Annotated in this window: 54 protein-coding genes and 2 tRNA genes (2 of these 56 running past the window's edge); 25 read left to right on the top strand and 31 right to left on the bottom strand. The window is 50.4% G+C overall.

The window, feature by feature from the left end; translation table 11 throughout:
* The 4 genes in view from RCI_RS01955 to lipA are tightly spaced (at most 13 nt apart) and all read right to left on the bottom strand, a layout consistent with a single transcriptional unit that may run on beyond the window.
* A protein-coding gene (locus RCI_RS01955) for a dihydrolipoamide acetyltransferase family protein (protein ID WP_012034701.1) crosses the window boundary here: on the bottom strand, nt 1-280 show its 5' portion. Its footprint begins 1,007 nt before the window's first position; the window shows 280 of its 1,287 coding nt (coding positions 1-280); it begins with the start codon at nt 278-280; its stop codon lies beyond the left edge, outside the window.
* 13 nt (nt 281-293) lie between these two features.
* On the bottom strand, nt 294-1,271 hold the full coding sequence (locus RCI_RS01950) for an alpha-ketoacid dehydrogenase subunit beta (protein WP_012034700.1): 978 nt from the start codon (nt 1,269-1,271) through the stop codon (nt 294-296).
* Between the two features lies 1 nt (nt 1,272).
* Nucleotides 1,273-2,352, bottom strand: a complete 1,080-nt coding sequence (gene pdhA, locus RCI_RS01945; RefSeq protein ID WP_012034699.1) for a pyruvate dehydrogenase (acetyl-transferring) E1 component subunit alpha — start codon at nt 2,350-2,352, stop codon at nt 1,273-1,275.
* A gap of 2 nt (nt 2,353-2,354) precedes the next feature.
* Nucleotides 2,355-3,245: a lipoyl synthase gene (lipA, locus tag RCI_RS01940; protein WP_012034698.1), complete on the bottom strand. Its 891-nt coding sequence runs from the start codon at nt 3,243-3,245 to the stop codon at nt 2,355-2,357.
* A 381-nt stretch (nt 3,246-3,626) separates the two neighbouring features.
* Here lipA and RCI_RS01935 point away from each other — a divergent pair.
* The 5 genes from RCI_RS01935 to RCI_RS16065 all read left to right on the top strand — a co-directional run bounded on the left by RCI_RS01935 (nt 3,627) and on the right by RCI_RS16065 (nt 9,470).
* Nucleotides 3,627-3,699: transfer RNA gene (locus tag RCI_RS01935), tRNA-Gln, on the top strand.
* Between the two features lie 222 nt (nt 3,700-3,921).
* Nucleotides 3,922-5,136, top strand: a complete 1,215-nt coding sequence (locus RCI_RS01930) for a tyrosine-type recombinase/integrase (protein WP_048197850.1) — start codon at nt 3,922-3,924, stop codon at nt 5,134-5,136.
* A gap of 185 nt (nt 5,137-5,321) precedes the next feature.
* Entirely contained in the window at nt 5,322-6,914 is a 1,593-nt protein-coding gene (locus tag RCI_RS01925; RefSeq protein ID WP_012034696.1) for an IS1634 family transposase, read from the top strand.
* A 604-nt stretch (nt 6,915-7,518) separates the two neighbouring features.
* A complete protein-coding gene (locus RCI_RS01920) occupies nt 7,519-8,427 on the top strand; it encodes a rolling circle replication-associated protein (protein WP_012034695.1) in 909 nt (302 codons plus the stop codon).
* The gene (locus RCI_RS16065; RefSeq protein ID WP_012034694.1) at nt 8,388-9,470 is read left to right on the top strand and encodes an HNH endonuclease; all 1,083 of its coding nucleotides are present in this window, start codon (nt 8,388-8,390) and stop codon (nt 9,468-9,470) included. Before RCI_RS01920 ends, RCI_RS16065 begins: the two co-directional genes overlap by 40 nt.
* Nucleotides 9,471-9,555: 85 nt before the next feature.
* Here RCI_RS16065 and RCI_RS01910 read toward each other — a convergent pair whose 3' ends face one another.
* Nucleotides 9,556-10,914, bottom strand: coding sequence for a hypothetical protein (locus RCI_RS01910; protein WP_048197846.1), 1,359 nt, complete (start codon nt 10,912-10,914; stop codon nt 9,556-9,558).
* Between the two features lie 876 nt (nt 10,915-11,790).
* Here RCI_RS01910 and RCI_RS01905 point away from each other — a divergent pair.
* A complete protein-coding gene (locus RCI_RS01905) occupies nt 11,791-12,087 on the top strand; it encodes a hypothetical protein (RefSeq protein WP_148266483.1) in 297 nt (98 codons plus the stop codon).
* Here the strand turns inward: RCI_RS01905 and RCI_RS01900 are convergent.
* Nucleotides 12,084-13,292 carry an ISL3-like element ISArch13 family transposase gene (locus tag RCI_RS01900; RefSeq protein ID WP_012034692.1) on the bottom strand — a complete coding sequence of 403 codons (1,209 nt, stop codon included), beginning with the start codon at nt 13,290-13,292 and terminating at the stop codon, nt 12,084-12,086. The two genes, RCI_RS01905 and RCI_RS01900, sit on opposite strands and share 4 nt — an antisense overlap.
* A 167-nt stretch (nt 13,293-13,459) precedes the next feature.
* Between RCI_RS01900 and RCI_RS01895 the strand changes: the two genes are divergently transcribed.
* Both RCI_RS01895 and RCI_RS16850 read left to right on the top strand, forming a co-directional pair.
* Nucleotides 13,460-14,005 carry a hypothetical protein gene (locus tag RCI_RS01895; protein ID WP_048197842.1) on the top strand — a complete coding sequence of 182 codons (546 nt, stop codon included), beginning with the start codon at nt 13,460-13,462 and terminating at the stop codon, nt 14,003-14,005.
* A 35-nt stretch (nt 14,006-14,040) separates the two neighbouring features.
* Nucleotides 14,041-14,202: a hypothetical protein gene (locus tag RCI_RS16850; protein WP_158308847.1), complete on the top strand. Its 162-nt coding sequence runs from the start codon at nt 14,041-14,043 to the stop codon at nt 14,200-14,202.
* Nucleotides 14,203-14,408: 206 nt separating this feature from the next.
* Here RCI_RS16850 and RCI_RS01890 read toward each other — a convergent pair whose 3' ends face one another.
* The 4 genes from RCI_RS01890 to RCI_RS01875 all read right to left on the bottom strand — a co-directional run bounded on the left by RCI_RS01890 (nt 14,409) and on the right by RCI_RS01875 (nt 17,626).
* A complete protein-coding gene (locus RCI_RS01890) occupies nt 14,409-14,789 on the bottom strand; it encodes a DUF952 domain-containing protein (RefSeq protein ID WP_012034691.1) in 381 nt (126 codons plus the stop codon).
* A 48-nt stretch (nt 14,790-14,837) separates the two neighbouring features.
* Complete coding sequence (locus RCI_RS01885; protein ID WP_012034690.1) at nt 14,838-15,464, bottom strand: LysE family translocator; 627 nt, start codon at nt 15,462-15,464, stop codon at nt 14,838-14,840.
* Nucleotides 15,465-15,616: 152 nt separating this feature from the next.
* A complete protein-coding gene (locus RCI_RS01880; protein ID WP_012034689.1) occupies nt 15,617-16,837 on the bottom strand; it encodes a hypothetical protein in 1,221 nt (406 codons plus the stop codon).
* Between the two features lie 312 nt (nt 16,838-17,149).
* Entirely contained in the window at nt 17,150-17,626 is a 477-nt protein-coding gene (locus RCI_RS01875; RefSeq protein ID WP_012034688.1) for a DUF1697 domain-containing protein, read from the bottom strand.
* Between the two features lie 391 nt (nt 17,627-18,017).
* Here RCI_RS01875 and RCI_RS01870 point away from each other — a divergent pair, with 391 nt between their 5' ends.
* Nucleotides 18,018-18,311: a hypothetical protein gene (locus RCI_RS01870; protein ID WP_012034687.1), complete on the top strand. Its 294-nt coding sequence runs from the start codon at nt 18,018-18,020 to the stop codon at nt 18,309-18,311.
* A gap of 213 nt (nt 18,312-18,524) precedes the next feature.
* Nucleotides 18,525-19,982, top strand: coding sequence for a TrkH family potassium uptake protein (locus RCI_RS01865; protein WP_012034686.1), 1,458 nt, complete (start codon nt 18,525-18,527; stop codon nt 19,980-19,982).
* A 104-nt stretch (nt 19,983-20,086) separates the two neighbouring features.
* Here the strand turns inward: RCI_RS01865 and RCI_RS01860 are convergent, their stop codons facing one another.
* From RCI_RS01860 to RCI_RS01840, 5 genes are all read right to left on the bottom strand, one after another.
* Nucleotides 20,087-21,988 (bottom strand): KamA family radical SAM protein, encoded by a 1,902-nt coding sequence (locus RCI_RS01860; protein WP_012034685.1) that lies wholly within the window; start codon nt 21,986-21,988, stop codon nt 20,087-20,089.
* 152 nt (nt 21,989-22,140) lie between these two features.
* The gene (locus RCI_RS01855) at nt 22,141-22,938 is read right to left on the bottom strand and encodes a prenyltransferase/squalene oxidase repeat-containing protein (protein WP_012034684.1); all 798 of its coding nucleotides are present in this window, start codon (nt 22,936-22,938) and stop codon (nt 22,141-22,143) included.
* Complete coding sequence (locus RCI_RS01850) at nt 22,935-23,891, bottom strand: alpha/beta hydrolase (protein WP_012034683.1); 957 nt, start codon at nt 23,889-23,891, stop codon at nt 22,935-22,937. Before RCI_RS01850 ends, RCI_RS01855 begins: the two co-directional genes overlap by 4 nt.
* Before the next feature lie 208 nt (nt 23,892-24,099).
* Nucleotides 24,100-25,224, bottom strand: a complete 1,125-nt coding sequence (locus tag RCI_RS01845) for a 3-dehydroquinate synthase II (RefSeq protein ID WP_012034682.1) — start codon at nt 25,222-25,224, stop codon at nt 24,100-24,102.
* Nucleotides 25,221-26,015 (bottom strand): 2-amino-3,7-dideoxy-D-threo-hept-6-ulosonate synthase, encoded by a 795-nt coding sequence (locus RCI_RS01840; protein ID WP_012034681.1) that lies wholly within the window; start codon nt 26,013-26,015, stop codon nt 25,221-25,223. Before RCI_RS01840 ends, RCI_RS01845 begins: the two co-directional genes overlap by 4 nt.
* Before the next feature lie 162 nt (nt 26,016-26,177).
* Here RCI_RS01840 and RCI_RS01835 point away from each other — a divergent pair, with 162 nt between their 5' ends.
* Complete coding sequence (locus tag RCI_RS01835; RefSeq protein ID WP_012034680.1) at nt 26,178-26,693, top strand: PadR family transcriptional regulator; 516 nt, start codon at nt 26,178-26,180, stop codon at nt 26,691-26,693.
* Nucleotides 26,694-26,714: 21 nt separating this feature from the next.
* Here RCI_RS01835 and RCI_RS01830 read toward each other — a convergent pair whose 3' ends face one another.
* From RCI_RS01830 to RCI_RS01805, 6 genes are all read right to left on the bottom strand, one after another.
* Entirely contained in the window at nt 26,715-27,212 is a 498-nt protein-coding gene (locus RCI_RS01830) for a DUF5615 family PIN-like protein (RefSeq protein ID WP_231844907.1), read from the bottom strand.
* 56 nt (nt 27,213-27,268) lie between these two features.
* Entirely contained in the window at nt 27,269-28,495 is a 1,227-nt protein-coding gene (locus RCI_RS01825; RefSeq protein WP_012034678.1) for an MFS transporter, read from the bottom strand.
* Nucleotides 28,496-28,808: 313 nt separating this feature from the next.
* Nucleotides 28,809-29,561 carry an endonuclease NucS gene (gene nucS, locus RCI_RS01820; RefSeq protein ID WP_012034677.1) on the bottom strand — a complete coding sequence of 251 codons (753 nt, stop codon included), beginning with the start codon at nt 29,559-29,561 and terminating at the stop codon, nt 28,809-28,811.
* 68 nt (nt 29,562-29,629) lie between these two features.
* Nucleotides 29,630-30,295: a YkgJ family cysteine cluster protein gene (locus tag RCI_RS15625; RefSeq protein ID WP_012034676.1), complete on the bottom strand. Its 666-nt coding sequence runs from the start codon at nt 30,293-30,295 to the stop codon at nt 29,630-29,632.
* Nucleotides 30,296-30,327: 32 nt separating this feature from the next.
* On the bottom strand, nt 30,328-30,648 hold the full coding sequence (locus RCI_RS01810) for a hypothetical protein (protein ID WP_012034675.1): 321 nt from the start codon (nt 30,646-30,648) through the stop codon (nt 30,328-30,330).
* Nucleotides 30,645-31,577 (bottom strand): deoxyhypusine synthase, encoded by a 933-nt coding sequence (locus tag RCI_RS01805; protein WP_012034674.1) that lies wholly within the window; start codon nt 31,575-31,577, stop codon nt 30,645-30,647. The genes RCI_RS01810 and RCI_RS01805 overlap by 4 nt, the downstream gene beginning before the upstream one ends.
* A gap of 120 nt (nt 31,578-31,697) precedes the next feature.
* On the opposite strand from RCI_RS01805, the gene RCI_RS01800 reads away from it, so the two are divergent.
* The 5 genes from RCI_RS01800 to RCI_RS01780 all read left to right on the top strand — a co-directional run bounded on the left by RCI_RS01800 (nt 31,698) and on the right by RCI_RS01780 (nt 35,815).
* Nucleotides 31,698-32,603, top strand: a complete 906-nt coding sequence (locus tag RCI_RS01800; RefSeq protein ID WP_012034673.1) for an ABC transporter ATP-binding protein — start codon at nt 31,698-31,700, stop codon at nt 32,601-32,603.
* A 32-nt stretch (nt 32,604-32,635) separates the two neighbouring features.
* On the top strand, nt 32,636-33,583 hold the full coding sequence (locus RCI_RS01795; RefSeq protein ID WP_012034672.1) for a GNAT family N-acetyltransferase: 948 nt from the start codon (nt 32,636-32,638) through the stop codon (nt 33,581-33,583).
* Between the two features lie 60 nt (nt 33,584-33,643).
* Nucleotides 33,644-34,612 (top strand): thiamine-phosphate kinase, encoded by a 969-nt coding sequence (gene thiL / locus RCI_RS01790; protein ID WP_012034671.1) that lies wholly within the window; start codon nt 33,644-33,646, stop codon nt 34,610-34,612.
* Between the two features lie 192 nt (nt 34,613-34,804).
* Nucleotides 34,805-35,281: a flavodoxin family protein gene (locus tag RCI_RS01785; protein ID WP_148266480.1), complete on the top strand. Its 477-nt coding sequence runs from the start codon at nt 34,805-34,807 to the stop codon at nt 35,279-35,281.
* Nucleotides 35,282-35,317: 36 nt separating this feature from the next.
* On the top strand, nt 35,318-35,815 hold the full coding sequence (locus RCI_RS01780; protein WP_012034669.1) for a nitroreductase family protein: 498 nt from the start codon (nt 35,318-35,320) through the stop codon (nt 35,813-35,815).
* 72 nt (nt 35,816-35,887) lie between these two features.
* Here the strand turns inward: RCI_RS01780 and RCI_RS01775 are convergent, their stop codons facing one another.
* From RCI_RS01775 to nikR, 6 genes are all read right to left on the bottom strand, one after another.
* Entirely contained in the window at nt 35,888-36,223 is a 336-nt protein-coding gene (locus tag RCI_RS01775; RefSeq protein WP_012034668.1) for a PDGLE domain-containing protein, read from the bottom strand.
* Nucleotides 36,220-36,873 carry a cobalt transporter CbiM gene (cbiM, locus tag RCI_RS01770; RefSeq protein WP_231844906.1) on the bottom strand — a complete coding sequence of 218 codons (654 nt, stop codon included), beginning with the start codon at nt 36,871-36,873 and terminating at the stop codon, nt 36,220-36,222. The genes RCI_RS01775 and cbiM overlap by 4 nt, the downstream gene beginning before the upstream one ends.
* A 390-nt stretch (nt 36,874-37,263) precedes the next feature.
* Nucleotides 37,264-37,854, bottom strand: a complete 591-nt coding sequence (locus tag RCI_RS01765; protein ID WP_012034666.1) for an HD domain-containing protein — start codon at nt 37,852-37,854, stop codon at nt 37,264-37,266.
* Between the two features lie 5 nt (nt 37,855-37,859).
* Nucleotides 37,860-38,699, bottom strand: coding sequence for an energy-coupling factor ABC transporter ATP-binding protein (locus RCI_RS01760; protein WP_012034665.1), 840 nt, complete (start codon nt 38,697-38,699; stop codon nt 37,860-37,862).
* Between the two features lie 8 nt (nt 38,700-38,707).
* The gene (gene cbiQ / locus RCI_RS01755; RefSeq protein WP_012034664.1) at nt 38,708-39,646 is read right to left on the bottom strand and encodes a cobalt ECF transporter T component CbiQ; all 939 of its coding nucleotides are present in this window, start codon (nt 39,644-39,646) and stop codon (nt 38,708-38,710) included.
* 9 nt (nt 39,647-39,655) lie between these two features.
* Nucleotides 39,656-40,078 carry a nickel-responsive transcriptional regulator NikR gene (gene nikR / locus RCI_RS01750; RefSeq protein WP_012034663.1) on the bottom strand — a complete coding sequence of 141 codons (423 nt, stop codon included), beginning with the start codon at nt 40,076-40,078 and terminating at the stop codon, nt 39,656-39,658.
* A gap of 324 nt (nt 40,079-40,402) precedes the next feature.
* On the opposite strand from nikR, the gene RCI_RS01740 reads away from it, so the two are divergent.
* Both RCI_RS01740 and RCI_RS01735 read left to right on the top strand, forming a co-directional pair.
* Complete coding sequence (locus tag RCI_RS01740) at nt 40,403-41,449, top strand: EFR1 family ferrodoxin (protein WP_012034662.1); 1,047 nt, start codon at nt 40,403-40,405, stop codon at nt 41,447-41,449.
* A gap of 361 nt (nt 41,450-41,810) precedes the next feature.
* Nucleotides 41,811-42,038 (top strand): hypothetical protein, encoded by a 228-nt coding sequence (locus tag RCI_RS01735; protein ID WP_048197838.1) that lies wholly within the window; start codon nt 41,811-41,813, stop codon nt 42,036-42,038.
* Between the two features lie 266 nt (nt 42,039-42,304).
* Here the strand turns inward: RCI_RS01735 and RCI_RS01730 are convergent, their stop codons facing one another.
* The gene (locus tag RCI_RS01730) at nt 42,305-43,567 is read right to left on the bottom strand and encodes a methanogenesis marker 16 metalloprotein (protein ID WP_012034661.1); all 1,263 of its coding nucleotides are present in this window, start codon (nt 43,565-43,567) and stop codon (nt 42,305-42,307) included.
* Between the two features lie 185 nt (nt 43,568-43,752).
* Between RCI_RS01730 and RCI_RS01725 the strand changes: the two genes are divergently transcribed.
* The 3 genes from RCI_RS01725 (at nt 43,753) to RCI_RS01715 (ending at nt 45,681) form a co-directional block, all read left to right on the top strand.
* Nucleotides 43,753-43,837: transfer RNA gene (locus tag RCI_RS01725), tRNA-Leu, on the top strand.
* A gap of 167 nt (nt 43,838-44,004) precedes the next feature.
* Nucleotides 44,005-44,586, top strand: coding sequence for an HdeD family acid-resistance protein (locus RCI_RS01720; protein ID WP_012034660.1), 582 nt, complete (start codon nt 44,005-44,007; stop codon nt 44,584-44,586).
* A gap of 231 nt (nt 44,587-44,817) precedes the next feature.
* A complete protein-coding gene (locus tag RCI_RS01715) occupies nt 44,818-45,681 on the top strand; it encodes a metallophosphoesterase (RefSeq protein WP_012034659.1) in 864 nt (287 codons plus the stop codon).
* Nucleotides 45,682-46,959: 1,278 nt separating this feature from the next.
* Here RCI_RS01715 and RCI_RS15620 read toward each other — a convergent pair.
* On the bottom strand, nt 46,960-49,590 hold the full coding sequence (locus tag RCI_RS15620) for a PAS domain S-box protein (RefSeq protein WP_012034658.1): 2,631 nt from the start codon (nt 49,588-49,590) through the stop codon (nt 46,960-46,962).
* 190 nt (nt 49,591-49,780) lie between these two features.
* Between RCI_RS15620 and RCI_RS01700 the strand changes: the two genes are divergently transcribed.
* From RCI_RS01700 to RCI_RS15615, 3 genes are all read left to right on the top strand, one after another.
* Nucleotides 49,781-50,152 carry a YkvA family protein gene (locus tag RCI_RS01700; RefSeq protein WP_012034657.1) on the top strand — a complete coding sequence of 124 codons (372 nt, stop codon included), beginning with the start codon at nt 49,781-49,783 and terminating at the stop codon, nt 50,150-50,152.
* 318 nt (nt 50,153-50,470) lie between these two features.
* The gene (locus RCI_RS01695; protein ID WP_012034656.1) at nt 50,471-51,217 is read left to right on the top strand and encodes an SAM-dependent methyltransferase; all 747 of its coding nucleotides are present in this window, start codon (nt 50,471-50,473) and stop codon (nt 51,215-51,217) included.
* A gap of 218 nt (nt 51,218-51,435) precedes the next feature.
* Complete coding sequence (locus RCI_RS15615) at nt 51,436-53,226, top strand: sensor histidine kinase (RefSeq protein WP_012034655.1); 1,791 nt, start codon at nt 51,436-51,438, stop codon at nt 53,224-53,226.
* Between the two features lie 108 nt (nt 53,227-53,334).
* Here RCI_RS15615 and RCI_RS01685 read toward each other — a convergent pair whose 3' ends face one another.
* Entirely contained in the window at nt 53,335-55,329 is a 1,995-nt protein-coding gene (locus tag RCI_RS01685) for a PAS domain-containing protein (RefSeq protein WP_012034654.1), read from the bottom strand.
* 252 nt (nt 55,330-55,581) lie between these two features.
* Here RCI_RS01685 and RCI_RS01680 point away from each other — a divergent pair, with 252 nt between their 5' ends.
* Entirely contained in the window at nt 55,582-57,489 is a 1,908-nt protein-coding gene (locus RCI_RS01680; protein WP_012034653.1) for a PAS domain-containing protein, read from the top strand.
* A gap of 20 nt (nt 57,490-57,509) precedes the next feature.
* Here the strand turns inward: RCI_RS01680 and RCI_RS01675 are convergent, their stop codons facing one another.
* Nucleotides 57,510-57,671, bottom strand: partial view of a hypothetical protein gene (locus tag RCI_RS01675; protein WP_012034652.1) — the final stretch only. The gene runs 627 nt beyond the window's last position; only the last 162 of its 789 coding nucleotides appear in the window; its start codon lies off the right edge, out of view — the gene reads right to left on this strand; the stop codon is at nt 57,510-57,512.

Genomic DNA, 57,671 nt, shown 5'->3' with positions numbered 1-57,671 from the left:
GCGCCTTTTCCTGCGGCGGTGGCGGCGCCTTAGTCTCTTCGCCTTCTTCCCGGATGACAGCGATCACGCTGCCGACCGGGACCATATCACCTTCCTTAAACTTGATATCCTCTACTGTACCGGAAACGGGTGCTGGCAGCTCTACGACTGCCTTATCTGTCTCGACCTCGGCGATCGGGTCGTCTTCCTCTACTTTGTCGCCCTTCTTCACGTTCCACTTCTTTATTTCTCCCGAAGTGATGCCCTCGCCCAGATCGGGAAGCTTGAACTCGTACGTCACAAGATCACCAGCATTAGTATTGCATGACTTCTTTCGCAGCCGCTACGACCCGCTCCGGGTCAGGCAGGTACTGATCCTCCAGCTTGTACAGCGGGAACCGGATGTCGTAGCCGGACACCCGGATGACTGGGCCTTTCAGGTGCAGGATCGCTTCTTCGCTGACAATGGCGCTGATCTCCGACCCGAAGCCCAGTATTCGATGTGCCTCCTCTACGATGACCAGCCGGCCCGTCTTCTTTACAGAATCGAGGATTGCGTCTTTGTCCAGGGGCTTCAAAGTGCGCAGGTCGATGACTTCGGCAGCGATACCCTGTTCCTGCAGCGTTTTAGCCGCCTCAAGTGATACGTTGACCATGGCACCCCACGCCACTATAGTCAGGTCCTTGCCGGGCAAGGTCACCTTTGCCTTGCCAATCGGAACGGTATATTCGCCATCCGGCACCTCTTCCCGGTGAGCCCGGTACAGCCTGATATGCTCCAGGAAAATGACCGGATCGGGGTCACGAATTGAGGCGATGAGGAGCCCTTTCAGATCGGCGGGCGTAGACGGGGCCACGACTTTCAGCCCAGGATCATGGAGGAAAATGGTCTCGTAGCTCTCGCTGTGATGCTCCAGCGCCTTCACGCCGCCACCATAAGGCATCCGCACCACCATGGGTACTGAAAATCGGCCCATGGTTCGCTGCCTTATTCTGGAAGCATGGGCAATGAGTTCCTCATAGCCAGCGTAAACGAACCCGGAGAACTGAATTTCGCACACTGGCTTTATCCCGTTGAGGGCAAGCCCGATCGCCGTGCCGATGATGCCGTTCTCAGACAGCGGCGTATCCACGACCCGCTCTCGTCCGAACTTCTCCTGCAAGCCCGTAGTCGCCCTGAACACGCCGCCCTCCTTGCCTACGTCCTCGCCCATGACGATGACCGAAGGGTCTCGCCCCATCTCGACCATCAGCGCGTCATTGACTGCCTGGATGTTGTTCAGCATCGCCATGCTATTTCCCTCCGGAGACACGCTTGTAGTACTCGTATTCTTCTTTCAGGAACTGCGGCTCCTCCGCGAACACGTGCTTAAAGAGCTCTTCAAACTCAGGAGCGGGAGCCTGTTCTGCCTCTTTTGCAGCCTTATCTATCAGGGCATCCATCTCGTCATGTAACCGGGTCTCCTTGTCGATGTCCCAGAGCCCCTTATTGACAAGGTAATTCCTGAACCGGTCGATCGGGTCTGTCTCCTTCCGGATTTTCTCGACCTCCCCCTTAGACCGGTAGAGGTCGGGATTATCCGATGTGGTGTGAGGCCCGAACCGGTAGCAGATCGCTTCAATAAAGGCAGGCCCTTCACCGTTTCTGGCCCGGTCGAGCAGGTCTTTGACTATAACATAGGAGGCCAGCACGTCCATGCCGTCGAGCCTGTAGCTCGGGATACCGTAAGCGATGCCCTTCTGCGCGAAAGTCTCCGCCCTCGTCTGCAAAGGATTCGGCGTAGAGATAGCGAACTGGTTGTTGGAGCAGATGAAGACGACGGGCACATGGTAAACGCCGGCAAAGTTCATTGCTTCGTGGAAATCGCCCCTCGAAGTGGCACCATCCCCGAAATAGCAGGTGATCGCCAGCTTCTCTTTTTTAAGCCGGGCTGCCCAGCCCATGCCGGTAGCGTGCAAAGCCTGGCTTCCGACAGGAATGGCGATTGGCAGGCACCTGACATTGTCAGGGGTCCGGTTCCCGTAGTCGTTGCCCATCCAGAGCATGTACAACGTCTGCATCGGCACGCCTTTGGCGATCATGGCGCCGATCTCTCTGTACGACGGCACCATCCAGTCCTCCTCTGCCATAGCCAGCGCACTGCCGATCTGGATGGCTTCCTGGCCGGCGATCGGGGGATACGTGCCCATCCTCCCGCCCCGCTGCAATTTCAACGCCTTCTCGTCATACGTCCTCGCCTGCACCATCAGTCGGTACATCTTCAGCAGCAGGTCCTCGGGAAGGCCCGGGTCAAGCTCGTTTGCGCTGCCATCCTGGGACACGATGCGAAAAGTCTCGCCTTTGACCAGCTTATACAAAAATTTCTCGTCCATTTCTATGCCATCCTGGAATCCGCTATCACCGAAACATACTGCTCTCCCGCCCTGTACGAAGTCCGCACGAACGGCCCTGCTGCCACGTATTTGAAGCCCAGCGACCTCCCGTACTCTGCCAGCTCGCTAAACTCGCCAGGGGCAACATACCGGTGTACAGGCCACTGCCGGATACTCGGCCGCAGGTACTGGCCGAGAGTGACAATATCCACCCGGGCCTCCTGCAAGTCGTGCAACGCCTCCTTGATCTCGATGTCCTCCTCCCCCATGCCCAACAGCAGCGACGATTTAGTCAGCATGTGAGGATTAACCCGCTTGACATCCCGCAGCACGTCGAGCGATCGATAGTAACCCGCCCGCCGGTCCCGGACAGAAGGAGATAGCCGCTCCACAGTCTCGATATTGTGGGAGATGACGTCAGGCCGGGCATCCACGACCTGCTCCAGCAAGTCCAGCCTGCCCGTAAAATCAGGAATAATCGCCTCTACCCGGGCGCCGGGCAACTGCTCTTTCACCGCCCTGATACACGCCGCGTAATGCCCCGCACCATAATCCGGCAGGTCATCCCTGTCCACAGAAGTGATCACTACGTAACTCAGATCAAGCTCTTTAGCCGCTGCTGCCAGCCGCTGCGGCTCGTTCGAATCAAGAGGCTCTCCGGCAGGACCATGGGTGACCGTGCAGAACCGACAGGCCCTGGTACAGGTGTTCCCGAGCACCATAAATGTCAGGCAGCCTCCATCCCAGCACTCGAAGGCGTTCGGGCACATTGCGCTGCTGCAGACCGTGTTAAGGTTGTATTTCTTGATCACGTCTTTCACAGCGCCGTACTTATCAGTCCTCGGCAGGCGTACCTTCAGCCAGTCCGGCTTAGGGGAGGTAGGATCGGGCATGTGTTATAATTATATGATTAATATATAATTACTTTTACCGTATTTTGGGTAACCAGTGTTGAAGGATAGCCCTCGGGGGTGGGATGGAGCACAGTCGTGGAACGTCGAACTATTTACTATAGGGATCCCGGGAGAGGCTGGTTCACCACCGTGACGCACAGAGAACGGTTTACCACAGAGGCACAGAGGTACACAGAGACTCACAGAGTGCTTATTTTAAATGGGACGACAATTGCCCATTTTATTTGGGCTTGTGTATCGGTATTGACAGGCCATGCGATCGCACAGGCCATAGTATTTGGCTATAGCCTCAAATGAGGGATGTGTTGGACGTGAGCGAAAACGTTATATCTGTTGATGCTATATTTTGGTCGGCGAAACAGCCCCGTAGTGTAGCGGTCAATCATAGGGGACTCTGGATCCTTTGACTTCGGTTCGAATCCGAACGGGGCTATGATACTCTTAAGTAATAACTCCAAACAAAAAACGCAATTTTTTAAGAGTCATAGATGGCTGTAAAATACCACTATGCTTGGCTTCCGTAGAGCGGTTTAAGTCCCGGCTGTTTTGGTTATAAGCCCATCGTACATGGATAAGCGGCACATAAAGGGAACAATGCAAGAATAAGAGAGTATCTCGTTTGCATTTGACCGCCTGCCTCAAAACGGTGATGTCCATGTATAATGAGAATTTCTTAGCTTATAATGACAAGTACACTTACGAAGTCATTATTGCAAAGCACGTTGATAAGGGAACAATAACGGCAAGCGATGCGAAGCTCATCACAAATTACATTGTAAGTAAGTTGGCGAAGGGTAAAATTATTGAAAGGCGTGCGGCTCGAATTGCCACAATGTTAACGCAGTGGCGGCGTTTTATTAAAGTCCCTTACGACCAGATGACCATAGATGACTTGCTTTTAGGTTTGAGGGCATTGCAGAACGGCGATAGCGCATATTGCGGAAGGAAGTATAGCCAAAGTTCGCAGCGTGGAATGGTGAAGACTATTAAGCCGTTTACCAGGTTCCTGATTCGGAAGAAGATTATTGCTCCGATTGATGATGAAGAGCTTAATGAGATTGAGCCACCCCAGGAGACTTTTGATAGCATCAAGTCAGAAGACATCCTGACTGCCGACGATATTCAGGCGATGATAAAGGCATGTAAGAATTCCAGAGACAGAGCGTTTATCATGACGTTATACGAGACTGGAGCGAGAGTCGGAGAACTGGGCCGGTTGACCTGGAATGACTTAACTTTCAAAGACCTTGATTGCAAGGTCAGGCTAGAAGACCAGAAAGTAGGTGGGGAACGGGTTGTATACGTTGTATCCTGCAAAGCGTACCTGATGCAGTACAGGAATGATTTAGGGGATGTTAAGAATGATGATTTTGTTTTCAAGCTGCTTGAGCGGGACCAGCCGATAACGTATAAGGCTGTTACCAGGTTGATTGATAACGCAAAAACGGCTGCTGGCATCACAAAGCCAGTTACCCCTAAGCTGTTCAGGACTTCCAGAATTACGAACATGATTAGGGAAGGCTACCAGGAGAGCGTTATCAAAAAGATGATGTGGAAAAAGCAATCGACCAAAATGTTTGATTTCTACCTGAAACTGGCAGATAACGACCTGGAAAAAGCCATTCTTTCAAAGGCGGGTATAGCAGCTCCAGCAACTAAACCAGAATCTTCGATAAAGCCGGTTAAGTGTGTTTGTGGTTACGTGAATGAGCCGACAAACATGTATTGCCCAAAGTGTGCCAGGTCGTTAAAAGAGGGCGTTAAATCACTGCGAGAAGAGGAAAGCGAGGCAAAACAGAGGTTGATTAAACTAATGGAGCATCCGAAGATAAGGGACATGCTCTGCGAAGTCTTTGAAGAATCTGCCTAATCTTTTTTCAATTACCTTTTTAATATATTCATATCTCAAATATGAGGCGATAGATACTTATAGCCCACTTTCCGCTGGTAAATTTTGGGTTTTTGATTTACTGCCCTGAGTGGGTCGCTTTTGCAGTGTAATGGCTTGCTGTTCTTGCTTCTTGTTTTTATGCTGTCTTCTCGTATCACTGGTTAATGAAAAACGTTGATACGAGGATGCTTGATCATCTGGGATTGGTTGCCGGCTGTTATGATGAGTATGGGGTAGCTGGCATTATCGATGAGGTGCTTCCTAAAAAACGGGTGCATCGGATTGGTCATGGTGTCACGGTTAAAGCGATGATCCTGAATGGGCTGGGATTCGTTGATCGGCCATTATACATGACTCCTGAGTTTTTCAGTAAAGTGCCATGTGAGCGGCTTCTTGGAGGGGGCGTAAGTCCTGAGTATTTGAATGATGATGCTTTGGGGAAGACGTTGGATTGTATCAGCGAGTACGGGCCGACCGAGTTGTTCAACGAAATCATTCTTAATGGCGTGATGAAGAAACTGGGCTTACGTACACATCTTTTGCATTTGGATACGACTAGTTTCAGCTTGTATGGCGAGTACCCGGAAGAGGGGGAGGCGGACATCAAGATCAATCTTGGGTTGCCTAAGGATGGGCGTTGGGACTTGAAACGGTTCGTGGTGGGGTTAGCTTGTAACCATCATGGTATGCCATTGTTTATGAAGGCGTTCAGTGGGAATCATAGTGATCGTAAGAGCCTCATGGAGATGGTTGAATCTTTGAAACGTGGCCTCAGTTCAAAGGATAAGGTGTATCATGTTGCTGATAGTGCCTTTTATACGAAGGAGAATTTGCAGGGTGTTGGCGTCAGTACTTTTTGGATTAGCCGTGTTCCGAACACGATCAAGGAGGCGGCTCAGCTTCTGGGAAGTGACGTGGAGCTGAAACCCTGTAAGGACCAGCGTTACTCGTATTATGAGACCCTGTCTGATTATGCTGGAGTCCCTCAGAAGTGGATCCTGGTCAATTCGAAGGAGATGCAGAAAACGATGACTGGCACCTTCGAACGGAAACTATCGGTGGAGTTAGATGCTACAGAGAAAAGTTTCGTGCACCTGCGTAACCAAGAGTTCTTTTGCGGAGAAGATGCTTTGAAAGCCGCCCACAAATGGATCCTGGATCACCCATTGGTAAAATTCGAAGCGGTTTCCACGGAGGCCTTCCGGAAGAAGAATGGCAGAGGCAGACCCAGGAAGAACGAACCGGTTCAAGAGTTTTACAGGATTAAGGCAACGATCAAGACCAACCAGGAAGAAGTGACTCGGAGACGGGAGCGGCTGGGTAGATTCATCATTGCCACCAACGACGTTGAAAGAGACGGGGAATCACTACTCACCGATTACAAGGATCAGGGCATCGTCGAACGGGGATTCAGATTCCTGAAAGATGACACGTTCCGAGTATCGAACGTGTACCTGAAAAAACCAGAGCGGATCGAGGCCCTGGCAATGATCATGGTCTTGTGCCTTCTCATCTACAGCATACTTGAATGGAAGCTTCGAGAGAAGCTGAAATCGTCAGGGAAGACTGTTCGGAGCCAGACTAAAAAACGAATCCAAAACCCTACAATGAAATGGGTATTCTACCTGTTCTTAGGGGTGGCTGAAGTGCATGTAAACATAGAAAATCACAGTCTGACCGAGATCACTCATATCACAGACGATCTGCGAACAATCCTTGACCTGTTAGGCGAACCGTACAAAAAATACTATGACTAAAAATTACCAGCGGAATGTGGGTTATAGGTTTATGCTCAGTAGGGGCAACCGGTGATTGATATAATCGCTGAAAACGTTAATGAATCTAACTTTGAAGTGTATAGAGTACGTAGGGCTGTTTACGAGCAGCTTGAACCTTTTCTACGTAAAGTGGCCGATATTGCAATTAAAGAAGGTTTCTGGGAACTTATCGACTAGCAGAATCTGCCCATAGGAGTTATCTAACAAACGTAGGTCAGAGATGGGGAGTTCATCGCCCCATCGCTGGCCGAAGTTGAACAGTCCAAGTGGAGTTTGTATGCATGAGTTAGCTTGCGGTGTCTTCCCCTACCCATATTTGGTAGGAATCCAGAGCATCGCAGGTGTCATCATTGTGGGGTACAACCGAAGTTTTAAGAGTGGGGTATAGCGCCCCGAAGGGGTGACACCAAGGCGCGATGGCTGAACCTTTGGTGAGGCCGTCGCGCCGCAGTGTGTCATCGGCAAAGCCGACGCATACCCCGCCTTAATACTTCGGTTCAGTACCCCACCCCGCCGCAGGCGGAATAAGGGGTGTCCTATGGACACCCCGCCGGGCGAAGCCCGGCTCTTCACTTGACCGTATATGAACAACTTAGAAAAGGAAAGGAAGAACCAACAAATGACAAACTGTGTCAAACCCATCGGATACGGTCAAAGCAATACCGATGGAGAACGATTCCACATACCCTGCAAAAAGTGGGACTGCCCCGTATGCTCAAAAGTCCAGGTGAACAAGCTACTGGATGATGTCAACATATTCTTCCGGGGTGAACATGTCCGCTTCCTAACTCTAACAGAGAGATCCACTGCCACAAATAAAAAAGACATCATGAAGCACTACCGGCGGCTAATGGATAATCTTAAAAAAGACCATAATGGACTAAAGGCGTTCTGGGTGAAAGAATTTACCAAGCGAGGAGTAAGACACCTGCATGTAGCTATAAACATGTACATACCACAATCCAGAATCAAAGAGCTATGGATTAAAGCTACTGGAGGCCAAAGCCACATCGTACATATCGAGGATGCTTGCGAGATGCGAAATGCGGCTGCTTACATGATGAAATATATGACAAAACAGCTAAGTGGAGGTGACAACTTTAAAAGGAACGAAAGACGCTTTGGTTTCAGTGGGGGAAAAAGACCTAAACAAAAGGATTGGGAAGGAAAAGCCAAAGGCGAAATTGAAGTCGAAATAGACCCACATTTTAACCAGAATTCGAGATATTGGCTTGATTATTACAACAAAAATCAAATCGCATATGGTCCAGCTTATATCGACTTTATCAATTTTGCCACTTGTAGCATCATAGCAAAACATAAAATCCGCTTAGCAAGAGCAGAACTAGGCTATGATGATTTACCTATTTTTTTATTCATATATCTATGCTCATATGTAGTAAGCTTAATATCACTAATCCTATTATATCTGATAGATTGCTGGGTTAACAGATGGATGATGATTTTTCGTATGGTACAAGAAGTGCATTAACACAGTCGATGGTTAGGAAGATAAAAGAGGCAGTGGGCCATAAATGTGAGAAATGCGGTTCAATCTGCGACATAGAAGTTTTAGAAGTACATCATATTGAACCGGTAAGAGATGCTGATGGGCGATATGACTATAATTCTCCCAGTAACTTGATAGTTCTTTGTGCGAATTGTCATAAATTAGCTGGTAGTAATAAAATCCCTAAGATACAGCTATCCGATATTACCTATAAACGCCCAGAGTACCTCAAAGGCCTATTGGAAAAAATTTTGGCAGACAGGAGAATTGTCACATCTGATACGAAAACGTCAATGAGTTCCTATGGCTATCCCAGGGTAACTTCTTCGCCTTCTTCATCTAGTGTTAGTTCTAGAAAATCTTCGTCAGGTAGCTACTCACATAGTAGCGGATATGGTGGTATGGGGTTCGCTGGAACCGCTTTAGGTGGGATAGTAATAATCGGATTACTATTGGGTATATTTTATCTAGCATTTGGGGGGCTTGTATCAAATTGGATTACCCCCATGGTGATTAACTTTATTAATCCAAATTCTACCGCATTATCTCTAACAAATATTGTACTATGGATAATAATTACGTTTATAAAAGGAAGTATACTAATAGTTTGCTCCCTGTTTATAGGATACATATTGATATTCATTCTTAAGAAATTGCTACAAACGAGGGCTGAAGAAATAAACGATGGAATAATCTCAAACCAATTGGATGGGTCAGTCAAAACTCTTACGAATGTTGAAAAATTTATTTACTTTTTTAGGTCATGGAACGTTGATAATCTAAAAAAGGCTTCATTATTAATTGCGGTATTATGCTGTATAGGATTCATCTTCTTGTTACCAGATAATACCCTAAATAGCATCAGTATCGTAGTAACAAATGGCCTATCGACATTTATTTTCAATAGTATTATGGCAGTAATTAATTTTATCGTAACGGTGGTTGTATTTGTCCTTACTATCGTAATAATCGCTGGTGTTGCCTTATTCATGTTTGCGTTAGCAAAGGAAAGGTCGCAATATTAGCCGATACAAAAATCTAAGTCGGCCCGAAGTTTTGATAGCTTCAGACTGACTTAGCTTCATACTGAGAATGAGCACAAAAGTAATATTAAATTTTTATATCTGCCGATACTTGAGTAGCATCTTCATCCATCGTGTTTTTGATGAGATGTTGATACATTATCATTTTTACCAAGATATTCACTTGATACACTCTAACTAATAATCGTATGCATCTGAATAAATATTCGCCATAAGTAATAGTATTTGATTTTGTTTTTTCTTTATTTGTGTAATAAGTAATATAGCCCTTGTTTGAATCAATCGTATATCCAAAATGACCTATATCATTACGGAGTTTTGAATCTATTACTGGATTTATCCATTTATCAAATTTATTCTCTTCAGATAACAACTTAAATTTGGGCGCGTTGGCTATTGCATTAAATTCAATCAAACCACCTTTAAAAGGTTTTTTATTTCGTTCTCTAGGGTCATAGTTAATTGAGTCGTAATTATGCCGATGCTTTATATTTATTAGTCCTATTATAATAACGAGTGATTTACTTAGTAATTCAAATCCATCAACAGAAAACGATTTAATTTTATCAAAGCTTATGTTGTTATTAATATTAGCATCGCTTGGGAATGTGGCATCAGGATTTTCTGGGTCCCATTCAAAGATTACTGGTGAAAAATCCTCTGAGAGATCTAAGAAGTTAAATATGTATTCAAAGCACTTATTTTGAATATCAGTAAGGTAATTATTATTAACTAAAAAATCAACAAATTCGTTGTAATTTTGATATTCTGTTTGATTCAAATCTGCGATATAAGATTCAAAGTAATGATATAGCTCAAAATGATTTTTCGACACCACTATAGGAAAAAAACAAGCATCTAGAACTCTTGATAGTGCACTTAATTTATCCATATTGTTATTTAATGGTAGTTCTCCTGGTAGGAGTGCAGATAATATCTTACTATCAAATTCTGTTGAGCCTTTTTGAAAAGCAATAATACCCTTTTTAAAATTTTCAAAGTCCCCTAATGAATAATTCCGATAAATCATTTTTAAATTTTTGGCTTTTTTCATTGACAATTCGTGCCAGAAAACTTGTCTCAATTGTCTTTGGAGAATATCAGTTTCGTCTCTATTATTGAGTGCATCAATAAAAGGAAAGCTATATACATCCGATGTCCTCGTTGGGAAATCTGGGTGACTGGTAAAGCAAAAGTCAAATTTATTACTTTTCGATTTTGAGATTCCATCAGGTATCCATATATCCTTATAGTTAGTTCTGCCCAATTTATCTGTATATTCTTTTATAATAAATCGTAATGTAATCTCTTGATGACATCTTTCACATTCAAATTTATAATTCGTTTCTTTTTGATACCCAACCCCAATTTTAGTTTTTATGATTGCCCCACAACTATTACATCTCCAAAACTTACCAATCATCATTAATAACACCTATAAATAATATTTTACACAAATTAGTTATAATGTCTAATAAAGGTAATGTAGTTATAAACGTAAAATTAGTTAATTAAAAATCAATTTAGTCTCATGCCCTGTTTCTGTAAATGTGTATGACAAAATTGAATCTACAGATGGCGATAGTGAAGACAAATGAAAATTAAAATATCAGCCCGAAGTTTTGATAGCTTCGGACCGCTTTAGCCTCATGCTGAGACCCGTTTTTATCAATTATGCAAAAACGTTAAGTAGTTAATCGTCTATCGATAAACATAATGAGGCGGGGAGTCTCCCCCATGAGCGCCAACATCCGAACGGGGCTACTTATTACATATTTTTAGAGTTTTCACATAATCTAACAGCTCTGCTCTGAAATAAATTCTAACAAACACATTTGATGGCTATTACTTTTTCATTTTTTATGCGTGGGTTATCATAGCCCGGGCTGAGAGATATGGGGTAAACTAAGACAAGTCCCAACCATCGTCGTGCGGAGGGGAGAGGTTTGTTCCCCTCTCAGGAGGTTAGAGTCAGGATGTGCCTAGTCGCTAACCATGGGCCAATTGAGCTGTTAAATTGATCCTTTGATATACGTTCACTAAGCGCACTTACGAAGGCCGTCGAAGGCGGCCCGTAAGGCGACGAGCGAAGTGAGTCGCCCCTTTACTTGAACAAATATAAACAATTAAAAATGAGCGATGATAGCCGATTATCTTCAAAAGAGAATAACTATAATACCGATGAATTTTTTAAAACACTATATATCTATGAGTTCGAAGTATGCTTATATATAATGCTCAATAATCGATTAAAGGTTAATTATTTATTGAATAAGCTATTTACATCCAAATGGTGTTGAGTTTGGCTAATGGTAAGGACCAAACTATTTTTAATACGGTTATGAATGAACAAAACCAAGGTCATGTAACTAGGAAGCACCTATTTACTCGTCTTGAGAAACAGTTAGGTGTTCCGGTAGTATCGTATTTTACTAGTTTCCGCTACCCAGTGATGATTGATTCAGCTGATGTCGATATAATTGAGGGAGTATTACAAAAAATGGATTTGTCGAAGGGATTTGCATTATGTATCAATTCCCCCGGTGGCGATGGCTTAGCTGCCGAAAGGATTATAAATGTGGCTCTTCTCCATTTTTAGGATGAGGGTTTCCGGCAGACTGTTAATATTTTAAGCATAAAATACTCCAGGTCCTGGAGGCCGTAACTTCTTCTTTTGATGATATTGATCTTGGTGTTGAAACCTTCGCTACCGGCATTAGTGATATGATGTTTGAAGAGGGCGGTCACACCGTACATGTAACGATCCAATGTCCTTACCAGAGCTTGGAACTCCTCCAATCCGCTACTCTCCACGTTCTCTTTCCATGTCTGCAACCGGAGCATTGCATGGTTCTGGTGGCGGGCGTCCAGGATATCCAGGAGTTGTTCTTTCAACAAGTATGCCTTGTACAAGGGTTGGTTCAACTCCAATAGTTCCTGAAGAGTCTCCCTCTTATCACTGGAGAGATTCTTCTCCCTGCTAAGGATAAGAAAACGCTTATCCTTCCAGTGTTTTCGTTCAGCTTTGCCTGCACCCCTGAATTCCCGTCTACGGATACTGTCTATGCATTCCCCTGCTTTCTTAGCGATATGGAACTTATCGAACACGATCTCCGCCCTCGTGTTTTTACGGACGCTGGCAATATATGGATCCCACATATCCATGACCACCGCTTTAACGTTCATGCTTTTCTCGTATCCTAGAATGGCGAAGAACAGGTCGAGTGTCACCTCTTTTCTCCCAATGCCCGTCCAGAGAACACAGCCCTTTTCAACATCCCGGACTACTGTGAGGTATTTATGGCCTTTCTCATAAGCGATCTCATCCACGCCGATCACCCGGGGATTACTGGAATCTAACGGGACAAGGGATTCTCTCATCGTATTCTTATCAATACTCTTCACAGTCTTCCAGTCTAACCCTACGACCTGGGCGGCTTCTTTAATGCTCATATGCTTACAGAGAACCGAGACATGCTTTTCCAGTCTCTTCGTGCATCTCGAGTACTCCCTTACAAACTCCAGTTTCTCATGACCCCTGTGGCCACACCGGCAAAAGATCTTGTATTGAGGGAACTGCACATAACAACGCAGACACCCCAAATCCAGGTCCCTGACCACTCGGACATACTCATCCTCAACACGTTTAACACGCCTGCCACAACGAGGACACAAAAGAGGCCTCCCTGATCTCTCTAACTCGACAAGAAGCCGTTCATCATCATGACTGATACCAGCAATCTTAAATCCCTTAAAATTAAACTGGCTCTTGAATACTAACGAGTATTTACACCGCTTACCCATGATATTGTGCCAACATTACAAGGGCAAGCGGTGGCTTAAAATCACCCATTACAACTAGCAGTTCCTCACCCGACAATCGGAGAAGAGCCATAAATGTTTGTAGGAGTTATAGCGGGACAAAACAGTTTATAGCAATTGTTCCAAATAAGGCAAAATCCGCAGCGACTATGATTTGTTTTGGAGCATCCAAAATAATAATGAGCCCGACATCAGAACTTGGCCCCGTAGATCCACAAATCACGATTACGGAAAAGAATGGTTCCTTTAAGAGATTTTCTGCATATAATGTAATACAAAGTTATAAAGACTTATTTAAGCGTGCGGTATCTGGAAATGGGAATATTGAGCCATATCTACAACAGTTAGAAAATTATGATGAAAGGGAAATTAAGGAGATAGAGTCTGCAATAGAACTATCTAAAAGTATATCCGCTAAGACACTATCGTCTGGTATGATGAAAGGTATGAGCGAAGAAGAGATATATAAAAAAATAGAAATCTTTTTATCGCCGGAATATACAAAGACCCATGGAAGACCCATTAACTGCGAAGAAGCTAAAACATGCGGACTTAATATTGAAATTATGGATGTTAGAGATCCGACATGGCTATTAATACATGAACTATATATTAGAACTAACAACTTCGTATCAACAAGAGTAACAAAATGTGTAGAATCCAAAGATCATTCATTTATAGTATCTGCAAAGTAGAAAAGTCTTACACGATTGTAGAAGAGGGGTAGAATATGGAAGAACATTTCGAAGAAGGTAAAAAACGATTAATGGATGCTGAAAAAAAATATAAAGATACTATGAAAAAAGTTAAACCCTATATTACCAAAAGAAAAATTGTACAACCTTCTACAGAGGGCGAATGGTGTGAGACATCAACTTGTTTGTTTTACTAATTTTTCTTTTAATTAGTTGAGATAAAGATTTTTATTGATCTATTGTGTTTTATAAAAGAATTATTTTATAAGCTATACAATAGTATTAAGTAACTAAATAGTCATAAAATTGTAATAAATCAGAGTGTCATCCACGAGTTCACTAACATCCGAACGGGGCTGCTAATATAATTTCTTAAATTTTCCACCACTACATATATTTCTAATTAATTAAGGCTCGCAATCAGCCACCCGATCTCAGCCGGTAACTTAAACATCCCATCCTCCCCGGGCACGAACTCGACAACCAGGACTACGGCCGACAAATTAAGCGGCCCATAAATGCGTGGAAACAGTGAGCCCGCCCATTCATCGCCAGCGCAAGCCGGTACTTCATATTTTACCTCGGCTTCTGTCTGATACTTATCAATGCAGAGCAGAACCAGATCCTGCTGGTTAGCGTAAAACTGATTAGCAATATCCACTGTTTGCCCGATGGTGGAGCAGTGGATAAAGCCGTCTGTGTCCAGAGAATCGGGTTCGTAGTAGCCGTAGGGAACCGAAGCTTCCCAATCCTGGCGGCGGGCGATGTGTAAGATAATGCTCATCGGTATTCCACACTATTTATTGTAAGATAACTGGGCCATAAGAATATTTTATAGTATTGTCGTGTAACCCTGATAAAATAGCAATACTCCGAAAGCGATCATCACCAGGGCGCAAACGGCCGACATGGCCGTCATATACTTCTCGCCGATGAACTTTTTGCTCGCCGATCCTATCGCTGCAAGTCCCGTAAACCATAGTATACATGCGAGTTCAATGCCAAGAAAGGCTAGTACTGAGCTCTCAAGATTTATTGTGACAGTACTGGCTATCCCCGCGAATATCCCCGTCCACCAGATGATGGTAAACGGACTAGTAATGCTGATCAGGAACCCTGAAACGATAGAAGAAGATTCGCCCCTCGACTGCTTACCCTGACTATTATTCGCTTTCCCGCAGAGCGCCCCATGAAGCCCTTTGAGGCCGAGGCCGAGGAGCACCATGCAGCCAATCAACCATAGTACTACCCTGCCCGTCGGGTTGTTGACGACCTGGGCGAGGCCGATCATAATCAGGATAAAATAGATGGCATCTGCAGCCACTGCCCCTATGTCCGTCTTGATGGCGTCGACGGGCCCCGATGTTACTGCCCTCCTCAAGACTTCAAACGTGATTGGGCCGGGAGGTATGGCGTGGGTCAGTCCCAGGATCAGGCCAGCGACAAATAGCTCCAGCATTTCAGGACGAATACCTCGCTGATACGATATAAACTATAGGTCAGGCGATCAGAGGGGAGGACAGTGAGGAATCGGGGGCTGCTGAGGATTTGAATGACGAATATAAAAAAGAAGTGGCGGAAATCCCGCCGGCAGTGTCCTGGAAATGACTTCTAAACTGTCGGTGGTATGCCTTGCCTGATCTGATCCACCGCCTTCTCGGCCGGGACTCCCGCGTCGACATAGGGCTTTGCCGTCATCGCCGGAATGCCGTTGTTGATGTAGACGACCGCCTGGTCTGAAGGTATATTGAGGAGCAGGAACGGCCGGGACTTGCTCAGGCTTATGTTAGCGTTGATATATGGCACGCACTGCTCGAACGAGTATGTACTCGCTGCATAAGGTGCCGACAAGCTCGCCGGTAGGTTTGCTCCGATATACGGTCTGGCCCTGTCGTATGTGACGCCGGCATCGAGGTATGCCATAGTGTCGCTCTCGCTGACTCCTGCCTTGACGAAGGGCATAATCTGTTCAGCAGTATAGCCGGAGTTCAGGTAAGCGACCGTATCTTCCAGTGATGCGCCCGCGGCAAGGTAAGGGCCGCAAAGGTCTGCGGAGATGCCCCGCTGCATGAAATACGCTGCTGTATCTACGGGCATATTGTAGCTAATGTACGGTATCGCTTGCTGTGCAGTATAGCCTCTTTCAATGTACGGTCGTGCCGCATCTGCCGGTACGCACGAATCGATGTACTGGACGATCAGGTCTGCCGGGGCAGTCATCGTAGAATAGCCTGCATCCCATGCGGTATATTCATCCCCTCCATATCCTGCAAGGTTGCTAATGCGGAAACCATCTGTTCCATAATCGTCTACAATATCGACGACCTTGTCTGTGACAAGCTCAAAACCGAAAAAAGTTATTCCTGACTCATGAGATCTGACGTCATTTTCATCCAGGTTTAAGTAAATCTGGTGGCCCTTGCCTTTTACCTTATACCAGATGCCTCCCGTAAAGGTCTGCTGGTTTAACCCTTGTCTAAGGTTATGACACACAACCACTAAGGTGATAGTACCATCATCGTTTAACGTCAAATCCTGGCCTGTATATTGATTACCCGCGCCATCATAGCAGATGGTTGGGTAACCTAAATAGTACTTCGTGGAAAACCCCGGGTAATTTGAGGTCTTCACAACGGGTTGTGCTGGCTCGGGTCTATTGTTCTCCGGGCCCCACATGGAAGCCCCCTCATTGCCCGACGAGTCTGGTACTGGCAATGCATATGCCGCCGGCCGTGTCGGGCCGGTAGCAACAGTAGCTGTAAGTGCGATAAGCAGAACGATTATTACTATACCTGTAAACGCGAGAAATAGCGTGCCCTTATCGAGTTTCATGCTGTAGCTGTTATAGCAGGAGGTGACATAAAATTATTGATAATATATGGTAATTACAAAATAATAAACCCGGCTGATCTGCACGCCGGTTCTCATAGTCTCGGGCATTGCCTGTGGCAGCGGTTGGCGGGCACGTCTGCTACGAGATGGTAGATAAGAACAGAAAATCGGATACGCGGCTATCTTTTTTCTTGCAGGGCAGCGCCGGCCTTCAAAACCTTGAGCACGGTGCTCCAGGTGCGAGTCGTCACCTGCTTTCCGAATTTGTTCTCCAGAGCACCCATCAGCTGCACGGTCCCAGTACCTCGCTCTTCATATAACACTGCATATTGTCCGGTCGTAGACGCCGATAATTCTAAAGTCTTCATTTACCGGCAGATCGGAGAGGTTCGGCTGTATTATGTTATCCGATAGAAACATTACGACCAGCCGGGTCTGTGGGCGTACCACGATGCCCTCGAAGGGATGCTCAGTTTCAAGCTCTCTGAGTTCATCAACGGTGCGCACGATCACCAGTATTTCCCGCCCGAAGGCTTCCCGGAGCTGCTGCATGATCTTTTCAGAAAGCACAGCGGTATTTTCCTCCGACGCCTCAAAGAGCACGTTGCCGCTGGCGAGCACCGTCTTCACGTGCCTGAAGCCCATGGCTTCGAACGCTTTCCCCAGGTCAGCCATCTTCAATATCGAATGGCCGCCGACGTTGATGCCCCTGAGAAATGCCACGTAGCCAATTCCAGTTCCTGCCTGTTCCTGCTCGCCCGATTCCCGACAACCATTCAAAACTACCATATACGTCCTCAGAATAGCTATTGATTACAGGGAGTATATAGCCGGCCACGTTAAAAGAAGCTGTCGGAATTGCCCTGCGGGATATCCTCGGCTTGCAGAGGGGCGAAGAAGTTATCCGGACGGAGCCTTGTGGGAGTCACCTCCCCCGCTGGGATTGATGTTACCTTTTCAATCTAAAGCGGTCTGTGTGGGCGGACGGAAAGATGATCATTTGAGGCGGGGAGTTGTTGTGGCACTATTGCCATGTAATCGCAGGATTATTTTGCCGTGCTGCATAAAGATTAAGTATTATTCTGCCGATAATTAGCCGGTAAATGAATGGCTCGCGGCAGCGGATTGTCTGTGCAAGATACCGCTGCAGCTCAGGTTTAAGCTAACGGTCTGGTGAAAAATGGTCAAGATTTACAAGTTCCATTGCGATGCATGCGGCTACGAAGCTATGGTCTCGGGCGAGAACGGCAGGGACGAGATCACTTCCGGTCTCACGATCCTGTGCGAGGACTGCAAAGAGCTTTATGAGCTGGAGGATCACAGCAGCTACACGATCAAGCAGAAAGCGTTTCATAAAAAGGCCCGCTGCCCGGAATCGTTCAGCCACAGGTTCCGCATCTGGACCTTCCCCGGCGTCTGCCCCAAATGTGGCAAGCCTATGAGAAAAGGCGATCTGGTCGTCAGCTGGGACTGAGCAGCCCCGGCAGGTTTCTCGATTTACGGGCTCCCGTTAACCAGAATTGTTATGGTGCTTGAGGCATAAGGCTATAGCAGATCATTAAATCAGTTATTAGGCTGAGGACTTGAAGCCCGTTGCAGGGCTTATGGCTCCATATACGGGTTTGTCAGGAGCTATCCATCAGTCTATAGCGGCTCGCTTTTTACACTCGCAGCCTGGTGAAGGAAAATGGGGTTTGTCCAGGATATCCAGATCATACTAAACAACCTGAAAGGGCTGTTTTTAATCATAGGCATCGTGATGCTGGCGATGGCCATTTTCAGCTGGCGAGTCGGAGATGCGCCTGCATTTTATGGGTTTATGTCTGGGGCGGTGCTCGGCATCGGGATGGGGCTTGTGATCAGGATGCTGATTCCGGGCAACATCAACCCTGAGCTTAAGCATGCCATGATCATCGCTGCACTGGCTTACCTGATCGTGCCTGCCATCAGTATGATCCCCTTTATGACTGTAGCAAACATGAGCCCGCTCGACGCTTTTTTCGAGTCGATTTCCGGGTGGACGGGTACTGGTTATAGCATGTTATCCAGCCCTGAAAAAGCTTCGCCGATGGTCCAGTTCTGGCGCAGCGTAAACCAGTGGATCGGAGGCCTGGGCGTCATCGTGCTGATGGTCACAATACTGATCCGGCCGGGGACCAGTACGTATATGTTTTACCAGTCGGAGGCGCACAAGGATAAGATCCATCCGAGCATCAGGTCGACTATCAAAACGATCTGGATCCTCTATATTGTGTTGTCTGTTTGCGGGTTTCTGCTGCTTTATGCTGCGGGGATGCCGATCTGGGATGCCACCAATACAGCTATGACGGCTATCGGAACCGGAGGTTTCTCAGTCTACGGGGAGAGTATAGCAGCCTATGATAATATCTTCATAGAACTGGCAATATTACCGATCATCATTGCCGGAGCCATACCATTCGTCGTCATCTACCGGATGTTCAGAAAGGGCCCTGGCAGCCTGCTGAAGAACATCCAGGTCAGGACGTTCTTCATCGTTATCGCGATAGGCTCCGTCGTTCTTACAATTCAAAACTTCTTTTTCTACAACGACATTGTCATGTCGCTAAGGTACTCTGTCTTTCAGTTCATCTCGGCGATTACTTCGGCAGGGTTTCAGACTGCAGACCTTTCCGGATGGACGACGCCGGCCTTGCTGATCATGTCCGTAGCCATGGTGATCGGCGGGTGTGCAGGTTCGACGGCCAGCGGTATCAAGATTGCCAGGGCGATCTTCCTGGGCGATCAGGTCAAGCTCTGGTTTGCGAAAGTGCTGCGTTCCAAAAATGCCATAGCGGTCGTAAAAATCGGCAACAGGCGAGTGACAGAAGACCTGGTCGCGGCAGAGCTGACTGAAGCTACTTTTATCTCTTTCCTCTGGGTGGTCGGAATACTGCTGAGCGTCTTCATCATGGCGAACATTGTGGGCCCCTCGTATGACCTCGGCCACATCGTCTTTGAGGTCAGCTCTGCAATCGGCAACGTTGGCATCACCTGCGGGATAGTCAATCCTGATCTCAGCGTTCTCGGAAAGATCGTGATCATCTTCGACATGTGGATCGGCCGGCTGGAGATCATCCCGGTATTGCTGCTGGCAAGATACCTGCTGAAAGGCCTGAAGTTCTGAAATGTCGGGCGGGCGATCAATTTATTTTTTTATAGATGCCCGCCCGGCAGGATTTTGCCCGGAGCCTCATTCGGCTGTCCGATAGCTATCCGGCATGTCTTATTTCAGAAGTAGTACCAGATCGACCGGTACTCGCAAACGTCCTCGCCGTCGGCGTTCAGGCGCCGCAGGTAGTCGAATATGGACACGTCCGTGTAGATGTATGTATCACAGATGGCGAGCTTGGATTCCCACGGGTAGAACCGGTAAGATCGCTGGCCTCCAGGCAAAATCATGATCACTTCGTGGTCCTGCCAGGCGCGAAGGTGTGATTTGCCGAGCTTTGGTACGTTGAAGACCGGCTCGTCTGTCCGGACGATTCCCGGCTGGAGCCTTGCTTCTTCTTTGCGCTCCTGTTCCACGCGGGCGATCGGCACCCTGAAATCCATCGTCTCCTCCTTACCCTTGGTGTTAAAGGTATAGTACGGGTCGACGCCGCAGATCTTCAGGACTTTCCTCATCTTCGCGATTTCAAATTTCCTGCTGTTATAGTACGTGAAGACCTGCTGGTTGTAGACGCTCATGCCGGCCTGCCTTATCGTCTGTACTGCCTGAAGCGACTCAGGCGTCATTTCCATCGGGTGTTCAAAGTGTGTGACAACGCACACTTCTCTCGCTCCCGGCTGGTGATACTGTTTTAAGATTTCTGCCAGTTTCGGAGTAATGCGGAACGGCACAGTGACGGGGGTTCTGGTACCTATCCTCAGCCGCTCCACGTGGTCGATCCCGGAGACTTTCCGCAGCAGCGAATCGATGTACTGGTCGTTCATGGTGAGCGGATCGCCGCCTGTGATTAGTACTTCCGAGATACTTTCGTTATCCTTTATCCACTGGATAGCATTCTGAATGGTATCCCGTTTTACCTCTGCTTCATCTATACTTTTAATCTCCCAGTTTCGCTGGCAGTAGACGCAGATCTGGGGGCAGGAGTCGTAGGGCTTGAGAATCAGGATCTGTGGGTAGCGGCGAGTAATCCCTTCCACCGGGCTGGTCCATTTCTCGCCCATGAAGTCCATGTCTGCAGCGCTTTGCCTGTTTTTAACGATAGTTTTACAATAGTTCATGCTCGGCAGAACCTGTGCCCGGACTGCCCGGTCAAGTGCAGACCTGCCGGCTTTGTTAAAGAGTGACAGGTAGTAGGGTGTGATCTGTACTGGTATATTGTGCTCCTGCGCAAACTTAAGCGCGCTTATCTCGTCTTGATCGAGCCTGACCAGTTCAGATATTGTCTTATAATCCGTGAGGATATGCTTCATCTGCCAGCCGAAATCCTGCCAGTCGGCTTCGCCTGCTCCAAAGTAGTCCAGTATATCCTTTTTTAAGGCTTCTCTCTGTTCGCGGATTTCCGGCTCGAGCCCCGAATGGTACCGGGAAAAGTACGCGTTCATCTTGCGCGAGTAATGATCGAGCTGCATCGAGCGGTTTACTGATGCGAGGCGGCTGTCCTCAATAGAGTCGGGCTGTAGATCATCCCCGAAGAGAATGTCGGACTTGCCGTTGATGCCCTTGAAGAGATAGATAAATTCCGCGATAAACCCTTCGCTGACGCGGTTCAAGGCCTCCTTTCGGCCTTTGGCGATATCGTACAGCACCTTAAGTGCCGAAAATCCGGTCAGGCGCTCATTTTCTGTCCTGATGACGTTCTTCAGGACACGAATGCATTCTTTTGCGTTGTTTTTCTCCAGCATGTGGAGGTCTTTGAACTTTCGATCGGAATAAACGTTGAAATAGTGCCTTTCCAGGCTGTTAAGATAGTCAAATAGTCTGTCCCTCGCCTCTTCGAGGCCTCCGGACGCGATGAGCAATTTCTTGATCGTGTGATCAGTCAGCCACATCAGCTCTACCAGATCCTCTTTAGGAGCCTTGAGTACCAGCAGTGTGTTTCGGGGGTTCAGCTCCTGAGGCGTGTTAATGGTATCAAGCCTGAACGGTTTGTTCTTTGAGGCTTTTGACGAAATTTCACTCATAATAATGGGTTTTTGAGTAACCTTTTAAATATTTTACCCTTTTTAGTCAAATCCTCCTGCTACATGTCAGATTGATCATGCCATTTCAAAGTCATAAAGTAAAAATATTGGAATATGTGGAAAAATGCTGGGAATCCGGAAAACTAATTTATTCAAAGCCGGTTTTCCAGCGCAAGCATCACTAAGGCAGTCCAGTTCGGGTCGCTTGCCTGGCCAGTTTCTTTGCCGTACCCGCCATCGGAATTCCTGGCTCCGGCAAGGTAGTCAGCGCACTGCCGGGCCATATCTTCTTCATCGAGAGCGGCCAGTGTGCCGCAGAGATAAGCAACATCTACTATTTTTCCGGCCTTCATCGACAGGTCGATATGCTCTGTCGCATAGTTAACGAACGCTTCTCGCACTTCTGGCATCAGATAGCCGATCCGGTGCATGTTCAGCACCGGCGCATAGACATGGGAGACCGGCTCGTCGAAGAAGCCTGGCTCCGCCATCTTTTCCATCACATGCGTTACGCCCTTGCGATACCTTGAAATGCCAGTCAGGTAGAACGTGTACAGCGCTCGTAGACATAGCGAGGTCGTATAGGCGTTCTTGTTTGTATTGTGGCCACTCCACGAGCCGTCGGGCTGCTGGTGCTCCATCAGCCATATCAGGCCCCGGCTTACCAGCTTGCTGGCCTTGGAATAGCTATACTGGTTCAAGGCAACTAGCGCGTATGCGGTAGTGGCAGCATCCGTATACATTTGCGTTTTAGGGGGGAAGTGCCCATCGGGCTGCTGGCAGCTTTCTAGATATGCAATCCCGCGTTCTATAACAGCTTCCGAGCCCTCGCAGTCTTTTAGAGCATAAATGGCTCTCGCGGAGACCATCGGGTCGCCAGAGCCCCAGGACCCGTCGCTGTTCTGGGCCTGTGTTAGATACCGGACAGCCAGATCTACTGTCTGGCTCACCCGAGCACCGCCTTAAGCTCGTTGCGCAGGTCTTCTGCGTAGATCTCGCTGTACACCCCGTGCACGTCGCCGCTATATTCATACCAGGCCTTAGGCTCGCTGGCATTGGCATACAGGGACTTGCCTTGTTCCACAGGGATGACTTTATCGCCCGTGAAGTGGAACATGACCACTTTTCGGGGCGGAAGCATCGAGAGATAGGTTTCAGGCTCTACCGATGTGCTAAACTGGTCTGCAAGAGCATTTCCCGTCCGGTCGAGGCCGTATGGCCCGGAACTGATGACGAACGCGCCTTTCATACCGGGTTCTAGCGCAGCGGAGACGATCGCGAACCGGCCGCCCATGCTCTCTCCGAGTACGGCGACATTGCTGCCGTTCAGGTCAGCGCGGGACTTAATGTATTCATAGCCCTGGAGCACGTCGAAAACCTGCTTGTACTGAACGGGGTCCCGGTTGTTGATAAAGGCCTGGTAGCCGCCGTTCAGGTCCATGGCCGACGGTCCGGGCGTCGAGCCGTTATTGCCCCTCTCATCCAGCGTCAGCGAAGCGTAGCCCCAGGATGCCAGTGCTTTTGCCATATCTGCATCAGCTTCTTTATTGACGGTTGCTGCCGGGAGCACGATCACTACCGGTGGGTTAGTGATGTTCTTCGGGATGCGCAGAAGAGCATGTACATTATCTCCAAAGCTCTTGTAGACCACATTCTCTACAGTATAGTCCGGAGTAGACTCAATCACTGTGGAAGACCCGTCGACAGGCTCCCGCTGCTCGAATCCGAGCCTGCTGGCGTTGTCCAGCTTCCATAGCGTGATCGGCGTCTCATGTGCGCTCTGGAAGGCAAGATATGCCATGCTTATGATTGCGATGAAAACCAGGAGGGCGATAGGCACAGCCCACCTGCGGACAGCCTGCTTCTGCCCTTTCCGGGCCCGGGACTTCGAATTCTTGGACACGCTCTACTAATCGGCCCTAAAGAAAATAAGGTTTCCGTAGCACAGGGCTTAGGTAGGGATCAGCCCTGCAGGCACTATTCCCAAACTTTCGTACATCCGGGCGGGACCGCGGGCCGGATAGAGGTACCTTCGCCCTCTACCTGTCACTTCTGGATGCTGGAGCTGATGTCTTCGGACGTGGCCTGATTTACAGAGGTCAGGGAAAAAGTTATTTTTCTACGATCGTTTCCTCGATTTTCATTCCGAAGTGCCGGGCTTCCTTTTCAAGCTTAGCCAGCACCCGGTCGCCGGGTTTCAGAGCCGTCACTGGTGTGGAACTGCCGTCTGCTGCGACGAGCTTAATGGTTTCTGCGTTCTGGAGGATAGCGGAGATCTTCCGGTCGCCGGTTTCCGCCTCGACGTACAGGAGCGGCCTGCGCTCGATCTTCACCCTGCCGATGGTCGCTTTCCTGGCGTCGCCGTCCCTGGTGACGATCAGCGCCGGGTCTCCGCTGGCAAGCTCGGATAAGTACCTGGTCTTTTCTCCGACGAGCACATACTCGTGCACTGCGCCTGCGTTCACCCTGAACGGCCTGCTCGCCACGTACGGGCTCTCTTCCGCCTCGGACTGCACCAGGAATAGGCCGCTGGACTGGTTGCCGATGAGCATCCCTTCTCCAGGCGTCATCAGCGAGCAGGTATCGATGCAGACCCGGTCCCCGGTGCCGGCGTCTCTGACTGCAGTGATCGTTACCGGCGTAAGGCCGAGCCCCGCCTGTTTCGTGGATACTGCGCGGGCGATCTCACGGACTTTCAACGGATCGTCCACGTCGACCAGGACGCCGTCAGCTCCTTTTTCCAGTGTCTGCAGGGCGACCGAGGCTTCGTCGATGTCCCTGGCCTTCGCCAGGATTTTGGTGCCGGACCCGCCGAGCTCGGCGATCAAATTTTCGAGCGGGATGACTTTCCAGTCATCGCCCTCAATGATGAGGTAGTCGCAGAGCTTGCCCATCCTGGCGGCGAACTGCTCGTATTCCTTGCCTGCCAGCCTGACGTAGGCAGCAGTGGTAGTGCCCTGAGCTTTCAGTGCTTTAGCTGTCGCCATGTCTTCCGACGAGTTCAGGTCGTGCGGTAGAAAGAGCGTACCGTCGCCTTCGGAGCCGATGCCGATCACCCTGATGTCCGGGTTACCCTCCGCGGCTGCTACAGTCATTTTTCCCAGCTCGCGAACGCGCTCGACGTTTTCCGGCGACACCAGCACGGCATTTGCGCCGGACTCGAGTGCCCCTGTCACCTTCTCTTTCGCCCCGTTCCAGGAGCCCTGTGCGTCGATCCAGACCAGCTTATCGCTCATTTTAGTTCCTCTGCGGCCTCGGAAGCCGACCACTTTTCGTGGACGATCCGTGCTACGGCCTTCGTAATCTTAGTGGGGAATTCGTGCTGAAATACGTTTCTGCCAAACGCTACTCCTTTTGCACCAGCGGCGATAGCTCCCTCGACGGATTCGAGAAGGTCTGTGTCCGATTTCATCTTCGGCCCTCCGGCGATGATGACGGGCACAGGGCAGCCGCGTACAACGGTCTTGAAGGAGTCGGGATCTCCTGTGTAGTTGGTCTTGACGATGTCAGCCCCAAGCTCAGCCCCCGCCCTGGCTGCATGGGCCACGACACTAACGTCGTGCTCCTGCTTGATCGACGCACCCCTGGGGTACATCATTGCGATGAGGGGCATGCCCCACTCTGCGCAGGTCTTCGACACGCATCCGAGGCTCTGGAGCTGGGCGCTTTCGGTGTCGCTGCCGACGTTGATGTGGACGCTTACGGCGTCTGCGCCCATCTTGATCGCTTCTTCCACTGTGCAGACAAGCACCTTGTTATTCGGGTCGGGGCCGAGGGAAGTGGACGCGCTCATGTGGACGATCAGGCCCACGTCCCTGCCATAGCCCCTGTGGCCATGGGGGACCATGCCCTTCTGCATCAACACTGCATTTGCGCCTCCTTCTGCAACCTGATCGATGGTCTTTGCCAGGTCGATGATGCCCTTGATCGGGCCGACGGAAATGCCGTGGTCTACGGGGATTATCAAACTGTTACCGCTTTTCCTGTCCCTGATCCGCTCGATGCGGATTTGCTTGCCTATAGTCATGAAAATACACCATGCTACTGTGATACACAGTAGCACGGATATGATGATATAGTTATCGGTCATGTGGATTTTGTGACGCTCCGCGCATAATTTGCCGGTAAATATGTTTTAGCAAGACATGTGCCGGCAAAATATAAAATGACAGAATATATATGAAGTATTATGTCCGTGGCGATACCCAATTTCTTTCAGAATCCCACGAAAGCGAGCCTGAACTACTTCGTGCTCATGCTCCTGAGAAATTCGCCGAAACACGGGTATATGCTCATGCAGGACATCGAAAGGCACACCGGCGGCCACTGGCGGCCATCCCACTCGGCCATATACAAACTGCTAAACCGCCTCGAGGCCGACGGCTACATCACCTCGTGGGAAGAAAAGGACGGCGAAAGGGCACGAAGAGTCTATAAAATCTCCGAAACTGGCAAAAAGCTGCTCGAAGAGAGCGAAAGGGACTTCGAGTCGTTCATCAACGCCTTCATCTCCTCCCTGCTTGAAGCCGAACGCGTCAATCCCGACCACCTGACAGTTCTGCTTACAAAAAAAGGAAAGGCGATGATGAACGCCCTCGATCCTGACCAGCGCCTGAAGGCGCTAATGAAGCTGAAAACTTTTCTGGATACGGAGATCGTCAGGGTCAACAAGGCGCTGGAAGAGTTACAGAAAGCGCCGTTGTAATATGGAGATTTTTCCGGGGAGCTATTTCCTGCAAACGTCGATCTCCGACGAAGTCTTCATAATATTCCGCCAGTGGCTGCCCATCCAGTAGATCTTGCCGCAGCGTTCGCATATCCAGAACTCTTTGCCTTCTTCCACGAGATGCTCCGGCACGTAATGCTTTGTACGCCGGATGTCTTCAGCCGTAGCTCTGCGGAGCCCGGCGTTGCAGACGGTACACCGCTCCATAACGGGCTGTGTGTTAATGGGAACATGCTTGATCAGTTCACATAGCTGGTCCGTGACTTTATCGGGTGAGATGAGAATGGCAATCGCCCCAGCTTTTTTGGCTCTCTCCACCAGTCCCCTGTCCCGGGTCAGCAGCACCCGGCCGTCCTGCAGAGCGATATCGACCAGCCTGCGGTCCTCATCCTCCTCGATCTGCAGCTCCAGCGCGCTCAGCGTATCATAGTCGAAGATGCGCAGCCAGGCGACTAGCCTGCCCAGCATCCGGTCGACGAGGAATTTCGGGCGATCCACAGATTAGTTATAGTCTCGGGAGGCAAAAAGATTGGGCTGTTCTGGAGACGGAACTCTTAGTCTCTGCGATCTTTGACCATTGCGCCTTCATATTTCCACATACTGACAGCCCACAAGGCGGTGAGTAAAGCCATGATCAGGAGCAGCATCCGGAACCCGAACTGGTCTACGGTGATGCCGAGGATCTGCCCCACGGCAGTATAGCCTCCGCAATCGGCGATGATGTACCCGCAGGCGGCAAACCAGATGGCGTTGGCGATGTACATGCCCAGCGCGAAGATGGGCCGGCCGATGTAGGTCCGCTCCTGGAACGTGTTCTTCAGGATGTTCTGGGTCGAGAAGCTGACGGCTGCTATGCCGGCGGTGCCTACGATGCCCTCGAGGATAAAGACGATGAGCGGGTTGGACGTGAAGGTGATCAGCAGCAGTTCAGCACCAAATATGACAATGCCGAGAGTGGCGATCATCCTGCGGTTGCCGAAGCGTTGTCTGGCAAGCAGCCAGTATACGATGATGGTGACGACGCTGACCACTACGCTCAGCACTCCCAGCCAGACGCTGCGAATGCCGATGTTGGCGAAGAAGACTTTTGACAGCGAAGACCAGGTGCTGACGGTGAGCGTCATGAACAGCATGATCAGCAGGAAAGTAATTACTGTGCGCTTGTTGCCGAGCACTTTGCCGAGGTCTTCCTTGATGGGATACTGGCCATAAGTCTTGTAGTAGATCGGGTCTTTGAAGAACGCCATGATCGCCGTGGAGATGATGAGGAATGCCAGGGCGGACAGCAGCCATATGCCGTACCCGAAAGTCTGTACGATCGCCCCGGCGATGAGGGGGGTCAGGGCGCTCATTACAGTCGTGATGACGTTGTACCGGGAAAACGCGTCCGTGGTAGATAAGCCGTAGGCATCGATAAGCTCGCACACCATCAGGAAAGTCAGGCTCCAGAAAGTCCCGGCTGCCAGGCCGATCAGCAGGCCTGAGATCAGCAGCGTTTCAGGAGAGGGGTATAAGTAGAGCAGTATTTCGTAGATGGCGGAGATTACACCGATAGCCAGGAACATCTTTTTTGGATTGACGTGCCGCAGCAGAATAATGCTGAGCAGGTTGGACACTGCCGAGCCTATGCTGACCATGGCGAAATGCAGGCTGTAATAAGGCGCAGGTATGCCATAGTCGATGGCGTACTGGGGGATGAAAAGCACGACACTAAGCCTTCCGTAGAACATCAGCACGAACATGATCAAAAATAGATCGAGTGCTGTCAACCTCTTCAGCATCTCGTGGAGATACCACAGTATCCAAAATATACTTTTGGCAGGAATAAAATGCCTGACTCCGATATGGCAGGCTGAATTATCGCTATGGTATCCACATTGGTATATCAGGATGCGTAAACGATAACGATATTAACAATAAGCCCTATGTCGGCTTACTAACAGGCTCTGGCCATTCAGGAGATCGATACCGCCGGGAACGGATACAGCCTGGCTTTTCGGCATAGTGCGAACCTGACTGCCATGGCTGCCACGATTGACCAGAGCCTTTATGCCGGCGCCCTTTCAAAAGGCGATCCCGGCGATGTTGCTCATTTTAAAAACAATCCAGCGATCGCTGTTTTTTATCCTTAAGCTCGAAGTCCCATTCGATCTGCCTGTACTCCAGGCCTTTTTCATCCGCGAGAGTCTTCGCCATCTCGGATATTCTGGGCGCGCAGAGGATGCCTCTGACCGGCGCCTCCTTGTTCTTCTTCCTGAAGTCGATCAGGTAGGCTTCAAGCTGGTATACGGCGTTGTGCGAAATCAAAGTGCGCTTGACCTCTACGATTACTGTATTGCCCTTAGCGTCTTCGCAGAACAGGTCGATGTAGCCGGAGTCTGTCGTCTTTTCTCTCCGCAGTACCCGGAGCCCCGGCTCGATAATCGAGGGGTCCTTCTCTATCTTGTCTACGAGATCCGACTCTTCCCCTACCAGGTTCAGCTCGGCTCCGTCTTCGAGCTGGAAAACTGTCAGCGCGTGGACTTTCCTGAAATGGATGTGCATAGTCTCTACCGGGCTGGTCCGCCGGGCCAGGATTGTAAGGCCGTCGTCGAGCGAATACTCGATCTTCGTGCCGGGGGGCTGCCAGTTGAGAGGCTCCCGTTTAGTGTCGCTGTGTACCATAATCGTCCCGTCAGGCTTCACAATGACCAGCCGATCACCATAATCCAGAAAAGATTTTGCCCGGCCCGAGTACTCTACCTTGCACCGGCCGATAATTGTAGCCATGCTCTTCTTAGAGTCGCTGCGGCCCTCCAGCAGCGCGTCAAGCGCCTCCTGGGGCGACGGGGAAACCAGATACTTCATCCGGGGAGTAAAGGGCCGTTATGGTAAATAAAGGGTTTGGGCGGCGTATATAAGATTACGATAAAACGCTATATGCCACGGACATGATCGCATATTGCCTTGATGTCCTGCTCCGACAATGCCGGCTCCATCGTATCCTCGTTCACCGGCACCTTGAGCATCATCTCTTTCAGCAGCTTCCGGTACATCATGTCCCGCATTCTGGGATTTTTCACCAGCATCAGACCTTTTTCATGGAACGGCCTGGCCTCTTCTTCCCGGAACGTGCCGTCGAAGCCTGCCATGTAGGTCTCTTTTACCATGAACATAATCCTGCTGTCGATGGTGCGCTCGATATCGGGTACGACGAGCATATTTTCCTCGAGATTGTGAACAAAGCACTGGGGGTACTGGGCGATCTCCTTTTTAGTCGTCCCGGAGAGGTTCACACAGATGTAGTTGAAAGGGTATAGAGCGCAAGTATCCGGCCTGACCGGGTATATCGAGCACCTGTCGTCGATGCGGAACCGGCAGCCTCCGTTGATGTCCAGCGAGAAAGCCCAGTTACCGTCCTTATCCTCTGCGAGATAGGTGTACCGGTCGAAAAACTGTTCCGGCGTGAGGCCCAGGAACTCCGATATCCTGAATATATCGGTGACGTGAAGGTCTACCAGTCCGTAGACTGTACAACACGTGCCACAGCCGGCGCATGCCAGATCACTGCCTTTGACGACCGGCAGGCCGTTCACCATCATCGAAGCTCCTCCGTCTCTTTTATCTTAATGGCTCAGGATTCCGGCTGGTTGTCCTTGTCCGGCGGCGACAGCAGCTTTTCCTTGCTCGTCATCGCCATGTCATCGGCCATCGTTTCCATAATACGGGGACACCAGATGGTCTTCCCTGCGGGGCAGCCCTTTTCGGTGCCTATGTCCTTGCAGACCACACAGTTGCCCATCTGCTTAGCGATGTTCTGGTAAAGCTCGCCATAGTTCTCGACCGTATAGTCTTCGAACTCGTGGTCCTGCAAGTCCTGGCCCACAGTGGCCAGAGCTTCTTTGAAGCCTTCGACGTAGCCTTTAAGATATTCCTCGGTTGGCATGAGTATCATTTCCTTCCTTTTCTCTCGCTAACTGCGGCGAGCATCAGAGGCAGTGCTATCGTAGTGTCGCAGATGACCTGCACGGCCTTTGCGTTGTCTCCTACCTTGCCCCAGCTTCTCGCCTCGTCCAGCGTGGCTCCGGATAAGCCGCCCGTCTCAGCGCGGTCCATCGTAATCTGGATCACGTAGTCGAATCCGCCCCGGGGTGTCACCAGCATGCTCTGGAGAATGTAGTTCTTGGGCACTCCGCCGCCGAGCAGCACTGCTCCGGTACGCTTTGCCTCATAGCAGGTGTCCATAAAATTTCGCATGTCCGCAAAAACGTCTACGTTCAACTTGTTGGCCTGTTTGAACAGCCAGGCCTGCAATCCCAGCACCGAGTCCTGGATTGCCGGGCAGTAGACGGGTACGTTGCAGTCGTAGGCAGCCCGGAGTATCGAGTCTTTGTCTTCAATATTCTTCCCGATTTCGGACATCAGCTCTCTGATAGAATACGTCTTCGCCGGGTCGAGGCTGCCGTATATCTGCTGCATTTTGTCCTCGAGGTCGCCGAAGTAGTCCTCGTTTAGGTATACATCGTAGATTCTGTTGATGTGCTGCTTCTTCAGTTCCATGTCGTCTGCCGTGGCGCTGCCTTTCTCGTGGCAGCAGCCTATGCCCTCGATGACATCGTGGACCATGTTGGCCCCGGTAGTGACTAAAACATCGATATAGCCGTCCCGGATCATGTCCGAGATAATTTTGCGCATGCCAGCCGGAACCATGGCTCCAGACAGGCCGAGAAACTTCGTGACATCCTCTGCCTGCATTTCTTCCAGTATGTCGCAGGCAGCCCCTATGCGGCCGGCGCCGAATGCGCAGCCTTCCATTTGCCTGACAAGCTGATTCACCGTCATAGTGCCGTGAATGTCAGCGTGTCTGATCCTGTTCTCGCTCATCCTCCTGTCTTATAGGTACAGGGTAATATGAATTTTGTCTTATTCAGGGCTATAAGGGCCGGGAGATTCAAAGTATAAATAGTTAAAAGTTAACTATAATTAGTTGTGGTAGTGGTCTGAGTGATTGAGGCTCACGGTGTTGTCAAAAGCTACGGAAAACTCAGGGCTTTAAACGGCTTCGAGCTTTCCGTTAAAAAGAATACAGTCCACGCTCTGGTGGGCCCTAACGGCAGCGGTAAAAGTACCGTAATCAAGCTGCTAGCCGGGGAGATCAAACCCGATTCAGGTATTGTTGCCATCAACGACATCCCTGTAACTAATGTCCGGGAGATCCAGCGCCAGGTCAGCCAGATCCCCGACATCTGCAACATCCCCGATAACCAGACGCCCCGCAAGATGCTGTGGAAACACGGCAAGGCCAGCCGCATCCACAAAGAAGAGATCGCTTATCGAGTCGACGTGCTGAGCGAAATGCTGGGGCTCACCGATGATCTGGACACCCGGATCGGAGAACTCTCCCGGGGCATGAAGCGCCGGATCACCCTTGGCATGGGCCTGATCACCGACGCAAGCGTAATCCTCATGGACGGCTCGCTGGCTGAACTGGACCCGCTTTTCTGCATGCAGTTCATCAATGACCTCCGCGAAGCGGGCGACAAAACGATCCTGATCACAGCCAATAACATGGACCTGCTCGACAAGGTTTGCGACGGGGTGACCATCATCAAGGACGGCGCCACTCTCATGAACGAGAGCATGACCTCTGTCAGAGAGAAGATCGGTAGACCTGCCATCACGCTTCGCACCAGCCAGATGAACCTGCCCCGGCTTGTCCAGGCGATCAACAAACAGCTGTTCATCAACCGCACCTATGTCGGCAGCGACTACGTGACCGTAGAGGTCGACGACATCATCCACATCCCCATGGTCATCCGGCAGGCTTCGGCGATGACTGAAATATTTGAAGCCCGGCAGAGTATGACCAGCCTCGAAGACCTGTACCGGTCATTCTTCGAGCAGCAATAAGTTATTTTTAATTTTGGCGCCATCCAGATATCATGCACGTCGCAGAAAGCAGCCCCAAACTGACGTTCCGCCTGGCCAGGCTGGACGATGCCGCCGCTATCTGCGAGGTACATAAATCCCACGTTTTTAACTGGTACCGCATCGTGGACAGCGAGCAGTTCGACGTCGAGTACGATCATCTCTCGGTCGAGGACCGGTGGGGCTTCGGCGGCCCGTGGATGAGCCCTGAGACTTGTGCCATCCACCTGAATAACCTGCTGCTGATGCGCCATCTCCCATACGTCGCCGAGCTTGGCGGCCGCATCGTGGCCGAGATGGAGCTCTTCATCGGCAGGGAAGGCGAGCCGTACGGGAGAAACTGTCACATCGGCCTGCTGTATGTCCACAAGGATTTCACGGGTAAAGGTACTGGCATCAGCCTGATCCGGCACGCCCGGGAAGTGGCCAGGGAGAGGGGCTGTGAATCACTAACAGTATCGGCCATGCCCCATAACGAGGCGTTTTACCTGAAATGCGGCTTCTCCTACGGCCATCGCCTGGTCCAGCTAAACGCCCCGGTACGCCGGTACATGGTTGAGACATCGGCCTTACAGCCGCCGCTGAGCAAACAGTCTTTCACATGGGGCATGGACCTGACCATCGGGCGGCTCCAGAGCTCCGCGTATCACCTGTTCGAGCTGAGCGACAGCTACGCCCTTCCCGCATTCGCCAGCGTCGATAAACGAACATCCTTCCTGAGCGTCTCGGGGCATCCGTCCATGATCACCTGGACCTCGGGCTCAATCGAAGAGGCCACCGTCTACGCATGGAGCTCCGGCGCCAGCGCCAGAGACCTCGCCGCCGCAGCCATGAAACTCTTAGAGCCTGCCGGCATCCGGAACGCAAACCTGCTGCTGACCAGAGATGATTACGAAAGCCTGTCCGGCGAAATCGACGCCGCCCTCGTCGGGACTAGAGCAACTCTGATCTATCCACTTTAGTAGTCCACGGGCTCCCGGTTCGATATCCTAATCTACCTTCATCACGTAATTCTCTGTGCCATGAAAGCAAACGAGATCGGCGAGATCGGCCTCATCCGGCGGATCGGGAAAATTCTTCAGTCACCCTATTTAGGCGACGACTGCGCGGTGATCGATAATGGCAACGACTACCTCGTGGTGACTACCGATATGCTGCACCGGGTGACCGACTTTCCCCGGGAGATGACGGGGGAGGACATCGGGTGGATGAGCGTGGCGGTGAGCCTGAGCGACGTTGCCGGAATGGGCGCCAGGCCCGTCGGTGTCGTGGCTGCGATAGGCATCCCGGGGGATACCGACATCGAGTTCATCGACGGGATCGCCACCGGCATGCGGAACTGTGCTAAGTGCTATGGTACTGACATCATCGGCGGTGACACGGACCAGCACCAGGAATTGACCATCGTCACGACCGCTTTCGGACGGGTCAACAAAGACCAGGTAAAGCTCCGGTCGGGGGCGAAGGTCGGAGACCTCCTCTGCGTAACTGGTTACCTGGGCACTACGGCTGCCGGCTTCAAAGTGCTCACCGGCGAGAGGGAAGCATCTCCCGAAGACCGGCAAATATTGTTCAGGAGCTTCTTCAGGCCGGAGCCAAGGCTGGGGGAAGGGATGATTCTTGCGCAATACCCCGGCGTGACGGCGATGATGGACGTGAGCGACGGCCTTGGGAAATCAGTATACGAACTGTCTGTCGCAAGCAAGGTCGGATTCATCGTGTATGCGGATGCGCTGCCTGTCCGGGAAGAAGCGCGCAAGGTAGCCAGGAGCCGGACGGAACTGCTGGACATGGCCATCTGCTTCGGCGGCGAGTTTGAGCTGCTGTTCACGGTCAATCCTGACGAGGTCGGCAACATCAAAGGTGTCGACTTCACCGTCATCGGTAAAGTGACGGAGTCAGGGCTGGTACTGGATGACCGGGGTGCCCGGACGGAAATTTCCTGCAAAGGCTACGAGCACCTCAAGAAGAAGGGTGACACGGTGCATTAAGAGGGGTGCTACAGGTTCCGAGTGGAGGCAGGTAAAGGGCCAGTAGATCAGGGCACATCGATACAATAACTAAGTGCTAAAACGTTCTCATTTTCCTGTGACTCTGTAAAGCTACAGCTGATCTCCTATTATTCCCGTGAAAATTTTCCATACCTTTTCGCCTCCCTGAGTATAGCATATTTTGTGATCACCATGAACACGATGATCGCCTACTACTCTCACTCCGGCCACACTGAAAAGGTCGTTAAGGATCTGGCCTCCAAAACTGGCGCACGACTGGAGCGCATCGAACCGGCACATGAACCTCAGAAGCCTGGCAAGGCGCTCTCCTCGCTATTGACCGTCCAGGCAGATATCAAAGAGTGTAAAACCGACCTCTCTGACGTCGACTTCCTCATTGTCGCCACTCCTGTCTGGGCTGACGGGCCCTCCCCCTACGTGGAAAAGTACCTCTCCATGGTGACGAATTGCAGGGGCAAGCCATTCTCTGCCGTGATCGAGACTAAAGTGGGCGGCGGGGAGCGGACGCTGTCCCGGATCCGGAAAGCGCTGGAGAAAAAGGGCATGAAGTACGTCTCGTCCGCCTTCACCTTCGAGAAGGACGTAGAAGCCGGGAGGTATGATGCAGTCATCGATCGCTTTGCTGCCACGATCAAGAAAGTTGTTTGATAAACGCTAAATATCCGGGTAGCATAACTTCCTACCATGGATCTGATCGATGTTATCAAAAAGCGGAGGAGTATCAGGCGGTTTAAAAATCAGCCCATCCCCGACGACGTTCTTACCGAAATCCTCGACTGCGCACGCCTTGCCCCGACGGCGATCAACATCCAGCCGTGGCTCATCGGCTGCGTCACTGATAAAGTGCAGCTGGAGCGGCTGGCCAACATGGCCGACCATGGCAGGTTTATCAAAGACAGTGCAGCGTGTTTTGCCGTTTTCTGCGAGAAGGGCCAGAAGTACTACCTCGAGGATGGCTGCGCTGCAACTATGAATATCATTACCGCAGCCGCTGCCAGCGGTATCGGGACCTGCTGGGTTGCCGGGGATAAGAAGGAGTATGTCGAAGCAGTGAGGACGCTGCTCGAAGTGCCGGATAAGTATACGCTGGTTTCGCTCATCGCGGCGGGGTATCCGGACGAGGCGCCTGAGAAAGCTAAAAAGTCGCTGGCTGAGGTCAGCTTCAGGAATCAGTATAAGTGAAAATAAACTGGCAGCACGCGCCATTCGTCGTGCTGCCTGTTTACAGAGTGTTTGCGCCACGATAGATAATCTCTACTCGTCGTCCTCGGCGTCGTTCTTCTTTGCTATGTATTTGCCGGCGAGGTACAGGATGCCGCCGCATACTATGACGCCGACGATGGCCGAGAACACGTAGCCGGAGACCACGCCGATCGGGGTGTCGTTGCCCGGGAAGCCGTAGTCGGAGAGGGGCGCGCTCCATATGTTGGCCAGGCTTTCCATGCCGGGCGGGACGTAGCCGATCTTCTCCTCCAGCTCCTCGGTGCCCCATTCGCCGAACGTCTCTCCCGCTGCGAGGAGGCCGAGTGGCGTCAGGATGACGAGCAGGAGCAGCCCGATGATCAGGTTTCTGGTGTTCCTGTCCATCATTCCACCCCCGCGGGAGCCTTCCGGGCTTTCTTTTTCTTTCTCCCTTCCAGCAGCTTCGGATCAGTCTTCTGCAGGTAGGCGAAGATTAAGCCTGTGACCAGGGCTTCCAGCAGGCTGAGGAACAGGTGCTCGAAGAGCATGACGGGTATGGTCACGTTCAGCCCGTATGGCATGTACTGGAGCTGGCCATCGATCGCGGGATGCAGGATGGGCTGGATGCCGAACATTATGGCGGTAGTCATGGCTGCGATGATGAGGGCGAAATAGCCCGCTATAGCTGCCGCAGCCAGCCTGCGGCCCGACGTGATCTTCGACCCTGCGCTGATTAGGCGATATATGATATAGGCGCTGAAAGGCATTACGAAGGCCATATTAAAGCAGTTGGCGCCGATGGCAGTGATGCCGCCGTCTCCAAACAGCAGGGCCTGGATGACCAGGGCAACGGTAATCGACACGACTGCTGCCCATGGGCCTAAGACGATCCCTATGATAGCTGCTCCGACTGCGTGGCCTGTGCCACCGCCGGGGGCCGGGATGTTGATCATCATCAGCACGAATGTGAAGGCGGCTGACAGCGCCAGCAGGGGAACCTGCCTGGACCGCAGCTCTTTATTGAGCCTGTAGCTGGCGTACAGCCAGATCGGTATCATCACGATAAAGAAGAATATGTATGTCTCAGGCCCGAGAAACCCATCAGGTATATGCAATGTATCACCAAGCAAGAAATAGCACTTATTGTTATAAAAAATTATCGTTTAGTAACACTAAATTCGAGAAATTATTTTTATAATTGTGAACTGGAATTAACTCAATTGCCAGTACAACTGTTAGGGAATACCTATGACGTAAGTCGATTCATCCAGTTCCAACTTGAATAGTTAACTTCTATGTAGCCAGTAATGCTGTGCATATGGGCCATTATTGAAATATTACAATTGAAAAGAAAAAGTAGCACATTTGTAATACTTTTACATGTAAAAGTATTACCCAATCTTACAGGATAGATATAATATTCATACTACTGGCCACAGCACTCCGATCTATTGTTTCAGGTAGCCTTTACGAATCGATTCCTCAATAATCTCCTTAGCGAAGCCCCAGAGCTCTGTAGAACTGTTGCCTATGCGTCTGTTGACCTTCAGCACGCTTTCAGCTTTGACGCCGTGGGCATTCCAGGCTTTGCCGTGCGTATAGTAATTATGGAGTACTGGCTGTAGCCTGTCGATGGCAGCGGCATATCTGGCTTCCGGGGTCTCTCTGGCCTCGAACTCTTCCCACAGCGCCCGATATTCTTCGGCCTGGTCGGGGGGCAGCAGTCCGAAAAGTCTTTTTGCAGCCTCTTTTTCCCTGGCTTCCTTTTCAGCCATCCTTTCCTGATCGTAGACGAAGATGTCACCGACGTCCACTTCCACCACGTCGTGGATCAGCGCCATCTTTACTGCCTTGAACACGTCGACAGGCTCGTCCGTATGTTCCGCCAGAAGCATAGCCATGACAGCAAAATGCCACGAGTGCTCTGCGCTGTTTTCTTGTCTCGAGCTGTCCATCAGGTAGGTTTGCCTGATCACTTGTTTGAGCCGGTCGATCTCGACGATGAAGTCGATCTGCTTCCTGAGACGGTCGCTGGTCATAGCGATCACCCCTCGTTATGGTTGTGCTCGTGGACGTGATCGTGGTCGTGGGTATGAATGTGCTGGTGGGTGATGTTGCCATGCCGGTGCATGTGCCGGTGGATGAGGTTGGTCGACAAAAGCAGTTCCATGTTGTTGACTACGGAAGCGCTGTGGGTGTCTGCCCTGATCGTGTGGTCTTCGCTCATCACGATGGCCCTGCTGCTGATGTGTTCTATCGCATCGAGGTCATGGGTGGCCGTCACAATGGTCTTACCTGCGTGCCCGAGCTCGTGGAGCAGCTCTATTAGCCAGAGCTGGGTCCTGGGGTCGAGGCCGGCCGTAGGCTCGTCCAGCAGCAGCACGTCGGGGTTTGTCGCGAGTACAGAAGCGATGCAGACCTTCTTTTTCTCGCCGCCGCTGAGTGTGTGCGGCGCCCTATCCCGGAGCTTCTCTATGCCGATCATCGCAATCACTTCGTCCACTCTTTTCCGGACATCCTCGGGCTTCATATCCAGTTGCAGCGGGCCGAAGGCGATCTCGTCGAAAACAGTGGAGCAGAACATCTGGACGTCGGAGTTCTGGAAGACGAAGCCCACCTTCTTTCTGAAGAATGTGCTGAACTCGTTCCCCTCGAGGCTGTCGAAAGCTTCCTCGGTCACGGGGTTGCCGAACGCGTAAAACTCTCCCGAAGTCGGGAACATGAGGCAGTTGAGAATCGACAGCAGGGTAGACTTGCCGCACCCGTTCGCTCCCATGATCGCTACCTGCTCGCCGGCGTTGATTTTCAGGCTGACGTCCTTTAAGGCGTGATACTTGTCCGCGTAGGCAAACGAAACGTTTCGCAAGTCGAAGATCGGTTCCATGATAATTCCTATACCTTAATAATGTTGTATGATAGCATGATCAGGAAGATGCTGAAGCCGAAAACGGTGACCAGGGCAATGTAGTCCCGCATTTTCATCGTGTATTTCTGCATAATCTTGATGTCCCCGTTAAAGCCCCTGGACACCATAGCTTTGTGCACCTTATCGCTCATGTCCAGCGTCTTAATCAAAGTGTAGCCAATGCGCCCGGTGACCCATTTCTGCTCTGCGAAGGTGCCTTCGCTACGAATGGTCCGGCTCTTCTTCGCGATGAACATGTCCCGGATTATGTCGATGAACATGAAAATGTACCGGTAGCACATGTCCAGCGTGAGCACGTACACTTTAGGCACTCCCAGCGCCCTGAACGCCTTGAACAGCGCTTCCTGCGGTGTGCTCAGGAACAGCAGGACGATAGCCGAGACGCAGGTCGCCACTCTGATGGTGAACGTCACGGCTGTCAGCAACCCCTGGGTGGTAATGCCGAACGTCTCGGGCAAAAGTATGCCGCCGATGCTGGCATTCGGGCCAAACGTCACCAGCGGTACCAGCAAATTTCCCGGAGTGACCACGTTGAAGATTACGGGAAGGACGATGATGCCAGTGAAGATGGGTATGAACAGCCAGACTCTCTTGACGAAGAAGCCGATGCTGATCTTGCTCAGCCCGGCGAACAGCAGGGTCAGCGCATAAACGAAGATCAGGAGGTAAAGATCCTTGATCATCGTCACCGCTACGACCAGCGCCAGGATCGAGGCCAGCTTAACCCTGGGATCGAGGCTCTGGAGCAGGCCGTTTCTCCTGGAGTAGTTTTCCGATGTCAGCGTTTCCCCGAAGAAAGAGAACATGTCTCCCAGCGTCTTGCCGATGAAACTTTTCCTGCCCCGCTTCACGTCAAAGCGCCCGGGCGGGCGGGGATCTGTCTCTTTCAACCAGTCTGGGATCATGCTAAGGCCTTATAGCTCGGTGTTGGGAGAAACCGTGGTCAGCTTGACGTGCTTGACGCCTTTGAGGGCCATCATCTTCTCGGCCACTTCCTTGACCTGCTTCCCCTCTCCCTGTAGCATGATTAGTTCCAGGCAGTTGTCGTGGTCGAGGTGGACGTGGACGGAAGATTTGATCATGCCCATGTACTCGTGCTGGATGTCGGTCAGGTTGTTCACCAGGCCTCGCTGGTCGTGGTCGTAGATCAGCGTGATGACGCCGATCCGCTCGCCTTCAACTTCGTTCATCCACTCGTAGTGCATGATGTAGTTCCGGATGGCGTCGCGGATACCTTCTGACCTGGATGAATAGCCCCGCTTCTCGATGATGTTGTCAAAGCGGTCCAGTAGATTGTCGGGCAGAGAAACCCCAATACGCATTAGTTCCTGATCCATCTTGTATCCACATCCTGGCCTGATTCTGGCGTAAATAGTAACATTTTTTAGAACATTATTATTACTTTTGATGTTAAAAAGGTTTTGATGGCCAGAGATAATATGTCAATTGCATATACTGTGATGCCAGATAATACTTACCGTGAACCCGTAAATCTTCCTCTGGACGGCATGCTCATTGCCAGTATCATGGCATCGGATAAGCTCAAGGCCCGCATCGACAGTGCACACGAACTGAATACCCTTACTTTTTCTACTGCGAGGTTCTCTTATGTAACCTATATATCAAAATGATACATCAATTATATATTGAGGGCTTGAGAGATGCCATCCGCTCTGATCCATTACTTTTCCGGCACTGGAAATTCTTACCACGCGGCAACGGTGGTGGAGCGCCGGCTGAAGGAAGCAGGCTATTCTGTCGAGTGGCAGCAGGTAATCCGGGGAACCAGGCCACCGGCCGGGAGCTATGATCTGCACCTCTTCACCTTTCCTGTATATGCCTGCGATATTCCAGACCTCATGGCTCGCTACCTGTGGAAGCTGCCGCCGGGCAAAAATGCGAAGGCAGCAGTTATTGCCATCAACGGATCCTTTCACCCTACTTCCCGGGTGCCCGGAATACAGGGCGATCCCGGCTGGTCATTCGATCACGCATGGCTGATTCTGCGGCTGAAAGGCTATGACGTTGTACTGGCAGATGCCGCCCCATACACCGTTGCCTTAAGGATTGTTCTTCCCGTACCTGGCGAGGGGCGGCAATCGGAGATCCGGGAACTCGGAGATCGCCGGGTCGACTGGCTAGCTGAAAAGCTTGTCCGTGGCGAGAGGAGCGTCAGGCACAACCTGCTGCTGGCTTTCCTGTGTGTGCCTTTCGGCCTCGCCTATGGCCTCGTAGGCCGGCACATATTAGCCAAGCTCTACGTGGCAGACGGAAACTGCAACGGCTGCGGAACCTGTGTCAAGACCTGTCCGGCCGGGGTAGTAAGGCTCACTGCAGGCCGGCCGGGGTGGGACTGGAGATGCCAGGGATGCATGAGGTGCATCAATATTTGCCCCCGGAAGGCGATCAACACGTCCATACCCCGGATAGTACTGCTGGTCGGAATACTCCTGTTTCCGGCAGAGTGGATCTTTGCAGCCATCAGCCAGGCCGGCATCGTATTCCCCGCCGGGACTGCCGGCACGATTCTCAGCTGGCTGGCCGCTTTACTATCCTACCTCGCGCTCCTGTACGTGGCAGACAAGGGAATTTTCCTGCTGGAGCGCATACCCATCGTGCGCAGCCTGATGGCAGTCAACTTCAACTGGTGGTACCGGCAGTACATCGACCGGGGATTCTGGAACCGCATCATCAAAGGCGGCCGATAGGGTTGCTATCTGATGGTAAAAACTATTATGCAAATTATTTATTCAGAGCTCGTCCACGACTTAAAATATGCTTACTCGCAACCTCTAATTTCTAATTCGCAAATTCTCTTTAAATAGCGAATATTTAAGTATATTGTAGATATATTTGGCTTCGTGGGCGATGGGGGTATACACCGTCTACAACCAGCATATTATACAGGCGTCAGGCAACGCCTGTAACGAACACAGCCCCCGGCCTGAGGCCGGGGCCTTCGTCCGTTTTTCCGCCTGAAAACGACAAATTTTATCCTGTTTTCGACAAAAGTTTTATACTATCCCCGAAAACCCATTTTAAACGCAAATTAAACGGGGTATTTGATAAATGGATAACGGAAAAACCAGCATGTTTTATGTCGTTGCCACGATTCTAGTCATGTTGAGCATCACACTGGCCATGAACGGTCTCTTCACAGCAGAGCAGATTGAGGCTGCCCGCATGAGCCTAAGCGCGAGCCTCCAGGGCCTCCTCGTACCTGGCGCCGAAGCGCAGAGCACGATCTACGATACGTATTGCTACATGCACAACCAATATTACGGCCTGCGCTTTTAGGGCCGTTGGCCTGGGTGTTTCCAGTCGTTAGTATAGAGGATCGACTCAGGCCTGACAAAGCGATTTTAATCAAGCATCACAGTGGGTGGGTGTGAATATACTGGCCCACTGTGATTTTACATTAAATAACTTTAGAAAAACCTCTCCAACCTTTCCACACTCCCGGACCTCCTCCCAGACCTCTCTACCCTCCCGGACCTCCCAGCTTGAAAATCCTCCCCGGCCTCACGGGAACTTCTCAACCTCCGGGCTTTTCGAGGTGTACGTTAAAATGTTATTCTTTGCACGATCTCCGACAGCTTGAACTCCCCGGAGGCGATCTGCTTCTTCAACTCGTTGGAGATCTTCATGGCTCCCAGCCTGTCGGAATGCCTTTCGGTGATGGGTATGGTCATGCCGTTGAACTCTACGCTGCCCATGTTGGCCGATACTGCCGGGCACAGGCCTACGCATGTGCCGCAGTTGAAGCACCTGGACCTGTCTATGCGCTTCGACTCTTTACTCAAAGCAGCCGTCGGGCAGATCAACTCCCCCTTGCAGGGCTCACAGGAGTCGCACAAATCGGGGTTGAAACGAACGGCGAAATCGCAATTCTTCCACACGTCTGCATAGGTGATCCTGCCCAGCTCGATCCGTCCCCGGACGTCGACGACTGGCAGCGGAATTTCCTTGTCTGTTTTCAGGATGTTCTTCAGCACCCGGTCGTTCAGCACCGGCACAGGTACGGCCCATGATGCAATGACTTCCGGCCCTTCTGATGTCACGAAGCCGCCCAGGTATTCGCTCTTCATCTGCTTCAGGTCGGCGACGGCGGAGAAGTTGGGCTTCTCTCTGGTGCTCCTGGTGCCGGCGCCGGTGATCATGCCGGGGGCGCCGTTGATGAGGGCTCTGGTGCCTGCCCCGAGGACTTCTAAGTCGGGGTCTTTCTCGATGGGGTTTAGCTCGCCGCAGCCGCAGAACTTTAGCTCTTTGTAGGGGCCGTAGAAAGCGCCGACCGAGAAGATGGACTTTTCCAGGGTTTCGGCCACCGGGTTGACGTATGCGAGGTAGTTCTTGAAAGCGTGCCGGGTGGCGATCATCCGGGCGTGGCCCATGTCGCTCAGGGTGACGGTAGTAGTTAGTCTTTCAGCCAAACCGGTGTCAACCTCTACTTCGATCTCGTTGCCCTCTACCAGATCCCTGAACAGATGGCCGCCGCCATAGTGGTGGTCGTAAGTGCTGTGGGCGGTGCCGTACACGATGGCGTCTACGATGCCCAGGCGCTCGTTCGGGCAAGGCCCGGGGTATGCAGGAACTCCGTTGAGCCACAGGCCCTTTGCCCGGATGAAGGCGTTCTTCTCGGCGACCTTGAACGAGAGGCTGGCCATGGTGCCGCTCATGATGCCCTTGGTGCCGCAGGTGACCACGTCAACGTCGGGGATCCGCTCGCCCTTTTCGGCGATAGCGAGGATTTCGGTAGCGGTCATGACCGTTACAGTGCCCTTTTCTATGCGCTCGTTGATCTCCGGGATGGTTTTAGTAGTCACCATTATTGATTATTTCTTGTCCGATGGTAGATAAAAGATTCGAACTGTTTAGGTGCAATCGTGTGCTGTGAGGGAAAGTTTTATATCGCAAAAATGCCTTTAATGATTCGCACTCAAGGCTTTCACGTTACTGTAATCTGATCGTGGATGTCAGCGCCTGAATAGTATAGTAACCATCTTTTCGAGATGCGGGGGTAGCCCAGACAGGTCAAAGGCGCAGGATTGAGGGTCCTGTTCCGAAGGGATTCGCGAGTTCAAATCTCGTCCCCCGCACTAGCTTTAGCTTTTAACCTTCTTTCGGAATGACGATTACGGGAATTGCCAGTATCCTTATTCAACGAAAATAGGGACAGATCCATTTTCTCACAGTATTATGTCCTCCGTGAGTTATGTTAAATATTTTAATAAAACTGGCTTTCGTTTTACTTAGTGGTGTATTGATGCCTAATACTGGTCTTACATACGAAGATATGGGGTTTGCCTCATGGAATGTATCCTGGTGGGATGTCGGGCTTCGAGCGTTAATCGCTATCCTGTTCGGGTTTGCACTACTGTTCTGGCCCGGCCTGTCGTTGTTGACCTTCGTTTACCTGCTTGCCGCTTTCCTGTTCTTCGACGGTGTGCTGGTCCTGCTCCAGATGGTGAGCGTAAAGGACGGCCGGTGGTTCTGGCGACTCCTCCACGGCCTGATATCTATAGCAGTGGCAGCCATTATTGTCCTCATACCTGGAAAGACAGTCATGTTTTTAGGGATAATGCTGGGGGCTTACTGGATCATGGCCGGCATCCTGGAAGTACTTCTCGCTGTCGACCTTCGCAAGGCGATCAAGGGCGAACTACTACTCGTCGCTGTCGGAGTACTATCGGTGATCGCGGGAGCGATATTAATTTTTCGTCCGTTTACGGGACTCATAGCCCTGGCACAGGTGATCGGCATCCTGAATATTGCTCTCGGCATTATCCTGGCGTTACTGGCGGTTAAACTGGCGCTGGCAAGCAGTAGAAAACCTGCACCGGCTTAACAGCCAGCCATATCTTTTTTCTCAACAATATCTTCCCGTTGTCGAATTTGCCGGCCAATGGCGAACAACGCGTCACACTTCTACTTTAACATGTTCGACGAAGTCCGGAAAGTCAAGAGCGTACGACCCCGGGGCGCACCGGGTTATCTGAGACAAGGACAGGAAACGCAAGCCCAGCATATTGTATATAGACAGAATAGCTTTAATCTATGACCTTCCATTAGGGCTACGATGGCAGGATCAATCCTTCTATTATCAGACCTACACGCGGACATACTGGCCTTGAACGACATCCTCGAGATCGCCGGCAGCGATGCCTTTTCAGAGCGCTACGGTCCGGTGGAAAAGATCCTCAACATGGGAGACCTCCTGGAGCGGGGGCACCATCCCCGGGAGGTTGTGGAACGGCTGCAGGGACTCGATAACGTCGTGTCGATTATCGGTAACCACGAGGAGGCGTTTCTTCTTGGTCGAAAGATCAGCACGCCCGATGCCCTCAGCCTGGCCGCCCATCAGGATTACAAGGCTTCTGGGGCCTACGAGGCCTTTTTCGATGGCATGCCCCGGACTTACGTAGACCAGCCCAGGCTGCTCTTTGCGGCGCACGGAGGGCCTCTTGACCCGGCTTCGCTGATCCCGGGAGATGCTGATTTTGAGACGACCTGGCACTATGCCCAGTCCTGGCAGCGCATCTCTGAGACCGGCAGCAGTTATATGGCCCACGATGGCTATCACTATCTGCCTGATGAGGCATTCGCAGCTGTCAAAGAAGTGTTTAAGAGAGACGGGTTCGTCATCGTCTGCGGCCACGACCACCGGGAAGTCGTATACCGGCAGCGGAACGGCGTCGTAGAAAACATTCTGGATAAGCTCCCTGATCAGTTTATTGAACTGCAAGGCAGGCGGATCCGGGAAAAGCAGCTCGAGGTCGAGGAAGACGCTAATTACCTCGTCCGTCTCGGCATCGGCGGCCCTGAAGGCTATCTTCCCAGGGGCTGGACGGACCGGTCCTACTTTGGGGTTTTAGTGGAAAAGGCAGGCCGCCGTACTGTTTACATGATGAGTTTCGATCGGCAGCGGCTGGCTCATAGCTAAACTGCTGTCTGATCCTTTTTTATCATGTTTGAGTAGAGTTATTCTTAAATCTTTTATGACAGTCAGGTACCGTTTACTCGAAGTACACAAGGTACACGAAGTATAGTTTTTCTTGAAACTTTTTGGACATTCCTGTGCCTGGATGTTCGCCTTTTGAACGCCTGCATTCGCAGGCGTTCTCGAGGCGATGCGTGAACGATCGCTGCGCTGTGCCGGGACACAGATTGTACAGATTTGACAGATTATACAGATACTACCTGAAATAGGATATCGTCTAACCAATTTTTCCTTATCGTATCTGTCCAATCTGTATCATCTGTCCAATCTGTGTCCAAGCACAGCGCAGCGTTCGTCATCGTTCACACGTGAATAAGCAAGGGCTATACGCCCCACGATCTGATCGGACAGACGTCCAAAAAGTTTCAGAAATGACTATACACGAAGTTTTACGATAAGATCATCTTACAGCATGCCATTTTTACCGTACTTTGAGTACTTCGTGTACTTCGGGTACTTCGTGTAAACGGTACGGGCACTCGTACGAAACGTTTCAGTAAGGACTCATGGATGAAAAGGGTATTTTCAAGTAGGGGTATGAAAAATTGAAAGTTGTCCCCATATGGGTCGAAAATACCGCCAGGCACGCCAAGGAGCCAAGCACGCCAAGATTTTTGGCGATATCTTCTGATCCTGATCACCAAATCCTTGGCGTTTCATGAAAAATCTGGGTCAGGGAGGTATTGAGAGGTCGGGGGAGGGGGAGGTCGGAGAGGTTCACGGAGTTTAGAGAGGAAACGTTCAAGCTGGGAGGTCATGGAGGTCATTGAGTTCAGAGAGGAGGTTATGTGAGTACCCAGAGGTCTGAGAGATTTAACTTAAAAAATCCTCTCTGACCTTTCCACACTCCCGGACCTCCTCTTCGACCTCTCCACCCTCTCGAACCTCCCAGCTTGAAAATCCTCCCCCGCCTCCCGGGAACTCCCGACCTCCAGGAGTTTTTCATCGGCTTAACTAGAAAAACCAGTTTTCATGAGATGAGTACTTGGCCTCTTGGAGTTCCATGAAAAATATCTCTTGGCGAGCTTGGCACCTTGGCGGGCCTGGCGGTATTTTCGACTCACACAGGGCCAACTATTAATTTTTCATAGCCTCTACCTGAATATCTCATTTTTCATAAGACTATAGTTCACGGATCGGGAACAAATGAAACGATCGTGACCTACGAATTCGCCAATAAATATCGGTAGCGATACATGTGTAGATGAGGGCTGAAAAAACCTACTTTTCTGCCGCTGGTAATAATACTACGAATCGGGCGCCCTTCATGTAGTCGCCCGGTACCCGGTCTTCCGCCCAGACTTTGCCATGGTAATAGTCTACCAGCGTTCTGACCAGATATAGGCCGAAACCCCTGCGGATTGACTTTCCTTCCAGTTCCTCCGGGGTCATTAAGATCGTCTTCTTGAGCTCGTCGGGGATGCCGGGCCCATTATCAGAAACATCGATTCTTAAATATGTAATCCCTTTATCAAGCACTTGATCAATAGTAAGATCGATGGTCACCGCTATCTGGGAATGCCGGATTGCGTTGTCTACGAGATTGTCGAACACGTCTTCCAGCATATCGCCTGCCATGACAAGGCAGTTTGCTCCAGGGGCATATGTTATGGTAACGGATCTGCCGGGCACTTTTGAATACTTTGACTTTACGTTATCCAGGATTTCACATACGTTCACTACTTTTTGAGGAACGTTTCCAGCTTGAATCTGGGTGAGCTTTTTCACATCTCTGATCGTCCTGGTGCTTCGGTTTATTATCTCAATTGAGCTTGTGATCAAGCCTTTGTCGATCTCTCCGGTTTCGCTCAGCATATCCAGTAACTCCAGGTTCCCCATAAGCGCCTGGTTCATATTGGTGATGTCATGGCTCATCAGGTCCAGGTACAGCTCAGCCTGCATCTTTGCCTCTTTCAGCGCCTGTTCCGCACGCTTACGGGCCGTGATATTAAAGCCCATAGACAGAATTGTGGGCTCGCCTTTGTAGTCGATCACTGTCGACGATATCTCCTCCCAGTATGTCTCACCGCTCTTCGTGATCATCCTGGCCTCGTACTGTGAAGGCACAGGCTCGCCCTGAAGCCGCCTGCGCACCCGGTCCCTCACAATCTCCCGCATGTCCGGGTGGATCGTATCCTCGACTTTCATGGCCATCAGCTCTTCTTTAGTATATCCCAGAGCCCTGACCCTTTCCGGATTTACGTAGATGAACCTGTTACCCTTGATCAGGACGATTTCGGCCTTTGCAGACTCAGCGAACGCCCGGAACATCTCCTCGCTCTCGCGGAGCGCCTTCTCCGCCTTAACCTTGTCAGTGACGTCGATACCAATTCCAATGAGGTACCGTTTCCCGTGGATCTGCGTTGAATAGCCGCTGAGCAGATACGGGATCTGCTTCTTCGTCCGGGTGAGTAGATTCGCTATTCTGGTCACATAGCCCTTTTTGCTGATCTCCTGAAACGCGTCGATTATTTGATCCCTGTCTTGCTCTGCCACCACATCTAATACATCCAGGCTTAACAGCTCATCGGGCGTGTACTCCAGCACCGTCAGCATGTTCTTGTTCATCCGGACGAATCTGTTCCGGTCATCGAACATGTAGAAGATGCCTGGTATGGTGTCTATGATCGCGTCAGAAAAGCTCTTCTCCGCTCTGATCTCCTCTTCTGCCTTTTTGTGACCTGTAATGTCCTGAGTTATTCCATACACCTGCTTTATCTTTCCCGACTCGTCCCTGTCTACTTTATCGGCGATAGTGTTCAGGTACCTCAGGGATCCGTCTGGCTTCACGATGCGATATTCAATGCTCTCTCGCCTTCCGTCCCGTGTTACGTCCGCAAGGAAATTATCCATAATTGAGAGATCGTCGGGGTGGACCCGGGACCGCACCATTTCAATGTTACGAGGACCCCCGCCAGGCTCAAACCCGAATATCCGGTCGTTCTCCAGCGAGCCTGTGAGCTCGCCGGTATCCACGTCCAACGCCCAGTTTCCCAGGTGGGCGATCTCCTGAGCCTTCTTTAAATCGAATTCGCTCTCTCGTAACGCTTCCTCGGTCAGTTTGCGATCGGTAATGTCGTAGAATATGCCGATCACCGTCGGCTTGCCATCATACCTGATCACCTCCGCCGAATATTCCCCCCATCGCGTCTTTTTGTCCTTCGTTATGACCTTGATCTCATAGCGAGACGGTACCTGTATGCCTTGCAGCCGCTCACGTACCCGGATCCGCGCAAGCTCCCGGAAGTCAGGATGGACGACCTCCCAGAAGTTCATGGCCAGCAGCTCTTCCCCTGTGTAGCCTAAAATCTTTTGCATATACGGATTAGTATAAATATACTTGTCCTCTCTGAAGAGCATGATGCCCACAGAAGCAGTCTCGGCGAGAGTCCTGAATTTTTCCTCGCTCTCCCGCATCACTTCCTCAGCCTGCTTACGCCTGGTCATATCTGTAATTAAAAAATAATAGAACAGGGGTTGCCCCTTAGAATCCGGGGCAAAATTCACTAATATCTCAACAGGTACTATCGTATCATCCTTTCTTCGGCAGCTTTTTTCATATCTCTGAGGCTGGTGAGTCTTCTCGAGAACTCTAAGTACCCTGTACTCTTTCTCCAGGGACTCTGGCAGCGTCAGATCTGTAACCCAGTTTATCTTAACTAGCTCTTTTCGGGTATAGCCGGTGAGGCGACAGAAGGCCTCATTAAAAACAAGGATAGAACCATCGCGGTCGCAAGCACAGAATGGCTGTGAGGTGGACTCCATAGCATCGCTTAAAAACTGTATCTTCTCCAGCCATGCTTCACTCTCCCTCTCGCTATCGATAATTTGTGTGTCTCTGTCCTGGACCATAAAATAACATTTTAATATTACAGTTATTACTTATATAGAATATTATTATGAAATAAAACACGAGCGGACTGCATCTATGCTAAACCCAAATGGCTGATGTCCGGGTTGCCGAAGCGGTCGTAATGGCAGCGGTTTTTTTAATAAGAAAGGCTATAATCGCATACTGCAAATAAAACCTCTACTGGTAAAAATGGAAAGCGTACAAGGTTACGAGCATAACTATTCAGAGCCCCGATTCTGGCATAAAATAAATCGATATGGCAAGGTTGCAGGTGCAAGCGTTGTATATCACGCTCTATTGCTATGGTATATCGCTATAAAAGATAGCACACCAGTGCCAGTCAAACTGTTAATCCTCGGCGGACTGGGGTATTTTATTGCGCCAGTAGAAGCCATTCCTGATTTCCTTGTAGGGCTGGGATACGGCGATGATGCAGCATTACTAATGGGTATTTTTTCATCGGTGATGATGCATATAGATGATGACTCTAAATCGAAGGCAAAAGCCAGAGTAAAAGAAATATTCGGAGATAGGGCAGACATCGTGTCTCCCTTCTTATAATTTTGCACAAATTGCTATCCATTTACGTATAATGAAAAGGGATTATATAACAAAAAAACTGGCAAATAGAACTCACACTGCGTTTGTCCAGCGGCAGGCTGGCGGCCCGGGACTGCTGTACTTATATCATGCACCTACCCTCGAACGCCTTCTAATGGCGGGGCACGTACGGTGCCTCCAATGCCATAGATAAAAATAACGTTCGAGCCATGAGATGATATGCAAATGACATCGTTGTCGTGGGGGACTCTTGCGTCGTCGTCCATAGCAAAGGGTATATCCCAGATATTATACAATTAAGTAAAAGGTGTTTTTGCATTGGACATCCCACGTATCTTCAATATTACCGAAAGTGCTCACCACATCCATAATCCGTTCACCCCAGAAAAGCTCGCCACTCTCGGCGCTGTGTTGCGCCTGGAGCCGGGGACTCGTGTGCTCGACCTCGGCAGTGGCTCGGGCGAGATGTTGTGCACATGGGCACGGGATTACGGGATCGCCGGCGTCGGCGTAGACCTGAGCCAGTTGTTCACCGCTCAAGCGAAACTCCGTGCCGAAGAGCTTGGAGTCGCCGATCGGGTCGAGTTCATCCACGGCGACGCTGCTGGCTATGTCGCGGACGAAAAGGTCGGTGTGGCAGCCTGTCTCGGTGCCACCTGGATCGGCGGGGGAGTCGCCGGCACCATCGAGCTTCTGGCGAAGAGTCTTCTCCCCGAAGGAATCATCCTCATCGGCGAGCCCTACTGGCGGCAGTTACCGCCGACGGAAGACGTTGCCAGAGCATGCAATGCTGAATCTATCTCCGACTTTCTCCTGCTACCAGACCTTATAGAGTCTTTCGGCGACCTCGGCTACGACGTTGTGGAAATGGTTCTGGCTGACCAGGAAGGCTGGGACAGGTACGAGGCGGCCAAGTGGCTCACCATGCGCAGATGGCTCAAAGCCAATCCCGACGACGACTTCGCAGAAGAGGTTCGAGCCAGACTGACATCGGAACCAAAACGCTACGCCGCTTACACGCGTGAATACTTCGGATGGGGCGTGTTCGCGCTGATGGCACGGTGACGCGGACATCGTGTCACCCCTAATAATTTTGTTAAAATTGAAAGTCATTTTAATGACTTATTGTTCAGTAGCAGGTAAAAGCGTGATCGCCAGGCTCCGCATACTCGACTCGTTTGAGATCTATCGCTTTCATACCACGGCAGGCTCTTTCTTTTATATCCGTGATGCCGTGAATAATATTCTGATCTGATTTAAACACGTATAAGAACAATATTTCTATGTTTCTCGAATCGTTCCGGGCGAAAATCACTCTGGTGCTTTTATCTGCCAGTATTATTATCGTGCTGGTGCTCGGCGGTTTGTGGATCTATACAACCTATCAGACAACCAAAAACAGCATTGGCATGTCCAACCTCCAGGATGCAAGGCTGTTTTCCGGCTATTTTGGCAGCTTCATCCGGGATATTGCAAACAGTAACAATGTTTCGGCCAGCAGCCCTTATACCGTTCAAGCCGTAAAAAACCACGATACCGGAGAGTTAAAAAAGATAGGGGACAACCTGGTATTTTTACCCGACGTAGACCTCATTATCATTCTGGATGCCGACGGGAATGTGCTGTACCACTCGGAAGGGGCTAATACTACTAATTTTGTGGAGTACGGCTGGTATGATCTCGCTTTGAAAAGTAACGGCACCTATGTAACGAATCTTTATTACAGCGATACATTGCAAAACTACGGCTTTAGTGTTTCTTCCCCTGTCGTTGATAACGGCTCTATTATAGGCATGATTGTCTCGACCATCAGCTCTGACACTATCAGCGATATGATTTCCAGCCAGAAAATCGACCCGACGAGGGATTTTTATATTCTGGATGGCCAGGGCGTCGTCGTAGCTACCGAGATGAAAACGATGGTTCCCACAAATACTAACCTTTCCCACGTTCTGTCGGCGCAGAGGATAAGGGCCGGATCTGAGGGCATCGTCGAGACCAGTAATACGTACGATAAACAGCTCCGTATAGTGGGCTTTTCCCCGATGCCGGTGTCAGGCTGGGGATCCGCGGTGAGTACGCCGATGGGCATCGTCTACTCGGAAATCTTCTACAGGATCGTAGACATCTTAATCGTGCTGGTCCTGTTACTGAGCGTAGTTTTCATAGGCAGTTTCTTCCTCTCCGTGTACCTGACCCGGCCGCTAACCGAGCTTTCGAAGACTATGGAGCAGGTCTCGGCAGGCAACTACAGCGTGCGCGGTAAGGTTGAGACGAACGACGAAATCGGCAATCTGTCGAAGGCTTTCAACTCGATGATGGACCGGCTGGAGCGGAGTACTGCAGTGCAAAAACAAGCCACGGAAGAGCTGAACAACCAGAAACAGCGGGCCGAGCTCTTCCTCGACCTGATGAGCCACGACATCAACAACATGCTGCAGATTGGGATAGGCTTCCTGGACATGGCGCTTGTTTCAATAAAGAAGGATGCGGAAGAGCGGGAATATGTAAAAAAAGCTCTTGATTCGCTGCATAACAGCACGAAGCTGATCGACAATGTGGGGAAGCTGCAAAAAGTAGAAGCCCGCGAACTACGCCACTATCCGATCGATGTCGGTCAGGTGCTTTCCGAGGTCCGGTCAGACTTTCTGCAAGTGCTGGACCGGGAGGTAACGGTTAATCTGACCCCTGTATGTGGGTGCACAGTTAATGCTAACGAACTGCTGAAGGATGTTTTCGTCAACCTTGTCGGCAACGCGATCAAACACTCGACCGGGCCGATCACGATTGATCTTAGTGTGAAAGATGTCTACGAGGGCGGCCAGAAGTATTGTAAAATTTCAGTCGAGGATAACGGTCCCGGCATCCCACCTGAGGTAAAGGGCCGGCTGTTCGCCCGGTTTCAGCGGGGAGCCACCAAAGCCCACGGCAGGGGGCTGGGTTTATACCTTGTGAAAACGCTCGTCGAAGATTATCGGGGGAAAATCTGGGTCGAAGACCGGGTACCCGGTAATTATAAGGCGGGTAGCAGGTTCGTGATCCTGCTGCCTTCTGGTGATGCCGGCAATTCCTGAAACAAACCGTTTCTGGGCTGAGTTTTACACTTATTTTTCCTTAAGCGTCGAAACCGGACTCACCCTGATAGCACGGCATATATAGGCACTCTGTCAGAGTAGAAATAATTATTTATCGGCTGCAGGTAAGATCACGATAAACCTGGCACCCTTAGTGTAATCGCCCGGTACACGATCTTCCACGATTATGCCGCCGTGGTAACATTCTACCAGTACTTTAACCAGGTATAACCCTATACCTTTACCTCTCATAATCCCGCCCTCATAGTATATGCGGTTAAAGATCCTTGTTTTCAGGTCGGGCTCTATGCCAGGCCCGTTATCCTCAATGGAAACCCTGTAATATTTCTCATTATTGATGACTGCGCTGTTTAAATTGATGGTTATCACCACCGCGCCCTCGGAATGTTTTATCGAATTGCCGACTAAGTTCGAGAACACATCGTAGATCATACTGTCTGCATTGACGTAACATCCGCTGCGCGGTTCAAAATTGATAGTAACGTCTCGGCCCGGAGTGGCCAGATACTTATTCCTGACTTCATCGAGAACTGGCCCTAAGTCGATTTTCTCTATCTTTAGCTTATGATCTTTAGCCTTCTTCAGCTTCTTAACGTTATCAATCAGTTCTGAGCTGTTCTCGAACGCTGCCAGTGCATTAGCCACTCGTTCTTGTTCATACTCATTCAGTTTAGCCTCATTTTTAAGTAATTCCAGGTTTCCCATGCCTGCCTGGTTTATATTATTGATGTCATGGCTCATCAGATCGACGTATAATTCGGCCTCTACTTTGGAATTGTGTAGCGCTATCATAGTCTCTCTATACTGGGTAATATCCTGGCCTATGGTCAGGATGGCGGGGTTGCCCTTATAAGTGACTCTTGTGGAAGTGATCTCCATCCATTTTTCAGCCCCTGTCGTCTGCAGCCTCACCTCATAGCTATATGGCGAGTCCTCGCCACGTAACATAGCCAGTCCGCGTTCCCTGACCATGTCCCTGAACTCCGGGGCGAACAGTTCCCAGAATTTCACCTTTTTTATTTCGTCTGCCGATAAGCCTGTGATCCTTTCAGCTGCCGGATTAGCATAAATGAAGCTTATACCACGGTGAAAAAATATGGCCAGCGGTGCTGTTTCAACAAGAATCCTGAATTTCTCCTCGCTTTCAACTGTCACTTGCTCTGCGCGCTTTCGGGCTTCGATCTCATCAAGTAGAAACTTGTTGACCCTCTCAAGCTCGGCTGTCCTTTCTTTGACTCTTGCCTCTAATTCGTCCCTCGATTTTTTTAGTTCTGATTCAGTATGTTTTAGGGCAGTGATATCATTTCCCACGCTGAGTACCCCGACGATATTACCCTGTTCGTCCATTATTGCCTTATTAGTCCAGGATATCCATACTCGCTCGCCGTTACTGCGCATGTTTTCATTCTCATTAGTTACGTACTTTTGAGGGTGATCGTATATATCCCGGATCATTTGAGTGAGATTGCGCCCGGTTGACTCCTTAATCGGCACGATTGTTCCCATAACGTTCTTACCCAGAATCTCATTTAGCTCGAACCTGAAAAATTTCTGGGCAAACTCATTGAAAAAGGTGATATTCCCGTTTAAGTCCATTTTTAAGATGATGCTATTAGCGTTCTCCACCAGCTCCCTGTATTTCCTTTCACTCGCCCTGAGCGCATTTTCCAGTCTCTTGTGTTCTGTCATATCTGTGATGAAGGAGTAAAGGTACTGGGTAGTTCCGGCTTCATCGCAGAATTTGTGAACATAAACGTCCACGGGGACCGGCGATCCATCCTTACGTACCAGCTCTAACTCGTATGTATAAGGCGCTACATTACAAAAAACACCTTTAATCAGATCTATCGCCTGGGCTCTGTACTCGGATTTCGTAAAATCTTCCGGCCACTTCATTCTGCTTACTTCATCCTTTGAGTAACCTGTGAGTTTGCAGAATGCAAGGTTGCATGTAAAAGTGCTTCCATCCGCATAGGCGGCAATAAAGGATACAGTATCGTTTTCTACGGCAGCTGCAGTAAATTCGCCCAGCTCCGATAGATCTAGAAAACGACGGGCCATATAGTTTAATATCGCCGACATTCATTATATATCTAATTATTATTTATCACCCGCGCTAATTGCATACATAGCCGTATAGGCCTGTATTGTGTACAGTTTAGAAGGAATTGAAAATAAGCTATTTTTTAGTGGCTGGCAGAAATGCTCTGGTGATGGATACACTATGCGGGGGTATCCTGAGAGGGCCGGCAAATGTATTTATTTTCAGATCAACTGGCCGATATTTTCATCTGCCTTTATTTATATCAATGAATATATTAAACTTGATTACGTATGAATGGGCTAAGGGATCCGGGCAACCTTACGGAGGATGACTTTGGGCAGAACTCTCGCCCGTTTTCCAGGGAACTGTTACAGATGGTAATGGATAACATTCCCCAGCGGATTTTCTGGAAGGACCGTAACTCGGTTTACCTGGGGTGTAATAAACATTTTGCGATAGCCGCGGGAGTAGGGACTCCTGACCAGATCGTGGGCAAAACTGATTATGATCTGGCATGGACCCGGGAGGAAGCGGATGCGTTCCGCAGAGACGATCGGGAAGTGATGGATAACAATCAGCCTAAGTACCATATTATCGAGCCTCAGCTACAGGCGGATGGCACCCGGTCCTGGCTTGACACTAATAAGATTCCCCTGCACGATCGGCAGGGCAATGTGATCGGTATTCTGGGCACCTATGAGGATATCACCGATCGCCTGAATCTCGAGGAAAAGCTCCGGCTGATCCGGGAGCGGCTGGAAAAAGCCCAGCAGGTCGCTCATGTCGGGAACTGGGAAGTAGATCTTGTCACCGAAGAGATGTACTGGTCGGACGAGACCTTCAGGATCTTCGGCTTTGATCCTGAGACAGCTAAGCCGGACTATGATCTTTTTATAAGCGCAGTGCACCCCGAGAGCAGGGAGCGGGTAGTCAGTTTTATCAATTCGATGATGGTTGAACATAAGCCTTCCAGCATCGACTTCATGATTGTCAGGCCTGACGGCTCCGTCCGCTATATTAGTAGCCACTGTGAGATCGTCTGCGATGAGGCCGGCAAGCCAGTAAAACTGTTCGGCATTAACCAGGACATCACCGATCGGAAAAAGGTTGAAATTGTCCTTAAAAAGCGAGAAGCGGACCTGCTTTTTTCGCAGAAGATCGCCCACATCGGGACATGGCGATGGGATAGCGCTACAGGCGAACATGAGTGGTCGGATGAGTTTTACCGCATCCTGGGGATGGAGCCCGGTATAGTAAAGCCCAACTATAACTTGTACTTGTCCATGATACATCCCGGCGACAGGGAAAGGGTGAACGATGACATGTGGCGGGCGCTGGAAGAAAACCGGCCCAGCAGCCTTGACTACCGTATTATCAGGCCCGATGGCACTCTCCGGTACGTGCATGTCGAGTCGGTCAGGATAATACTGGATGAGGGCGGGCGTCCTATCGGTAATTTTGGCACTATTCAGGATATTACGGATCGGAAGCAGGTCGAAATATCTCTGGAGGACGCAAAAGTCCAGGCAGAGATGTACCTCGATCTGATGGGCCATGACATCAACAACATGAACCAGGTAGCCATGGGCTTTCTGGAGATCGCTCTCGAGGTCATCGGATCGGACCACCCGGCTGCTGAGTATATCCTGAAACCCCTTGAGTCTTTGAAAAACAGCTCCCGCCTGATCCAGCGGGTGAAAAAGCTGCAGCAGACACGGGAAGAAGGCCTGCCTCTGCGGGAGATGAATGTCCAGAAGACACTTATAGATGTGTTGCAGCTGTTTTCCGACATTCCCGGCAGGCAGGTCACGATTTTGACCGATATCGGCTGCGACTGTACGGTTACAGCTAACGATCTGCTGCGCGACGTTTTCGAAAACCTGATAGGCAATTCGATCAAGCATTCTGTCGGCCCGGTGACCATAAATGTCCGGGCAGAGCAGGTCAAGTTGGACCATGTTACCTACTGCCGGATTTCAGTCGAGGACAATGGCCCTGGCATACCGGATAAGCTGAAAAAAAGCATCTTCGAGCGGTTCGGTAAAGGCGCTAAGAAAGCCAGCGGCCGAGGCATAGGCCTGTACCTGGTAAATTCCCTCGTCGAGCTCTATAATGGGGAGGTGTGGGTTGAAGACCGGGTGCCGGGCGATTATACTCAGGGGGCTAAGTTTGTGATCCTGCTGCCGACGAGGGCCTGAATCATATACCTTCAGCCCGTTCATTTGTAAAAGACGATCAGGATTGTCAGGCCGATCGCGAGTGCGCCCAGCACGATTGACTGGATAATATTACTGATTTCGTCTTCTACGCTTTTTGTCTTAGTCTTTGGAGTGGCGGTTGTTTCTTCCGCTGGCGAGGAGTCGACAAGGGTCTCGACCGG

It is taken from the genome of Methanocella arvoryzae MRE50 (assembly GCF_000063445.1).
In the GTDB taxonomy this organism is placed as follows: domain Archaea; phylum Halobacteriota; class Methanocellia; order Methanocellales; family Methanocellaceae; genus Methanocella_A; species Methanocella_A arvoryzae.
This window is presented reverse-complemented; position numbering and strand designations above follow the sequence as displayed.

Excerpts from the sequence above, each read along its gene's own strand:
- RCI_RS01950 (WP_012034700.1), bottom strand. The coding sequence starts at position 1,271 with ATGGCGATGCTGAACAACATCCAGGCAGTCAATGACGCGCTGATGGTC.
- pdhA (WP_012034699.1), bottom strand. The coding sequence starts at position 2,352 with ATGGACGAGAAATTTTTGTATAAGCTGGTCAAAGGCGAGACTTTTCGC.
- lipA (WP_012034698.1), bottom strand. The coding sequence starts at position 3,245 with ATGCCCGATCCTACCTCCCCTAAGCCGGACTGGCTGAAGGTACGCCTG.
- RCI_RS01930 (WP_048197850.1), top strand. The coding sequence starts at position 3,922 with ATGTATAATGAGAATTTCTTAGCTTATAATGACAAGTACACTTACGAA.
- RCI_RS01925 (WP_012034696.1), top strand. The coding sequence starts at position 5,322 with ATGAAAAACGTTGATACGAGGATGCTTGATCATCTGGGATTGGTTGCC.
- RCI_RS01920 (WP_012034695.1), top strand. The coding sequence starts at position 7,519 with ATGAACAACTTAGAAAAGGAAAGGAAGAACCAACAAATGACAAACTGT.
- RCI_RS16065 (WP_012034694.1), top strand. The coding sequence starts at position 8,388 with ATGGATGATGATTTTTCGTATGGTACAAGAAGTGCATTAACACAGTCG.
- RCI_RS01910 (WP_048197846.1), bottom strand. The coding sequence starts at position 10,914 with ATGATGATTGGTAAGTTTTGGAGATGTAATAGTTGTGGGGCAATCATA.
- RCI_RS01900 (WP_012034692.1), bottom strand. The coding sequence starts at position 13,292 with ATGGGTAAGCGGTGTAAATACTCGTTAGTATTCAAGAGCCAGTTTAAT.
- RCI_RS01895 (WP_048197842.1), top strand. The coding sequence starts at position 13,460 with ATGATTTGTTTTGGAGCATCCAAAATAATAATGAGCCCGACATCAGAA.
- RCI_RS16850 (WP_158308847.1), top strand. The coding sequence starts at position 14,041 with ATGGAAGAACATTTCGAAGAAGGTAAAAAACGATTAATGGATGCTGAA.
- RCI_RS01890 (WP_012034691.1), bottom strand. The coding sequence starts at position 14,789 with ATGAGCATTATCTTACACATCGCCCGCCGCCAGGATTGGGAAGCTTCG.
- RCI_RS01885 (WP_012034690.1), bottom strand. The coding sequence starts at position 15,464 with ATGCTGGAGCTATTTGTCGCTGGCCTGATCCTGGGACTGACCCACGCC.
- RCI_RS01880 (WP_012034689.1), bottom strand. The coding sequence starts at position 16,837 with ATGAAACTCGATAAGGGCACGCTATTTCTCGCGTTTACAGGTATAGTA.
- RCI_RS01875 (WP_012034688.1), bottom strand. The coding sequence starts at position 17,626 with ATGGTAGTTTTGAATGGTTGTCGGGAATCGGGCGAGCAGGAACAGGCA.
- RCI_RS01870 (WP_012034687.1), top strand. The coding sequence starts at position 18,018 with ATGGTCAAGATTTACAAGTTCCATTGCGATGCATGCGGCTACGAAGCT.
- RCI_RS01865 (WP_012034686.1), top strand. The coding sequence starts at position 18,525 with ATGGGGTTTGTCCAGGATATCCAGATCATACTAAACAACCTGAAAGGG.
- RCI_RS01860 (WP_012034685.1), bottom strand. The coding sequence starts at position 21,988 with ATGAGTGAAATTTCGTCAAAAGCCTCAAAGAACAAACCGTTCAGGCTT.
- RCI_RS01845 (WP_012034682.1), bottom strand. The coding sequence starts at position 25,224 with ATGAGCGATAAGCTGGTCTGGATCGACGCACAGGGCTCCTGGAACGGG.
- RCI_RS01840 (WP_012034681.1), bottom strand. The coding sequence starts at position 26,015 with ATGACTATAGGCAAGCAAATCCGCATCGAGCGGATCAGGGACAGGAAA.
- RCI_RS01835 (WP_012034680.1), top strand. The coding sequence starts at position 26,178 with ATGTCCGTGGCGATACCCAATTTCTTTCAGAATCCCACGAAAGCGAGC.
- RCI_RS01825 (WP_012034678.1), bottom strand. The coding sequence starts at position 28,495 with ATGCTGAAGAGGTTGACAGCACTCGATCTATTTTTGATCATGTTCGTG.
- nucS (WP_012034677.1), bottom strand. The coding sequence starts at position 29,561 with ATGAAGTATCTGGTTTCCCCGTCGCCCCAGGAGGCGCTTGACGCGCTG.
- RCI_RS15625 (WP_012034676.1), bottom strand. The coding sequence starts at position 30,295 with ATGATGGTGAACGGCCTGCCGGTCGTCAAAGGCAGTGATCTGGCATGC.
- RCI_RS01810 (WP_012034675.1), bottom strand. The coding sequence starts at position 30,648 with ATGATACTCATGCCAACCGAGGAATATCTTAAAGGCTACGTCGAAGGC.
- RCI_RS01805 (WP_012034674.1), bottom strand. The coding sequence starts at position 31,577 with ATGAGCGAGAACAGGATCAGACACGCTGACATTCACGGCACTATGACG.
- RCI_RS01795 (WP_012034672.1), top strand. The coding sequence starts at position 32,636 with ATGCACGTCGCAGAAAGCAGCCCCAAACTGACGTTCCGCCTGGCCAGG.
- thiL (WP_012034671.1), top strand. The coding sequence starts at position 33,644 with ATGAAAGCAAACGAGATCGGCGAGATCGGCCTCATCCGGCGGATCGGG.
- RCI_RS01785 (WP_148266480.1), top strand. The coding sequence starts at position 34,805 with ATGAACACGATGATCGCCTACTACTCTCACTCCGGCCACACTGAAAAG.
- RCI_RS01780 (WP_012034669.1), top strand. The coding sequence starts at position 35,318 with ATGGATCTGATCGATGTTATCAAAAAGCGGAGGAGTATCAGGCGGTTT.
- RCI_RS01775 (WP_012034668.1), bottom strand. The coding sequence starts at position 36,223 with ATGATGGACAGGAACACCAGAAACCTGATCATCGGGCTGCTCCTGCTC.
- cbiM (WP_231844906.1), bottom strand. The coding sequence starts at position 36,873 with ATGATACCGATCTGGCTGTACGCCAGCTACAGGCTCAATAAAGAGCTG.
- RCI_RS01765 (WP_012034666.1), bottom strand. The coding sequence starts at position 37,854 with ATGACCAGCGACCGTCTCAGGAAGCAGATCGACTTCATCGTCGAGATC.
- RCI_RS01760 (WP_012034665.1), bottom strand. The coding sequence starts at position 38,699 with ATGGAACCGATCTTCGACTTGCGAAACGTTTCGTTTGCCTACGCGGAC.
- cbiQ (WP_012034664.1), bottom strand. The coding sequence starts at position 39,646 with ATGATCCCAGACTGGTTGAAAGAGACAGATCCCCGCCCGCCCGGGCGC.
- nikR (WP_012034663.1), bottom strand. The coding sequence starts at position 40,078 with ATGGATCAGGAACTAATGCGTATTGGGGTTTCTCTGCCCGACAATCTA.
- RCI_RS01740 (WP_012034662.1), top strand. The coding sequence starts at position 40,403 with ATGCCATCCGCTCTGATCCATTACTTTTCCGGCACTGGAAATTCTTAC.
- RCI_RS01735 (WP_048197838.1), top strand. The coding sequence starts at position 41,811 with ATGGATAACGGAAAAACCAGCATGTTTTATGTCGTTGCCACGATTCTA.
- RCI_RS01730 (WP_012034661.1), bottom strand. The coding sequence starts at position 43,567 with ATGGTGACTACTAAAACCATCCCGGAGATCAACGAGCGCATAGAAAAG.
- RCI_RS01720 (WP_012034660.1), top strand. The coding sequence starts at position 44,005 with ATGCCTAATACTGGTCTTACATACGAAGATATGGGGTTTGCCTCATGG.
- RCI_RS01715 (WP_012034659.1), top strand. The coding sequence starts at position 44,818 with ATGGCAGGATCAATCCTTCTATTATCAGACCTACACGCGGACATACTG.
- RCI_RS15620 (WP_012034658.1), bottom strand. The coding sequence starts at position 49,590 with ATGGTCCAGGACAGAGACACACAAATTATCGATAGCGAGAGGGAGAGT.
- RCI_RS01700 (WP_012034657.1), top strand. The coding sequence starts at position 49,781 with ATGGAAAGCGTACAAGGTTACGAGCATAACTATTCAGAGCCCCGATTC.
- RCI_RS15615 (WP_012034655.1), top strand. The coding sequence starts at position 51,436 with ATGTTTCTCGAATCGTTCCGGGCGAAAATCACTCTGGTGCTTTTATCT.
- RCI_RS01685 (WP_012034654.1), bottom strand. The coding sequence starts at position 55,329 with ATGTCGGCGATATTAAACTATATGGCCCGTCGTTTTCTAGATCTATCG.
- RCI_RS01680 (WP_012034653.1), top strand. The coding sequence starts at position 55,582 with ATGAATGGGCTAAGGGATCCGGGCAACCTTACGGAGGATGACTTTGGG.